The sequence below is a fragment of the Pseudarthrobacter sp. LMD1-1-1.1 genome, from assembly GCF_040676255.1.
Lineage (GTDB): Bacteria > Actinomycetota > Actinomycetes > Actinomycetales > Micrococcaceae > Arthrobacter.
On the sequence record NZ_JBEGHP010000023.1, the window covers coordinates 511,602 to 567,893 of the forward strand.

The window sequence follows — 56,292 nt, forward strand, 5'->3', positions numbered from 1 at the left end:
GAAGGCGAACTGGTGTCCGGCACCATCCAGCAGGGCAACAACCCGCACATGATCCAGGTCAACCTGGGGTCAATCGAGGCTCTCCTGCCGCCGCCCGAGCAGGTTCCCGGTGAAAAGTACATCCACGGCAACCGGCTGCGCGCCCTGGTCATCGATGTGCACCGCGGCACCAAGGGACCGTCCGTCACGCTGTCCCGGTCACACCCGGGCCTGGTCCGGAAGCTCTTCGAACTCGAAGTGCCGGAGATCGCCGACCACTCCGTGGAAATCGTGGCGCTGGCCCGCGAAGCCGGGCACCGCACCAAGATCGCCGTCAAGGCGAACACCCCGGGTATCAACGCCAAGGGTGCCTGCATCGGTGAAATGGGCTCCCGCGTCCGGGCCGTCATGACCGAGCTGAACGACGAAAAGATCGACATCGTCGATTTCAGCGAGAACCCGGCCACGTTCATTGCCAGTGCCCTGTCGCCGTCGCGCGTGAATTCGGTCACCATCACGGACGAGGCCACACGCTCCGCCCGGGTGGTGGTCCCGGACTACCAGCTGTCCCTGGCCATCGGCAAGGAAGGCCAGAACGCCCGCCTGGCGGCCAAGCTGACCGGGTGGCGCATCGACATCGTCTCCGACGCCGCGGGCAACCGCGATAAGTGAGGTCCGGGCAGGGTGGCTGCTGCACCGCAACAGCCACCCGGTTTCGGGCAGAACGGCCCGGAGGGGCTAGAATAGATAAGACCGCGCCTAACGGCCGGTAGCCGTGTGCCTTGGGCGTGCTCGTTTCCGTGACTGCGGAAACGGTAAAACCTGCGGCCAGCAGAAAGAACGTCAGGACGATGACCGTGGCAGAAATGCTTTCCACCGGGAATCAGCCCCAACGTACCTGCATCGGCTGCCGGAAGAAGGGTCCGCGGTCGCAGTTGCTCCGGCTCGTCGCCGAAGGCAGCGGGTCAACCGCTGTCCTGGTGGATGAACGACGCCGGATGGCTGGCCGGGGTGCATGGCTGCACCCCAGCGCATCGTGCCTGGCTCTGGCGATCAAGCGGCGAGCATTCGGGCGTGCCCTTCAGGGCGCAACCGGGACCGCCGCTGTCGAACACCGGATCACGTCAGGCCCGAACGTTGACGCCGCCCCGGTGGCTGCAACACCAACCGTCCAACCTGAAAGCGGGTCAGAAATCTGATGGAAACCCGATGAGTTCCCAGCGATGAGTGCGTAACGATGACAACTTTGTTGCGCTCTGCAATGGGCCCCTTCGCATCAACAGCGGCTGGGGTCCGCAGTAAGAAGTAGACGGTTCGTGCCTGGCTCGGTGCGGACCGAGACAGGAGAAATGTGGCCAAGGTCCGCGTACATGAGCTCGCCAAAGAGCTCGGTATAACTTCCAAAGATGCAGTGACAAAACTGCAGGAACTGGGCGAATTCGTTCGCTCCGCCTCGTCAACTATCGAGGCCCCCGTTGTGCGTAAACTGCGCAACGCCTTCCCCGACGCTGCCGCAAAGTCGGCGGCTCCGGCCGCAGCGCCCGCCGCTGCCCCCAAGGCGCCCGCTCCCGCAGCAGGCAACCGTCCTTCAGCCCCGGCTCCCGGCCCGGCTGCGCCCAAGGCTCCGGCCCCCAAGGCTGAGGCCCCGGCTCCGGCCGCCCCCGCCGAGCCCGATGCCAAGGAAGCTGCACCGGCAGCGCCGGCTCCCGCCGCGCCTGCCGCCCCCGCAGCACCGTCTGCGGGTGCTCCTTCCACGGGTGCCAAGCCCGGTGCCCGCCCGGCCCCCAAGGCCGAGACCCCGGCTCCCTCCGCCCGTCCGGGTGGATCCACACCGGGTGCCTCCGGCCCCCGTCCCGGCGGACCCCGTCCGGGCAACAACCCCTTCGCCACTTCCCAGGGCATGCCCCGGGGCCGCGGCGGAGACGGTGAGCGCGCCCCGCGCCCCGGCAACAACCCGTTTGCCACCTCGCAGGGCATGCCCCGTCCCGGCGGCAGCCGCACCGACGGCGACCGTCCAGGTGGCCCGCGCCCCGCAGCAGGTGCAGGCGGACCGCGTCCCGGTGGGCCGCGTCCCGCAGCCGGTGCCGGTGGGCCCCGCCCCGCCGCAGGTGCAGGCGGACCCCGTCCGGGTGCACCGCGTCCCGGTGGTCCCCGTCCCACGCCCGGCATGATGCCCAACCGCACTGAGCGTCCCGCACCCGCAGGTGCAGGCCGTCCCGGCGGCGGCCGCGGTCCCGGACGCCCCGGTGGCGCTCCCGGCACCGGTGGTCCCGGTGGCGGTGGCGGTGCTCCCGCCGGCGGCGGTTTCGGCAAGGGCGGCCGCGGCCGCGGCGGTACCCAGGGTGCCTTCGGCAAGGGCGGCGCAGGCCGTGGCAAGCAGCGCAAGTCCAAGCGCGCCAAGCGCCAGGAACTTGAGCAGATGAGTGCCCCGTCGCTGGGTGGCGTGAGCGTACCCCGCGGCGACGGCAACACTGTCATCCGGCTTCGCCGCGGCTCGTCCATCACGGACTTCGCCGACAAGATCGAGGCAAACCCCGCCGCACTGGTCACCGTGCTGTTCCACCTCGGTGAAATGGCCACGGCCACCCAGTCGCTGGACGAAGAGACCTTCGCCCTGCTCGGCGAGGAACTGGGCTACAAGCTCCAGGTTGTCTCGCCGGAGGACGAGGAGCGCGAGCTGCTCTCCGGCTTCGACATCGACTTCGACGCTGAGCTCGAAGCCGAAGGCGACGAAGACCTTGAGGCACGTCCTCCAGTAGTCACCGTCATGGGCCACGTCGACCACGGTAAGACCCGACTGCTCGATGCCATCCGCAAGTCCGACGTCATGGCCGGCGAACACGGCGGCATCACCCAGCACATCGGTGCCTACCAGGTCACGCACAACCATGAAGGCACCGACCGCAAGATCACCTTCATCGATACCCCGGGCCACGAGGCGTTCACCGCCATGCGTGCCCGTGGTGCCAAGGTCACCGACATCGCCATCCTGGTGGTCGCAGCGGATGACGGCGTCATGCCGCAGACCGTTGAGGCCCTCAACCACGCCCAGGCGGCCAATGTGCCGATCGTCGTGGCCGTGAACAAGATCGACAAGGAAGGCGCCAACCCGGACAAGGTCCGCGGCCAGCTGACCGAGTACGGCCTGGTTCCCGAGGAATACGGTGGCGACACCATGTTCGTCGAGGTCTCTGCCCGCCAGAACCTCAACATCGACGAGCTGCTCGAGGCCGTCCTGCTCACCGCGGACGCTGCCCTGGACATGCGCGCCAACCCGAACAAGGACGCCCGCGGCATCGCGATCGAAGCCAACCTGGACAAGGGCCGCGGTGCTGTTGCCACCGTCCTGGTCCAGTCCGGTACCCTGCGCGTCGGCGACACCATCGTGGCAGGCACGGCCCACGGCCGCGTCCGTGCGATGTTCGACGACGACGGCAGCGCCCTGACCGAGGCCGGCCCGTCCCGCCCCGTCCAGGTGCTGGGTCTGTCCAACGTGCCGCGCGCCGGCGACACCTTCTTCGTGACCGCTGACGAGCGCACCGCCCGCCAGATCGCCGAGAAGCGTGAAGCAGCCGACCGCAACGCCGCCCTGGCCAAGCGCCGCAAGCGCATCAGCCTGGAAGACTTCGACCAGGCCGTCGCCGAAGGCAAGATCGACACCCTCAACCTCATCCTCAAGGGTGACGTGTCCGGTGCCGTGGAAGCCCTCGAAGACGCGCTGCTCAAGATCGACGTCGGCGAAGGCGTGCAGCTGCGCGTCATCCACCGCGGTGTGGGTGCCATCACGCAGAACGACGTCAACCTGGCAACGGTCGACTCCGCCGTCATCATCGGCTTCAACGTCAAGCCCGCCGAGCGGGTTGCCGAACTGGCAGACCGCGAAGGCGTCGACATGCGCTTCTACTCCGTCATCTACGCAGCAATCGATGACATCGAAGCAGCGCTCAAGGGCATGCTCAAGCCGGAATACGAAGAATTCCAGCTCGGCACCGCCGAGGTCCGCGAAGTCTTCCGCTCCTCCAAGTTCGGAAACATCGCCGGCTCGATCGTCCGCTCGGGCATCATCCGCCGCAACACCAAGGCGCGCGTCAGCCGCGACGGCAAGATCATCGGCGACAACCTCACCATCGAGACGCTCAAGCGCTTCAAGGACGACGCCACCGAGGTCCGCACGGACTTCGAATGTGGTATCGGTCTTGGGTCGTACAACGACATCACCGAAGGCGACATCATCGAGACCTTCGAGATGCGCGAGAAGCCGCGCGTCTAGTCTGGTTCTGCCTGCGGGCGACTCAGCAGTGCAAAGGTGCGGGGCCGTTGGATTCTTCCGGCGGCCCCGCCCCTTCGCTGGGTGGCCTACGTCTTACGACGTCGGCCACCCAGCTCCGGCAGGCCCGATGCCACTCCCTGGCCGCCGGAAAAATCCAACGCAGGTCCGTCGTGCACTCGCCACAGCGCGGGGCAGCCGGCCCCAGGTGCGTGGCAGATAACTGAAACGTCCGATCGCGGCCCCCGTGCCGCCGTCGTACGTCCCTAATTTTTTCTTCTTATAGGAGTTGTTCATGGCTGATCCGGCACGTGCTGCCAAGTTGGCGCAGCGGATTAAGGTTGTTGTTGCTGAGGCTCTGGGCCGGAAGGTCAAGGATCCCCGGCTGGAGGGCATTACTGTTACTGATGCCCGCGTGACCAATGATCTGCAGCACGCCACTGTTTACTACACCGTCTTTGGCGACCAGGCTGTCCAGGCCGACGCTGCCAAGGGGCTTGAGAAGGCCAAGGGCGTGCTCCGGCAGGAGGTGGGCCGGAACATCACCGTCCGCCTGACCCCCACCCTTGAGTTTGTGGCTGACCAGATTCCGGTGGTCGCGTCCAACCTCGAAGAACTGCTCCGCGAGGCCAAGAGGCGCGACGCCGAGGTGGCCGCCCTTGCCGCCAACGCGCGGCACGCAGGCGACGCCGACCCCTACAAGTCCGATGCGTCCGCCGACGTGGACATCGACGAGGACGACTTCGACGAAGAGGACCTGGACCTCACCGACGACGAGGACCTCGACGAGGACGGCCACAAGTAAAGACGCACACCAGGGCCCGGGAACGTATCCCGGGCCCTGAGGCATTTAATCCCCCCGCGCCCTGCCGGCGCGGCAGGCTGCCGCTACCGGAGGTCGGCCTTGATGACCTTGCCCGCAGGCGGCTGCGACGGGTCACCCAGGGCGTCGATGGTGGCGTAGAGCGTATGGCCGCTGATGTCGACATCGGCGGGCATGTTCACCGCCAGGAACTGGGAGCGGTCCCCGTCACAGGTGAACTTCAGGATCTCGCCGCCGAACAGCGATGCAACATAGACATCACCGTTGCCTGCTACCGCCAGGCCCGTGGGGCTGAGGATGTCCTCTGCCCAGAGGTCGGTGTCGCCGTTCCACGGATTGATCCTGAAAATGGCACCGCGGGCCCCGAGTTCAGGTCCTTCCGGGCCGCCCGGCAGGGACGTCACATACAGCATCCCGTCAGGTCCGATCCCCACATCCGTGGGAACCGGCTCAAACGCATACTCATGGCCTACCACACACGCGGGCACCTCCACCGTGTTTCCCATCATGTCCGTGGGAATCCGCAGGCCCGCCGGAACCACGGCCGGCCGCGGCGGCAGCACGGCGACAGTGTCGATGTCACCGTTCTTCAGGTTCACCTTGAGCACGGCGTTCATGCCTGCATCCGCAACATAGGCAGTGTTGTCGCGCACCGCCAGCGCATATGGATGGGAATCCACGATGCCCTTATAGCTGGGGGGCGGGAACTGCGGCCACGCCGCGAGGCACTGGGCGCTGACGTCGTCGCCGAATCCGTAGTGCTGGTCACCGTCGGGGTTGTGGCTCCGCTCGTAATCGGCAAAGTCGGCGATGGTCTCAACATCGCCCCGGGCGTCAATGGACTTCAGGTACCCGTGCAGCCCTGCGGGGTCGCCCTGGCCGGCGCCCACGCTTTCAAGGAAGTACGTCGTGCTGCCGCGGGTGTCGGCCCCGGCCACCTCCCAGCCCTGGGGAGTGTCCGTGGAAAGGTCCTCCGTGGACCCGTCCCGGTCGATCCGGGTGAGCTTTCCGGCAAAATCCTGGGACACCAGGACCGATTTTCCGGGTCCGGCAGTGACATGCAGCGGCGAGACGAAGCCTCCTGCAACCACATCGTAATCCGGTGTCTTGGCGGAAGCGGCGGCAGGGCCTGCGGACGCGATGGCAGCGGCCGAGGCCGCCGTACAGGCTAAGAGTGCGAGTCTTTTGTTCATTGGGTACTCCGGGGTGCGGGCCCTTGCGGGCTGGATGTGGAGCCTCCGCGGAGGCAAAATGGATCCCCCGGGCGCAAGCGTAGGCCCGTACCGGCTGGTAGTGGTTGGGGGCATCTCCCCTTTTTGGCCCCCTTTCCATCCCCCTCCGGGGCGCCCGTGGCTAGGATCGTGCTATGACCTCCGCGGACCAAGGCAACAGCCCTTCCATCGACCCTGAGTTGAGCCAATACCTTGGGCAGGCCGTGGACCTGGCCACGCGGAACGTCGGCGAGGGCGGCGGCCCCTTCGGAGCGGTGGTGGTGACCCTCGACGGGCGCGTCCACGCCGGGGTCAACCGGGTGACCCGGGACAACGATCCCACCGCCCACGCCGAGGTGGTGGCCATCCGGGCCGCGGCGGCAGCGACGGTGAATTTCGACCTCACCGGCTCAGTCCTCTACGCAAGCTGTGAGCCGTGCCCCATGTGCCTGGCATCGGCCCTGTGGGCCAGGATCAGCCACGTCTACTTCGCCGCCGACCGGCACGGGGCAGCGGCTGCAGGCTTTGATGACGCGCTCTTCTACGACTACTTCAACGGCGCCGCGCCGGAGCTGATGCCGGTGACCAGGGGTGACATCCCGACGTCGGACCTCCCCTTCCAGACGTGGCGCGCCTTTGACAGCAGGAAGGAATACTAGCCATGGAACCCACACTCGTCAGCTGCCCCAGCTGCGGGAAGACCAACCGCGTGCCCGCACAGGCTGCCGGCCACCCCCGTTGCGGCAACTGCAAGGCAGACCTGCCGTGGATCGTGTCCGCGGGCGATGGTGACTTCGCTGCCGTGGCGGAGCAGTCCCCAGTTCCGGTGCTGGTGGATTTTTGGGCGGCCTGGTGCGGACCCTGCCGCATGGTCAGCCCCGTCCTGGACAAGCTGGCCCGTGAACGGCCGGGGAAGATCAAGCTGGTGAAGGTGGACGTGGACAAGTCGCCCGGCCTGTCGCGGCGGTTCGACGTGCAGGCCATCCCCACCCTGATGGTGCTCGTGGACGGCAAGGTCGCGGCACGCCAGGCAGGCGCCGCGCCGGCAGAGGCGCTCCGGTCCTGGCTGGACAAAGCGTTGGCCGGCGCCCGCAGCTGATACTGCCTGGCCCGGGTTTTACCGGCCGGCGGCAGGAAGCCGGGACAGTCCTTCCAACAGATCCTGCTTCCGGCCGCACAGCGCGATCCGGACCCACCCCTCGCCGATGGATCCAAACGCAGTTCCGGGAGCCAGCGCCACCCCGGAGTCGGCCAGGAACTGCCGGACCCAGCTCCGCACATCGCCGCCGGTCACATGGGACATGTCCGCCCACAGATAGAACGCGCCCTGCGCCGGCAGGTAGCGGATGCCCTTCGCCGCCAGGACCGCGGACGCCGCATCCCGGTTGTCCCGATAGTGCTGGTGCGCGTGCCGCACATAGTCCTGCGGCCCGGTGAGGGCTGCGAGCGCGGCGTACTGCGGGGCGGACGCCACGCAGGAGACGATCGATTCCATGACGTTGTCCATCTGCTGCTCCAGCCCCGGCGGGCAGATGAGCGCGCCGATCCGCAGGCCCGTCAGGCCGTAGGTCTTGGACAGCGTCAATGAGGTGAACACCCGCGCATCCTCCGCCGTACCGCCGTCGAACCTTGCCGGGCTGACATGCGGGACATCGTAGGTGAACGCCTCGTAGCACTCGTCCGAGATGACCCAGATGTCATGCCTGCGGGCCAGCTCCACCAGCTCACGGACCAGGTCTTCACTGAGCACGGCGCCCAGCGGGTTGGACGGGGAGTTGAGTACCAGGACCCGGGTGCGGCTGGTGATGAGGGCTTCCACGTCCGCGACCCGGGGCTGGAAGCCGTGGTCCGGGTGCAGGGGATAGCCGACGGGAACGGCGTTCAGCAGCCGGCTGGTCATGGCGAAGGTGGGGTAGCCCGGGTTCGGGATCAGGATCTCGTCGCCGGGGGAGAGCAGCAGGCTCATGGCGAAGTGCAGGCCCTGCTGGGCGCCGGACACCACGTATATCCGCTCCGCGCCGACGTCCACGCCCTGTTCCTCCCGGAACCTGGCGGCGAACGCTTCCCGGAGGGCCGGGATCCCGGCGTTGGGCGTGTAGTTGGTTTCATCGCGGTCCAGGCAGGCGATGCCGGCGTCCAGGACGTGGCGGGGGAGGGGGAAGCCCGGCTCCCCGATGCTGAGCACCACGGCGCCGGGAGTGCGCCAGGCGGCCTCGGTAATTTCGCGGATCTGGTTGACGGGCACGTCGCGGACATGGGCGGCAAGCTCAGGCATGCCAGCCATCCTAGCCGTCCCCTGCCCCGCCTCCGCCCGCCCCGGTGACGTGGCCGTCGTGGTGGGCTGCCGCCGTCGTCCGCTCCCGGCCGGTACCCTGCACATGCGCCCCAACCTGCGCCCATATACTGGGAGGCGTGCTTTCTGGACTGGTGATAGTGGACAAGCCGCAGGGATGGACCAGCCATGATGTGGTTGGCCGGATGCGGCGCCTCGCAGGGACCCGGAAAGTGGGGCATGCAGGAACCCTCGATCCCATGGCCACCGGTGTCCTGGTGCTGGGCATCAACAAAGCCACCCGGCTGCTGACCTACATCGTGGGCACTTCGAAGACCTACACCGCCACCATCCGCCTGGGCCAGTCCACGGTGACCGACGACGCGGAGGGCGACGTCACGGCCACCACGAGCGCGGCCGGCATCACCGACCAGCAGATTCACGACGGCGTCGCGGAGCTGACGGGCGACATCCAGCAGGTGCCCAGCAGCGTCAGCGCGATCAAGGTCAACGGCGAACGCGCCTACGCCCGCGTGCGGTCCGGCGAGGACGTCAAGCTCGCCGCGCGCCCCGTGACCATCCACCGGTTCGACGTGCATGGCATCCGCAGGGACGCGGCAGCGGACGTGGTGGACCTGGACGTGACGGTGGAATGCTCCTCCGGCACGTACATCCGCGCCCTCGCCCGGGACCTGGGCAACGCCCTCGGCGTCGGCGGCCACCTCACCTCGCTCCGCCGGACCCAGGTGGGGCCCTACTCGCTGGACCAGGCGCGGACCCTCGAACAGCTCGCCGATGAGCTCAATGTCCTGGACATGTCCCTCGCCGCCAGGGCGCTGATGCCCAACCGAGAACTCACCGCCGAAGAAACCGCAGAGATCTCCTTCGGCCGGCGGATCGCGGCCGGTGCTGCAGCCGGGACGCCCGGCGCCGCCACGGTGGAGCACCCTGCCGCGGCCTTCGCTCCCGACGGCACCCTGGTGGCCCTTCTCGCCGACGCGGGAAGCTACGCCAAACCGGTCCTGGTCTTCGCCCCCGGCACCGGGCCTGGCGCCGGGGCCGGACCTGGCGACGGTGCGGCAACAACCTCCGCAGCGGAGGCATAGGCGTGGACGCGTACTTTTGGATCATCCTGGTGGTCGGCCTGGTATCCACCCTGCTGTGCCTGGGCGCCGGGATCCTGAAGAAGGCACCCAACGACGTCACCATCCTGTCCGTCGTGGCCGTCGAAGTGGCCCTGGTGGTCTACCTGGTGGGGTCGATCGTCCGCGTGATCGCCGGCGAACCGATCGCAGGGGAAGCCTGGGAGTTCTGGGGCTACATGGCCACCGCGATGCTCCTGCCACCCGCCGCCATCTACTGGTCCATCCTGGAGCGCACGCGGTGGAGCAACTTTGTCCTGGCCGCCGTCGGCGTCACGGCGCTGGTGATGGCAGCCCGAATGAACCAGATCTGGTACTGAAGTGGAAGAAGCAGCAGAAATGAAAGACCAGCAGGCCCAGCCCGCCACCGGAGAAACCGTCCGCAACACCCGCAATACCGGGCCCGGGCGCCTCCTGATCGCGGTGTACGGGGTGTTCGCCATCTCGGCCACCGCCCGCGCCGGCTACCAGATCCTCACCAAGTTCTCCGAGGCACCCCTGGCCTACCTGCTCTCCGCCTTTGCCGCCCTGGTCTACATCCTGGCCACCGTGTCACTGGCCAAGGCCGGAACCACATGGTTCAAGGTTTCGGTTGCGGCGGTGCTGGTGGAACTTGCCGGCGTCCTGGTGGTGGGGACCCTGAGCATCCTGGACTCCGTGCAGTTCCCGCATGAGACCGTCTGGTCGCTGTTTGGCCGCGGCTACGGTTTCATCCCGCTGCTGCTGCCCATCCTGGGGCTGGTGTGGCTTTACCGGCGCCGGCCCTCACAGGCGAAGACTGCGCAGTGACGGGCAAAGCTGCACAGTGAATCCGGGTAATCTTGAAGAGTTCCGCGGCCGGAAGGGTCCCGGAACGTTGATGCTTTCAGGCAGCTTAAGGCGAGGGTGATGGTTTACATCTGGAACGATCCGTCCGATGTCCCGGCGGACTTCGGCCCATCTGTTGTCACTTTCGGCAACTTCGACGGCGTTCACCGAGGCCACCAGCAGGTGCTGTCCCAGCTGATCCGGTCGGCCCGCCTCTCCCATGCCAAGGCAGTGGCCGTCACGTTCGACCCCCACCCCGCGGTGATCCACCGGCCGGAGGCTGCACCGGAGCTCATCATGGGCCTGGATGACAAGCTGGAGGCGCTGGGCGAGCTGGGCCTGGACGCGATCCTGGTGGTCAAGTACTCCCTGGACCTCGCCAGCCTCACGGCCGAAGAGTTCGTGGAGCAGTACCTGGTGGACTGCCTGCACGCCAGCCACGTGGTCATCGGCCATGATGCCCGGTTCGGCCGCGGCAACTCCGGCGACCTGGACACCATGAAGGCGCTCGGCGAAAAATTTGGCTTCGAAGTTCAGGTGATCAGCGAATTCGGGGCCGAAGGCTACCCGCTGCATGACGACGACGGCACGGACCGCCGCTGTTCCTCCACCTGGGTGCGCGAAGCGCTGCAGGCCGGAGACGTCACCACCGCTGCCTCGGTCCTGGGCCGGCCGCACCGGATGCGCGGCGAAGTGGTCCACGGCGCCGCCCGCGGCAGGGCGCTGGGGTTCCCCACGGCGAACCTTGCCTCCAACGCCACAGGACTGATTCCCGCCGACGGCATTTACGCCGGATGGCTGGTGGACCAGGCCGGCAAGCGCTGGCCCGCGGCCATCTCCGTGGGGTCCAACCCCACGTTCGACGGCGTCAGCCGCCAGGTCGAGGCGCACGTCATCGACAGGCCCAAGGAAGCCGTGGAGGACTTCGATCTGTACGGCCAGACAGTGATCGTTGAATTCGTGGAGCGGCTTCGCGGCATGGTGGCCTACCGTGGCCCTGAGGCACTGGTGGAACAAATGCGGCTGGACGTGGCCCAGGCCCACCAGCTCCTGGGCGGCCGCTGACAGTACGGCCCGGGTGACAACAACGAAAGGCAGGACGTGTCCGTCGAGAAGAACACCCGCAAGCTGGATAAGGGGATTGTCCGCGACTTCAGCTCACGGATGAGCTACGCCTCCTACCTGCAGCTCCCCACCCTGCTCAGTGCCCAGCAGCCGGTCAGCCAGCCCGAACACCACGACGAACTGCTGTTCATCATCCAGCACCAGACCACGGAGCTGTGGCTGAAACTGGTCCTGCATGAACTGCGCAGCGCCGCTGCCTGGCTCCGCGAAGACGACCTCGGTTCGGCGCTCAAGGGCATCGCCCGGGTCAAGCACATCCAGAAGACCCTCACCGAACAGTGGTCCGTGCTGGCCACCCTGACACCCACCGAGTATTCGCAGTTCCGGGGCTTCCTGGGCAACTCGTCAGGGTTCCAGTCCGCACAATACCGGGCCGTCGAATTCGTCCTGGGAAACAAGAACCGCAAGATGCTGCCGGTCTTCGAATCCGATCCTGAGGCCCACGCAATGCTCGAGGAACTGCTTGCTGCTCCCAGCATCTACGACGAGTTCCTGGCCTACCTCTCCCGGCAGGGCTTCGACGTCCCACCCGCAGTCCTGGACAGGGACGTGACCCGCGCCCATGAGTTCACCCCGGAGCTGGTACCGCTCTTCAAGCACATCTACGAGAATGCCGCAGACAACTGGGCGGCCTACGAGGCCTGCGAGGAACTGGTGGACCTGGAGGACAACTTCCAGCTCTGGCGGTTCCGGCACCTGCGCACCGTCCAGCGGACCATCGGCATGAAGACCGGCACCGGCGGATCCAGCGGTGTGACTTTCCTGCAGAAGGCCCTGGAACTGACATTCTTCCCGGAATTATTCGCCGTCAGGACGGAGATCGGACAATGAGCATCCACGAAGAAGACACCGCCGGCGGGGCAGCAGGGACGCTCCGGCAGCGCGCCGAAGAGCTGGACCGGAAAGACGCCCTGGCGCACTACCGGGACCACTTCATCGGCACGGACATACCCTTGTCCTACCTGGACGGCAACTCGCTCGGCAGGCCGCTGAAGCGCACGGCGGACGACGTCGCCTCCTTCATCCGCGACGACTGGGGCGGCCGGCTGATCCGCGGCTGGGACGAACAGTGGCTCGCCATGCCGCAGGCCGTCGGCGACCAGCTGGGCCGTGCCGTCCTGGGTGCGGCGCCGGGGCAGACCATCATCGCCGACTCCACCACCGTTGTGCTGTACAAGCTGATCCGGGCAGCCCTCGCCGCCGTGGCGGACCCGGACCGGAACGAGCTGGTGCTGGATACCGAGAACTTTCCCACCGACCGCTACCTGGTGGAAGGCATCGCCCTCGAGGAAGGCCTGACCCTCCGCTGGATTGAACCGGACCCCGCCGCAGGGGTGACCCTCGAGCAGGTGCGCCAGGCCACCGGGCCGCGCACCGCCGTCGTCCTCCTCAGCCAGATCGCCTACCGCTCAGGCCACCTCGCTGACCTGCCCGGCATCACCAAAGCAGTGCACGACGCCGGCGCCCTGGTGGTGTGGGACCTGTGCCATTCGGCGGGGTCGGTGGAGATCGACCTGGACGGCGCGGACGTGGACTTCGCCGCGGGCTGCACCTACAAATACCTCAACGGAGGCCCCGGCTCCCCGGCGTTCGCCTACGTCAACGCGCGGCACCTGCCCGCACTGAACCAGCCGATCTGGGGCTGGATGGGCCGCAAAGACGCTTTCGAAATGGCGGCCGGCTACCAGCCGGCATCCGGCATCCGCGGATTCCTCAGCGGCACTCCCGCGATCTTCGGCATGATCGCCATGCAGGGAACCCTGGACCTCATCGAAGAGGCCGGCATGGCCGCCATCCGGTCGAAGTCCGAAGACCTTACCGCCTTCGCCGTTGAGGTCTTCGATGCGTGGCTGGCACCCCTGGGAGCCGAGCTGGCCACGCCACGGAATCCGGGGGAGCGGGGCGGCCACATCACGGTGGACCACGCTGGGTTCACCAAGGCCACCGTCGAGGCCCTGTGGGACGGCGATGTCATCCCCGACTTCCGCTCGCCGCACGGCATCCGGGTGGGCCTGTCACCCCTGAGCACCAGCTTTGCCGAAGTGCTTCACGGCATGGCCGCCATCCGGGACAGGCTGCAGGGCTGACCACAGCGGTGATCCCGCCGCAGGTGTTTCGACAAGGTTAGGCCCGGGCCGGTAAACTGGGCGATGGATCCGGCTGCAGTCCGTGGCGGCTGGTTCCTGTTGGTGGCGGCCCCTTCCGGATTACCGGGGCGGACGAACACGGCAGACCCGGCAGTGAGTTACTGACCTGGGCCCTCACGGCACATTCCCAAGGAGTTATTGTGGCACTTGACGCCGCTGTAAAGCAGTCCATCATCAAGGAATACGCAACCGCCGAAGGCGACACCGGTTCACCGGAGGTCCAGGTTGCCGTCCTGACCCAGCGGATCAAGGATCTGACTGAGCACATGAAGGAGCACAAGCACGACTACCACACCCAGCGCGGTCTGCTGGCCATGGTTGGTCGCCGCAAGCGCATGCTGAGCTACCTCAAGAAGACTGACATCGCCCGCTACCGTTCGCTCATCGAGCGCCTCGGCCTGCGCCGCTAGTCTGGCTTTGGGGCGGCCCTTTCCATCCGGAACGGGCCGCCTTCTTCAAATGAAAAACTAAACAGGAGGATCAACCGCATCACGCATTCGCGGTCCTCGGTAGTGATCCCCGGGAACGGCTTCGTTGACTGAAGCCGGCGGCCCGTGGGTCTCGATCGATGACCGGGTGCAGGGCCAGTAGACAGATGCTGGCCAGGTTGATGCGGCTGGACTTCCGTAAAAAAGAAACGGAGGTGACTCTCTTGGAGGGTCCCGAAATCCAGTTCTCGGAAGCAGTCATTGACAATGGCCGTTTCGGCAAGCGCGTAATCCGCTTCGAAACCGGCCGGCTTGCCAAGCAGGCAGCCGGCGCGGCCATGGTGTACATCGACGATGACACCGCGCTGCTGTCCGCAACCACCGCCGGCAAGCACCCGCGTGAAGGCTTCGACTTCTTCCCGCTGACCGTCGACGTCGAAGAGCGCATGTACGCTGCCGGCCGTATCCCGGGCTCATTCTTCCGCCGCGAAGGCCGCCCGTCCACCGAAGCCATCCTGGCCTGCCGCCTGATGGACCGCCCGCTGCGCCCCGCCTTCATCAAGGGCCTGCGCAACGAGGTCCAGATCGTGGTCACCGTTCTGGCCATCAACCCGGACGAGCTCTACGACGTGGTGGCCATCAACGCCTCCTCCATGTCCACGCAGCTGTCCGGCCTGCCGTTCTCCGGCCCCATCGGCGGCGTCCGCGTTGCCCTGGTGAACGACGAAAACGGCTCCCAGTGGGTTGCTTTCCCCAAGCACTCCCAGCTCGAGAACTCCGTGTTCAACATGGTGGTTGCCGGCCGCGTTGCCGGTGACGACGTTGCCATCATGATGGTCGAGGCCGAAGCCACGGACAACTCCTGGAACCTCATCAAGGAACAGGGCGCCACCGCCCCCACCGAAGAGGTTGTGGCCGAGGGCCTGGAGGCTGCCAAGCCGTTCATCAAGGCCCTGTGCGACGCCCAGGCTGACCTGGCCGCCCGCGCTGCCAAGCCCACGGTCGAGTTCCCGGTCTTCCTGGACTACGAGGACGACGCCTACGCTGCCGTCGAGTCCGCTGCCGCCGACAAGCTCGCCGCCGTCTTCCAGATCGCCGACAAGCAGGAACGCGACAACGCTTCCGACGCACTCAAGGACGAAGTCCTCGCCAACCTGGCAGGCCAGTTCGAAGGCCGCGAGAAGGAACTGTCCGCAGCCTTCCGCTCGGTCACCAAGCACGTTGTTCGCCAGCGCATCCTCAAGGACCAGATCCGCATCGACGGCCGTGGCCTGACGGACATCCGCCAGCTCACCGCGGAGGTTGAGGTTCTGCCCCGCGTTCACGGTTCGGCCATCTTCGAGCGCGGCGAGACCCAGATCATGGGTGTCACTACGCTGAACATGCTCAAGATGGAACAGCAGATCGACTCGCTGTCTCCCGTCACCCGCAAGCGCTACATGCACAACTACAACTTCCCGCCGTACTCCACCGGTGAGACCGGCCGCGTGGGCTCGCCCAAGCGCCGCGAAATCGGCCACGGCGCCCTGGCAGAGCGTGCCATTGTGCCCGTGCTGCCGTCCCGCGAGGAATTCCCCTACGCCATCCGCCAGGTATCCGAGGCCCTCGGCTCCAACGGTTCGACGTCGATGGGTTCCGTCTGCGCCTCCACCCTGTCCCTGCTGAACGCCGGTGTGCCCCTGAAGGCCGCCGTCGCCGGCATCGCCATGGGCCTGGTGTCCGACGAGGTTGACGGCCAGACCCGCTACGCGGCGCTGACCGACATCCTCGGCGCCGAAGACGCCTTCGGTGACATGGACTTCAAGGTTGCCGGTACCTCTGAGTTCGTCACGGCCATCCAGCTGGACACCAAGCTCGACGGCATCCCCGCTTCGGTGCTGGCCGCAGCGCTGAAGCAGGCCCGCGAAGCCCGCCTGCACATCCTCGAGGTCCTCAACTCGGCCATTGACACCCCGGACGAGCTCTCCGAGTTCGCACCGCGCGTCATCGCCGTCAAGATCCCCGTGGACAAAATCGGCGAGGTCATCGGCCCCAAGGGCAAGATGATCAACCAGATCCAGGAGGACACCGGCGCCGACATCTCCATCGAGGACGACGGCACGGTCTACATTGGCGCCACGAACGGTCCGTCTGCAGACGCAGCACGTTCCGCCATCAACGCCATCGCCAACCCGCAGGTCCCCGAGATCGGCGAGCGTTACCTGGGTACGGTCGTCAAGACCACCACCTTCGGTGCCTTCGTGTCGCTGACCCCGGGCAAGGACGGCCTCCTGCACATCTCCGAGCTCCGCAAGCTGGCCAACGGCAAGCGCGTGGACAACGTCGACGACGTTGTTTCGGTGGGCCAGAAGGTCCAGGTGGAAATCACCAAGATCGATGACCGCGGCAAGCTCTCGCTCGCCCCGGTGGTTGCCGAGGAAGAAGGCGCGGAGGTAGACACCGAACGCGCCCACACCACGGAGCCCGCTGAAGGCGCTGAGGTCTAACAGCCCGGGCTTCCCGGCATAAGCACGAATCGGCGGGACCGGTGGATGATCCACCGGTCCCGCCGCTGTTACGATGGCAGCCAGATCCGGCTGCCCGTCCTGAAAGGCATCAATGACTGTTGTACCCCTGCCGCTTGAGCAGAACCACGCCGGCGACACCCTGGTCCACGGCTCCGACGGTGGGTCCGAGGTCCGGCGTTCAGTGCTGCCAGGGGGAGTGCGGGTACTGACGGAGGCGATGCCGGGCCAGCGGTCGGCCACCATCGGGTTCTGGGTGGGTGTGGGGTCCCGGGACGAGGCGCCCGGCCAGCACGGGTCCACCCACTTCCTGGAGCACCTGCTGTTCAAAGGCACCAGGCGCCGCACGGCCCTGGAAATCGCCTCTGCCTTTGATGAGGTGGGCGGCGAATCAAACGCGGCAACAGCCAAGGAAAGCACCTGCTACTTTGCCCGCGTCCTGGACTCCGACCTCCCCATGGCCATCGACGTCATTGCGGACATGATCACCGGCGCCGTGCTGGATCCTGACGAGATGGAGCAGGAACGGGATGTCATCCTGGAGGAAATCGCAATGGACAGCGATGACCCCACGGATGTGGCGCACGAGCACTTCGTCGCCGCGGTCCTCGGCAGCCACCCCCTTGGACGGCCGATTGGCGGCACCCCGGCCGCCATCAAGGCCGTGGCCCGCGATTCAGTGTGGGAGCACTACCGCCGGTACTACAAGCCTGAAGAACTGGTGATCACCGCCGCGGGCGGCCTGGACCACGACATGGTGTGCGGACTGGTGGTGGATGCCCTGCAGACCGCCGGTTGGTCCCTCAAAGCCGACGCCGCGCCGGTGCAGCGTCGTTCCACCGACCGTGCCCTGATCACGGGAACTGCCGGCCTGCATGTGGTCAAGCGCGCCGTGGAGCAGGCAAACATCATCATGGGATGCCCCACGATCGTTGCCACCGACGAACGGCGCTACGTCATGAGCGTCCTGAACGCGGTCCTGGGCGGAGGCATGTCTTCCCGGCTGTTCCAGGAGGTCCGCGAGAAGCGTGGACTGGTTTACTCCACCTACTCCTTTGCGTCGTCCTATGCCGACGCCGGCTACTTTGGAATGTACGCGGGCTGTACCCCGTCGAAGGTGCGCCAGGTGGTGGACCTGCTGGGTATTGAGCTCGACAAGCTCGCCGAACACGGAATTTCCGACGACGAACTCCGCAAAGCCGTGGGGCAACTCGGCGGCGGAATTGTCCTGGCACTGGAGGACACCGGCTCCCGGATGTCCCGGCTGGGCCGCGCCGAGCTGGTGTCCGGTGAATACCAGGACATCGATGAAACCCTGCGGCTGATCAAAGCCGTCACCACCGAACAGGTCCAGGAACTTGCAGCCGAACTTGCTGCCGCGCCGCGGACCATCACGGTAGTAGGTCCCTTCCACGAGACCGAGACCTTCGGGCTGTAGCCAACCGGCTGCATACGGCACAGAGGCTGGCGGCGCCACGCAGAAGAGTCCATCCTGAGGTGCAGGGGGTTCATGTCTGCAGGCGGGGCGATGGGCGGTGCACGAAATGGAGCAAGGGCATCCTGCCCTGTCCGGCCTTCTGGGCCACTGGCGGGGCCAAACCCACGTCGCTGCAGGCCCATGGGGGCCCGAACGCAGTGTCGACGCCGAGGTGACCTACAGCCGGGTGGCCGCGGGACTGGGCGTCGTGCAGAGCTACCGCCACGTCGAACCGGACGGCAGCCATTTTGAAGGCCACGGCATCTTCACTGTCGATCCGGTCCACAACGACGTGCTCTGGTATTACGTGGACAGTACTGGCGTGCCGCCCGGTACTGCCGCGCGCTGTACCTGGCGCCACGGCGTCCTCCGCGTTGATCGTCCCAGCGACGCCGGATGGACCCGCCACTCCCTCCTGCTCCGTGACGGTGTCCTGACCCACGTCACCGAGTTGCGCTCAGTTGCCAGGGACGACGACGGCGGCACAGCAGGTGGGGAAGCCGCTGCGGATGGACGAAGCCCGGCCTACAGGCCGTTTATGCGCTCGGTCTTCCGCCGGGACTGAGGTGCTTCGACTGGCTTGAACTGCTCGCCGGGGTGTCGAGGGCCCACAGTGTGAAGGGGGAGCGCTTGAGGTCCACTATGGCCAGGACTGCATCTTGTTCCAACAGTCCTTCAATGGGTCTGGCGGCAGCATGAAAGGGCGCGAGTAGAACTCATCCCACAGGGGGTCGTCGAGGGGGATCGCTTCTGGCGTAAGAAACTTTTCCTGCGGGTCTGTGCCCAGCAATGCACTTTCCTCATAGGGAAACGCATTTAAGAGTCCCACTCCTGGCGGCCAGTGGGTTGGTTCTGCATCCTGATGCTCTGGGTTGTAATGGCGTCCGGTGGGTGAGGTCCAGCCGGGTGGTTCATTCTTGTTGGCCGGATCTGGTGTCCATTGGCTGTGATGTTTGAGCCGGTGGTGCTTAGGGCAGAGCTGTGCCAAGTTACTGATTCCCGTGGTGCCGCCGTGTTCCCACGCTTGTAGGTGGTCGGTGTCGTTGTCGGGGGTGCGGTTGGTGCAGCCGGGGAACGTGCACTTGGCGTCGCGCAGCCTGATCCAGCGTTTGATGGTTTCGGTGAGCCGGTAGTTCTTCCTGCCGATTTCCAGGGGTGCCCCGTCCCTGGGGTCGACGAGGACCCGGTAGAACGAGTCAGCCCCGTCGGCGACAAGTTTGCGGGCCATGGAGGCCGGAATCGGCCCGAAACCATCGAGCATTGCGGGTTCGTCGGTTTGGCCGAGCAGGGAGAATACTGGCACCGTCACCAGGACGTCTGCCCGCGGGGCGGGGACCTGCCCGACCTCCGTGGATTTGCCGGTCTGTGTGGTGTTCCCAGTGCCGAGGAGCAGTGATGCGGCGATGTCGGGGCGGAGCTGGGTGAGGGTGCGGGGTTCGTCGGGGCCTTGGAGTCCGCGGGCGGTGGCGGTGGTCCGGTTCCAGACGGCGCAGGCGGTGTCGCCGGGGAGGTAGAGCGAGACCCAGGCCATGCCATCGCGGTCGGGGGTGAATTCCATCCGCCGGTCAGCCACTCCCTTTGCGTGGCGTTTCTCGATCGACTCGGGGTGGTGGCGTTCCCGCCAACCACGGACCTTCGCCCGGAACCGGGACGGAACGAGGTCGCCGGGGGCCGCGCCGCGGGCGGGCTGGGGTGCGTCGGGGTCGAAGAAATGCGCAACCAACGCAACAGCACCAGCCCCATCGAGGCCTTCGGTTTCGTCCGCGACAATCCGGGCGTGCTGCCACGACATGTCCCCGGCGGACAGTGCATCGAACACCAGCGGCAGGGAACAAATCCGCCGCGACTGCTCCACGAACACCCCAGCTGCGGCAGAGCTGAGGGTCAGGACCCCGGCGATCTCCTCCACCGTCGACATCTGCGCGTAGGTGCGGTCCTGGACCGAAGCATCCGGCGGCGTCATCGCCTCCTGCAGTTCAACGGCCCGCGCAGCCTGCCGGGACTTTACCGCGGCGAGCTGCGCCTCCAGCCGGGCCATCAGCCCCAAGCCTTCCAGGCACAGCTCGTACCGGTGCTGCAGCACGTCAATATCGCCAGCCGCAGCTTTCAGCGCTGAATGTTCGAGGTTCCGGTCTTCAAGAGCGAGAGCATCAAGGGCAGCAACAGAGGTATGAACACCCTCCAACACCGCCCCAAGACCACCGCTGATTCCCATACCCACATCATCCAGCGTGGGTCTGACAATCAAGCCCCTACCGCGAAACCCCGACAGTCAAAACCGTCATGGCTCCAGCAGCCCTAAGCGCCTAGCCCCCGGCGAAGGGCGGCAGCACGTCCACGACGTCGCCGGGGCCAAGGACGGTTGCCTGGTCCCGCACGGCCACCTCATTGAGCAGGAAGCTGCTCCGCGAAAGAAGCCGGGGAAGCGGCGGAGTGCCCGCCGGAGGCTCCGCGCGCTCCACGGCGGCGATGGCTGCCAGCAGGTCCGCTACCGTGGCGCCCTCGGGCAGCTGGAACTTTTCTTCCTCGAAGCCGGCTGCAGCGCGCGCGGCAGCAAAATAGCGTACAAGCATCTATGTCAGCCCCCGATGGCGCTCATGCTGCGGTCCGGCTGGACGAAGTCCGCAGCGTCAAGTCCCACGTGGTCCATGCCGTGGGCCTTTGGTTTGATCCACATGGCGTCCTGCCACCGCTGCGCCAGTTCCGCATCGGAGGCGCCCGCGCGCAGCAGGCCCAGCAGGTCGAACTCCTCGCGTGAGAACAGGCAGCTCATGATCTTGCCCTCGGCAGTAATCCTGGTGCGGCGGCAGTCGGCGCAGAACGGTTCGGTGACGGAGGCAATGATGCCCACTGTTCCCAAAACCGGGCTGTCGGTATCAGCGGAACCCGCCACCCGCCGTCGTACTTCAAACCGCTCCGCGGGAGCGCCGTCACGCGCCCGGGGATCCGGGGTGAGGACGTAGTCCCGGGACAGCAGTCCGCGGATTTCGGCGGCGGTGATCATGTTGCGCCGCGTCCAGCCATGGTCGGCATCGAGCGGCATCTGTTCAATGAACCGCAGTTCGTACCCGCGCTCCAACGCCCACGCCAGCAGCTGCGGCGACTCGGCGTCGTTGATGCCCCGCATCAGGACCGCGTTCAGTTTGACCGGGCCAAGGCCGGCAGCCCAAGCAGCGTCGACGCCGGCCAGGACCTGGTTGAGGAATGGGCGCCGGGTCAGCTTGGTGAACGTCTCTTCATGCAGCGAGTCCAACGACACGTTGATGCGGGTCAGCCCGGCGTCCTTGAGCGCCGCCGCCTTCTTTGCCAGGCCGACGCCGTTGGTGGTCATGGAGATCGGCAGGTCCGGGTGGTTGGCCCGCAGGGCCGCGATGATGTCCACCAGGTCATGCCGGACCAAAGGCTCACCTCCGGTCAGCCGCAGTTCCCGGACGCCCAGCTGCTGCACGCCGACCTTGACGATCCGCACGATTTCCCCGGCGGACATCACCGCCTGCTTGGCGAGCCATTCCAGGCCTTCCGCCGGCATGCAGTAGGTGCAGCGGAGGTTGCACTTGTCCGTCAGGGACAGCCTCATGTCCGTGGCGCGGCGGCCATACCGGTCCGCCAGTCCCGCCGGCGCATCCGCGGGCCGTCGTGCGGGGACGCCGGGCAGCGCCGATGCTGCTTCCTCCCGCGGCTGCGGCATGCCTAGCTGGACACTCATGAATTCAGGCTACGCCACGTTGCGCCGCGCATCACACCTGTGACCGGGAGACGGAAGCACCTGGCGCATCCGGGGACATCATCCACGCGGGGAGCGCCGGCGAACCTATGCTGGAAGTTGTGAGGAGTTCCCGGCAAAAGCACGGAGCGGACGACGACGGCGCCGGCCTTGGGGAGCGTGCGGAAAGTCCCGTCCGGCACCGGGCAGTCCTGCGCACCGGGGCCCGCTGGGCCGCGGCTGCCGGAATAGGTGCAGCCGCCGGCGGCGTCGCCGTGGGGGAGCTGGCGGCAGGTCTTGCCAGCCCCTCCCTTTCACCGCTGACCGCTGTGGGCGGGGCTGTCATCGATGCCGTCCCGCCCGGTGTCAAGGACTGGGCCATCGCCCTCTTCGGCACGGCGGACAAGGCTGCGCTCCTGGCGGCCATGGCGCTGGCCATTGCCGTGCTGGCCGCAGTTGCCGGCGTCCTCGAGCGCCGACGGCGGTTCGCCGGTGCCGCCGTGATGGGCATCTTCGGGCTGGCCGGCGTGGCAGCGGTCCTGACACGGTCCCAGGTGACCCCTGCAGCCCTCGTGCTTCCGCTCCTGGCCGCGGCAGTCGCCGTCGTGCTGTTGCGTTTCCTGGCCCGGCGGCTGCAGGCGTGGGAGGACCTGGAACCTGGAGACGCAGGCCCGGAAGGCGAAGGCCCCGGCGACACAGGGCCTGCCGGAACCGGCACCGCCGCTTCCCGACGCAGTTTCCTCCAGGCCCTTGCCACCACTGCCGCGGCCACTGCTTTGGGCGGAGTGCTGGCGGGAATCTGGCGCGGCGCCGCCGCAGCGGTCAGTGAAGCCAGGGCACGCATTTCCCTTCCCCTGCCGGCGTCAGCCGCGCCGCCCATTCCCGCCGCTGCAGAGCCGGGCGTGGCCGGCATGCCGCCGCTGGTCACCCCGAACCCGGACTTCTACCGAATCGACACAGCGCTGGCTGTCCCCGCGGTCAGCCCGGAGACGTGGGTCCTCAAAGTCACCGGACGGGTGGCCCGCGAAGTCCAGCTTTCCTTCGCCGACCTCCTTGCCAAGCCCTTGGTTGAACGCCACGTCACCATTGCCTGCGTGTCCAATGAGGTGGGCGGGGACCTGATTGGCAACGCCCGCTGGCTCGGCTGGCCGGTGCGTGAACTGCTGGCCCTGGCCGGTCCCCAGCCGGGCGGGGATATGGTCCTCTCCCGAAGCGCCGATGGCTGGACCGCCGGAACGCCACTGGATGCCCTCACCGACGGCAGGGACGCCCTGCTTGTCGTGGGCATGAACGGTGAGCCCCTGCCGCTGGAGCACGGCTTTCCGGTCCGCCTGGTGGTCCCCGGCCTTTACGGCTATGTGTCAGCCACCAAGTGGGTCACCGAGCTCAAGGTCACCAGGTTCGCCGACGACGCCGGGTACTGGACGCCGCGGGGCTGGTCCGCGCGCGGGCCCATCAAGACGTCGTCGCGCATCGACGTGCCCCGCAGCGGGCGCCCGGTCAGCGCAGGAACCGTGGTTTTCGCCGGAGTTGCCTGGGCCCAGCACACCGGCATTGGGAAAGTGGAGCTGCGGGTCAACCGGGGACCGTGGCAGGAAGCCGAGCTGGCCCCGGGCATCTCGGTGGACACGTGGTACCAGTGGAAGCTGGCCGTCCACCTCACCCCGGGGCAGTACGAGGTCCAGGTCCGGGCCACGAACCTGTTGGGTGAACCCCAGGACGAAACGGCGCGGCCCCCGGCGCCGGACGGAGCTACGGGATTCCACACGGCTAGAGTGGACGTGAAATCCTGATGGCCGCGACCAAAGGCGTACCCATGACCAGCCACCCCCACGGCAAGGCCGAGCATGCGCGGAGCGTCGCTGCGCATGCCGCCGCCGTTGCGGAACTCCTCCAGCCGCTCCGCTCGCCGGAGCGCACGGAAGTCCTGCCGCTCATCCAGGCGCTGGGCCGCGGCCTGGTGGACCATGTCGCCGCTCCGATCAGCCTTCCTCCGTTCGCCAACTCGCAGATGGACGGGTACGCCGTCCGCTCGGGCGACCTGTCGGGCGCCGGCGCGGACCTGCGCATCGTGCCCCCGGTTCCAGCCGGGTCCAGCCCGCAGCCGCTGGCGCCCGGAACGGCCGCCCCCATCATGACCGGCGCCATGATCCCGGAGGGGGCTGACGCCGTCGTACCCATTGAAAGGGCGGTGCCGGACCGCTTCCCGGAGCCCGGCCCGGACGGCGCAGTGAACTGGAACGGCGACGTGAAACTGCCTGCCACCGCCCCGGGAATGTATGTCCGCGCCGCCGGCAGCGACATTGCTGCGGGGGAGCGGGCCCTGGCTGCCGGTACCTGCCTGGGGCCGGCGCAGTTGGGGCTGCTCGCCGCGCTGGGCATCCCGGAAGTGACGGTTTCTAAGGCCGCCACCGTCCTGCTTGTCACGACCGGGGACGAGGTGGTGGATCCCGGCCGGGACCTCGCGCCGGGCAAGATCTACGACTCCAACGGAACCCTCCTGGAAGCCGCCATGCAGCAGGCCGGGCTGACTGTCCGGCGCACCGCCATTTCCACCGACAACCCCGCGGAACTGCTCGCGCTGCTGCGCGCCGGGAGCCCGCGCGCGGACCTGATCGTGACCACGGGCGGGGTCAGCAAGGGCGCTTACGAGGTGGTGCGCCAGGCGATGGCAGGCCAGCCTGTCGAGTTCCTGCACGTGGCCATGCAGCCCGGTGGTCCCCAGGGAATCGGAACATTCGACGGCGTTCCCTTCCTTGGGTTCCCGGGCAATCCGGTCAGCTGCCTGGTGTCCTTTGAAATGTTCCTCCGTCCCGCCCTGTCAGCATTCCTCGGGGCGCCGGCACCGAGGCTGCCCCTGCGTGCCCGCCTGGACCAGCCCCTGGCGTCCCCCGCGCACAAGCACCAGGTCCGGCGTGGAAGCCTGCAGCCGGACGGGTCCGTGAAGCTGGAGGGCGGCGAGGGCTCGCACCTGATGCACGCGCTCGCCGGTTCCAACGTCCTGGTCCACGTTCCCGCTGGCGTAACGGAGCTCGCCGCCGGCGACGAGGTGGAAGTATGGATGTTGTGAACGCAGAACAAACCCCCGCACTGACGCACCTGCGCCAGGACGGCAGCGCCCAGATGGTGGATGTTTCCGCCAAGGCAGAAACAACCCGCGAGGCCACGGCCACCGCCACGGTCCGGACCACCCCGGAGGTGATGCGGCTCCTGGGCACCGGGGGGCTTCCCAAGGGGGACGCGCTGGCCGTCGCCCGCGTCGCCGGCATCATGGCGGCCAAGAAGACCCCGGACCTGATTCCGCTGTGCCATCCGCTGCCCCTCGCCAAAGTCACGGTCGATTTCGACCTCGGCGAAGATGCCGTCTCCATCAGCTCCACTGTCAAGACACGGGGCGTCACGGGAGTGGAAATGGAGGCCCTGACCGCCGCGTCGGTGGCGGCCCTCAGCGTCTACGACATGATCAAGGCCGTGGACAAACATGCCGTCCTGACAGACATCAAGGTGCTGGCCAAGAGTGGCGGCAAGAGCGGAGACTGGGCCCTGTGACCACCCCCCACATCCTGCATCTCCCCGAACCGCACCGGCACGGCGACGTGCAGGGGCGGAAGGCCGGCGTCGTCATCGCCTCCACCCGGGCCGCCGCCGGCATCTACGACGACGAGACCGGACCGGTCATCACCGACTGGCTCACTGAACATGGCTTCGACGTCTTCCCGGCCATGGTGGTCCCCGACGGCGATCCCGTGGGCGCCGCCATCCGGGCGCTCCTCACCCAGCACCCCGCCGTCGTCATCACCAGCGGCGGCACCGGCCTCAGCCCGGACGACCGGACACCGGACGTCACCCTGCCGCTGTTGGACCGGGAAATCCCCGGCATCATGGAGGCGATTCGCCGCGCCGGCGCTGCCAAGACCCCGCTGGCTGCCCTCAGCCGGGGATATGCCGGTGCCGCCGGGCGTACCTTCATCGTGAACCTGCCCGGATCGCCCAAAGGCGTCATGGACGGGCTGACCGTCCTGGACCCGGTGATCGGACATCTTTGTGACCAGCTGGAAGGCGGACATGGGCACTGAAGCATTCGAAGTAGTGAGCGCGGTCCTGAGCGCGGAGCCCATCTCCGTGGACCAGGCAATCGCCGCAGTGGAAAGCGACACGGCCGGCGCCGTGGTCAGCTTCAGCGGCGTGGTGCGCAACCACGACGGCGGCAAGGCCGTTGAGCGCCTCAGCTACAGTGCGCACCCCACGGCGCACCAGGTGATGGCCGACGTCGTCGCGCGCCTCGTTGCCGAACAGAACGCCGAAGCAGGTGCCGGCACCGGACAGCCCGTCCGGATCTGGGCGGCGCACCGGATCGGGATGCTGGAGATCGGGGACCCCGCCCTGGTGTGCGCGGTGTCCGCCGCGCACCGCGGGCAGGCGTTCGCCGTCTGCTCCGATCTGGTGGACCGCATTAAGGAACAGGTGCCCATCTGGAAGGAACAGTTCTTCTCGGACGGCACCGTCGAATGGGTCGGCGCAGGCAGCTGACGCTGCTGCCCGGACGGCCCCCGGGTGCGAGGTAACGCACGCCATCCGGTTCCTGCCCGCACCCGTCCCGCCGGTAGGGTTAATGCCATGACCGAACAACACTCCGTTCCCAAGCTGGTGGCCGTCCTTGGTGCCAATGGACGCATGGGCGCCGAGGCCGTCAAGGCCATCGACGCCGCGCCCGACATGAAGCTCGTTGCAGCCCTGGGACGGGGTGACTCGCTGGAGCAGCTGGCAGCCTCAGGTGCCCGGTACGTGGTGGACCTGACGGTTCCCGAAAGCACCGAAGCGAACGTCCGCTTCGCCGTCGAGCACGGCATCCACGCCGTGGTGGGAACCACCGGCTGGGACACGGGGCGGCTGTCCGCCCTGGAATCCCTGCTGGCAGCGCACCCGGAGACCGGCGTTCTCATCGCCCCCAACTTCGCCCTGGGCTCGGTGCTGGCCTCTGCCTTCGCCGCGAAGGCGTCCAAATACTTCGAATCGGTGGAGATCATCGAGCTGCACCATCCGGACAAGGTGGACGCCCCTTCCGGCACCGCAGTCCGCACCGCTGAGCTGATCGCCGCCGAACGCCGGGCAGCGCAGGTGCCGCCCAGCCCGGATGCCACCACCAGTGAACGTGCCGGCGCCCGCGGCTGTGAGGTGGACGGCGTCCGGGTCCACAGTGTCCGGCTTCGCGGCCTCGTGGCACACCAGGAAGTCCTCCTGGGTGGCCCGGGCGAACAACTGACCCTCCGCCACGATTCCTTCGACCGCGCCTCGTTCATGCCCGGCGTGCTCCTGGGCCTGCGCAACGTTGCCGCACACCCGGGGCTGACCTTCGGCCTGGACGGCTACCTGGACCTGGGGCTCTAAGCCGTGAACGGGCTCCTTGCCGGCTTCCGGAAGAACCGCACCAAGATCTGGGTGGGCGCTGTGACGCTGCTGCTGGTCTTCTACCTGGTGGTGTCGTTCCAACGCTCACTCCTGCTCCTGACGGACAGCAACCTCACGGCCAAGGCCATCGGCGCCGCCTACCTGGTGCTGCCTGTGGTGGGTGCCTGGGCCCTGATCCGCGAGCTGATGTTCGGTACCCGCACCGAGCAGATGGCCAAGGTCCTGGAAGCCGAAGGCGGGCTGCCCGTCGATGAGCTTCCGCGCACGCCGGGCGGCCGGATCGTCCGGGCCGCGGCGGACGCTGAATTCGAAAAGTACCGGGCCGAAGCCGAGGCCGCTCCCGATGACTGGCGTTCCTGGTTCCGCCTCAGCTGTGCCTACGACGCGGCCGGCGACCGCAAACGTGCGCGGGCGTCCATGCGTGACGCCGTGAAGCTCTTCACCGCCGCCTCCTGATACCGGCCTGCGCCGGCCCTGCTCCCGCAGGCCCCGCGCTCCGCGGCCTCCTGCGCCGTTTAGTGCGATGGGCATTTCTGCCCATCGCAGTCCGTTGCCGTCCGCGGTAGGTTTTGTTTAGTAAAGACTCTTTAGCTTTGGGGGAAAGCATGAGGTTGGCCATGTCCATGCCGCGGGCGTGGGCCAGCTGTACCCCAGGCCCTCTCCCCGGGCAGCCGCACCCATCCCTGCCACGCACCAGCGCTCCCTTGCCGCGTGCCGGGAAGCCGGAGGCTGCCTGATGCTGCACGCACCCCACCCTTGAACCGCCCGCACACCTGCACCCGTGCACCCAAGAACCCGCACCTTTGGACAGAAGGACCATCCATGAGCCACCCGAATTTCCCCAACCCATCGCAGAGCGGGCCGTCCGCTCCGCCCATTCCGCCGGCCCCGTCCACCTTCGGCGGACAATCCACTTTTGAGGGGCACTACCCCGGAGCTCCGCAGGGGGATTACCAGCCGGGGCTCCACGGCAGCGGCCCCTACCCGGACGGTCCCCGGAAGTCGTTCATGACAACCTGGATCCTTTCGCTGCTGCTGGGTACCTTCGGCGCGGACCGCTTCTACCTTGGCAAGATCGGCTCGGCCATCGCCAAGCTCCTGACGGCCGGCGGCCTCGGCATCTGGGCCATCGTGGACCTGATCATCACCTTGACCGGAAACACCAGGGACAAGGATGGCCGCCCGCTTGAGGGCTACCCGGAGAACAAGAAGAAGGCCTGGATCATCACCGGCGTCGTCTGGCTCATCAGCATCATCACCGGAATCCTGCTGACCATCATGTCCGTCGCCATGATCGGAGCTGCCCTCGACAACCGGAAGCTCCCCGTATCTCCCGAGCTTCCGTCGGCCTCGCAGGCAGCGCCCAACCCGTCGCGTGGAACAACCCCGTCGAACGGAGCCGCTCCGTCCAGTGGCGCCGACGCCGGTGCGAACTCCTTCGTTGCCACCGTGTCCGAAGGCAACACTGTCAAGATCAGCGTCCTCGATTCCATCTACACGGCCGAAATCCCGGGCATGACCTACATGCAGCCGAAGAACGGCGGTTTCCTCGCGGTCAAGGTGTCCTGGGAGACGCTGACCGGAAGCAGCTTCTCCAGCCCCTCGAATTTCAAGGTCTACGACGCCGAGGGCAAAGAGGGCGAACTGGTCTATCTTGACGATGGCATGGGCGCCCTGCCCACCGACGAGGTCGGTGCCGGCGATGTCCGCCAGGGCGTCATTGCGTTTGATGTGAAGAAGGGCCCCACCCAGGTTGTTGTCAACGATGACTTCGGCGACAAGACGGCCACCTTCACCCTGACCCCGCAGTAGCAGCCGACGCACTGCAGCCGGTTTCAGAACGGAACCCGCGGCCCCACTTTCCGGTGGGGGCGCGGGTTCTTTTTCATTCCAGGGCGGGGCGAAGCCGGGCCGGACGAGGTGCACGGCCTTGGTTCAGGAGAGGGCCTTGAAGCCGCCCCGGCCCACCATGGCCGCCGCATGGCCCGCCCATTCCAGCGGGCCGCGCCAGGACAGCCGCGCAAAGACAATGCCGATAGTGATGGCGGTGGCCGCCTGGGCAAAGTACATCCCGTCCTCCGTCCAGCCGGCGGGCAGGGGTTTCAGATAGAAGCTGGACACCACCCAGACGTGCACTGTGTACAGGGTCAGCGTCATGGCGCCGGCCCCGCGCAGCGGAAGCAGCAGGTCCAGGTCCACCCACTCCGCGAGGCGCCCCAGCAGCAGGCAGGCGCCAATGACTGCCGCCGCCACTGCCGAGGTGTGCAGCAGGTCAAGCGGAGTTCCCGAGTGCGGTGCGGCCGATGCCAGCCACCACCAGGAGCCCTCCTGGGGGATACCTGTCAGGTTGACCTGCAGCACGCTGCCCAGCGGATACCCCGGGGAATTGAGGACCTTTCCCAGCGCTGCCAGGCCGCCCCAGTCCTCCATGGCCGCTGCCCCCAGGGCCTTGGCTGCCACGGCCACCACCGTTCCGGCCGCCAGCAGCAATATGGGAACCAGTGCCTTGGTGAGGACCAGGCGCCCGATCACCAGCCCCACCAGCAGGTAGGACAGCCACTGGAACACAGGGTAGTAGCCGGTAAAGAACACATCCGCGAGCAGCCGGGAAGGTGTTCCGAGGTCTTCCCAGCCCGGGTTGTGGCCCAGCTTCAGGGGAGGCTCAGGGGCAAGGAGCCAGGGCCGCATGAGGTATGCCAGCACGGGCGAGGCAAGGATCCAGCCACCGGCCCAGGCGCACAGCGGCTTCACGCCAAGCCCCAGGAAGGGGAGGATGCACAGGAACAGCACGGCGTAGTGGACCAGGATAATGGCCACGTTCACCTCCAGGCCGCCCAGGGTAAGTCCGACGGCGGCAATCACCAGGGCGCGCAGCGCCACACCGCGCCGGGCGGCGGAGAGCCCGGGGCCCGCCAGCGGCTTGTCCTTCCCGGTGGACAGGGCAAGTCCCACGCCGGCCAGCACGGCGAAGAGGGCGGCGGCCCGGCCCGAGAAGGTGAGGCCAATCCAGGTTGGCGTGAGGTTTGCATTCGATTCGAACGTCGGCAGCAGGTGGGTGGCCATCATGCCCAGCAACGCCACGCCGCGGGCGGCGTCGATGCCCCGGAGGCGCCCCTGTTGTTGCCTGCCTGGGGCCTTGCGGGACCGGGTGGCCGGGCTTCGGGACGTCATGACCAGATCGTCTCACATGCTGCTCCTGGGTCGCTTGTCACAGCGGGTGCCAGCGGTGCCCGGAGCGCCAGCATCCCTTGTATTCGAATATATGTTCGAATAGCATGTCGGGTATGGAAATGACGTCGTCCGGAGCATCCGGATCCAGGGGAGGAGCGGCCGGGGGAGCCGCCCATGAAACCAGCGGGCAAGGGCGCCGGCAGCCGGAAGCCCCGCAGGGCAGTCTGCAGGCAGCCCCCGTGCGGGAGGGCAATGTGCAGGCGGGCAATGTGCAGGCGGGTCCTGCATGGGAGGGCCGTGCGCCGGCAGGCACCGCCCAGGCGGATCACGTGCAGTCCGGGAGCCTGCCGCGCCGTTACGCCCCGGACGACCTTCCGCCCGGGGATCCTGGCGCCGCGGACGGGCCACTGAAGGCGATGAGTCCAGGAGTGGTGGACTACCTGTTCCGCCAGCTCGTTTCCGGGCGGCCCGCGGAGGACGTTGCGTGGGAACGGGAAGGCGTCAGCCTTGCGGCCCAGCCGGAGGGGGCAGAGCTGGCCCGCAGGCTTGCTGAAACGGATCTTGATGCCCTGACGCCCACGGAGTTGTTCCATTACGTGCGGGCGGCGCAGCGGCTCGCATCCTGGGCAGAGGGCCTTCGGCAGTCGGCGGTCGGCCGCTATTGCCATGCGGGGGCGGACGCTCCACGGCCAGGGCGTCGCCGTATTTGACGTTCGTCACGCCCGTGGCATTGTCCTAACCAGCCGGGGACAGGGTAACGTTTTTTCCATGGCTGACTCTTCCGCGCATATCCCTGCCCTCGGTACCCTCCTGACCGCCATGGTCACGCCGTTCACCAAGGACGGCGCAGTGGATTACGACCAGGCGGCAGCGCTGGCCAGCAAGCTGGTCGACGACGGCTGTGACGGCCTGGTGGTCACCGGCACAACCGGCGAGACCTCCACGCTGACTGACGAAGAGAACCTCGGCATGTTCCGCGCCGTGAAGGACGCCGTGGGCGGCCGGGCGGCCATCATTGCCGGGACCGGCACCAATGACACCGCGCACTCGGTCCACCTCTCCCAGCAGGCTGCTGCCCTCGGCGTCGACGGCCTCCTCCTGGTGACCCCTTACTACAACAAGCCCAGCCAGGCCGGTGTCCGCGCCCACTTCGAGACCATCGCCTCCGCCGTGGACGTACCCGTCATGCTGTACGACATCCCCGGCCGGTCCTCGATTCCGATCGAACCCGACACCATGATCCGGTTGGCGCAGCACCCCAACATCGTCGCCGTCAAGGACGCCAAGGCAGACCTCACCGCAGCCACCCGCGTCATGGCGGAAACCGACCTCCTGTTCTACTCGGGCGACGACGGGCTGACCCTTCCCTGGATGGCGCTGGGCGCCGTCGGCCTGGTGGGTGTCACCACCCACGTCGCCACCCGCCGCTTCCGCGAGCTCATCGACGCCGTCAACGCCAATGACCTTGGGACTGCGCGCAAGATCAACTTCGAGCTGCAGCCCGTGGTCCGCGCAACCATGACCCGTGTCCAGGGGGCCGTGGCAGCCAAACAGATTCTTAAATGGCAGGGAGTCCTGCCCAACTCGATTGTCCGTTTGCCCCTCGTGGAGCCGGACGAAACCGAGATCGAAACCATCCGCGGGGATTTGGCGGAAGCGGGGCTGGTCTTCTCCTGAGGCTAAGACCGGCACCCTTCCGCCTGGAAAGAAGTGCACTATGACCCAAACTGCCCTTACCGGCCTCGTCACCCCTCCGCGCCTGCCCCAGGGCACCCTGCGGATCGTCCCGCTTGGCGGGCTGGGGGAGATCGGCCGGAACATGGCCGTGTTCGAAATCGACGGCAAACTGCTGATCGTGGACTGCGGCGTCCTCTTTCCCGAGGAAACCCAGCCCGGTGTTGACCTGATCCTGCCGGACTTCTCGTACATTGAGGACCGGCTGGACGACGTCGTGGCCGTGATCCTCACTCATGGCCACGAGGACCACATCGGCGCCGTGCCGTACCTGCTGCGCCTGCGCAACGACATCCCCCTGGTGGGCTCCCAGCTGACGCTGGCCCTGATCGAGGCGAAGCTGCAGGAGCACCGCATCCGGCCCTACACGCTGACCGTTGAAGAAGGCCAGGTGGAGAAATTCGGGCCGTTCGAATGCGAGTTCGTCGCCGTCAACCACTCCATCCCGGATGCCCTTGCCGTGTTCATCCGCACGGCCGGCGGCACGGTCCTGCACACCGGTGACTTCAAGATGGACCAGCTGCCGCTGGACGGACGCATCACCGACCTGCGCCACTTCGCCAAGTTGGGCGAGGAGGGCGTTGACCTCTTCATGTCCGACTCCACCAACGCCGACGTGCCCGGATTCACCACGGCCGAGAAGGAAATCGGCCCCACCCTGGAGCGGCTTTTCGGCCAGGCCACCAAGCGCATCATCGTGGCGTCTTTCTCCTCCCACGTCCACCGCGTGCAGCAGGTCCTTGACGCCGCTGCCAAGCACAACCGCAAGGTGGCCTTTGTGGGCCGCTCCATGGTCCGCAACATGGCCATCGCGGAGAAGCTGGGCTACCTGGACGTCCCTTCCGGGCTGATCGTCGACATCAAGAACATCGACAACCTGCCGGACAACCGCGTGGTCCTCATGTCCACCGGCTCCCAGGGCGAGCCCATGGCGGCCCTGTCCCGGATGGCAAACGGCGACCACCGCGTGGTGGTGGGCGACGGCGATACCGTCATCCTGGCCTCCAGCCTCATCCCGGGCAACGAGAATGCGGTGTTCCGGATCATCAACGGTCTCCTCAAGCTCGGCGCCGACGTGATCCACAAGGGCAACGCCAAGGTCCACGTGTCCGGCCACGCAGCAGCCGGGGAACTGCTCTACTGCTACAACATCCTCGAGCCGCTCAACGCCATGCCCGTGCACGGGGAGACCCGCCACCTGATCGCCAACGGCAAGATCGCCATTGAGTCCGGCGTCCCGGAAGCCAGCGTCATCCTTGCCGACAACGGCACGGTCATCGACCTCCGCGACCACCAGGCGGACATCGTGGGCCAGGTGGAGGTTGGATTCGTCTACGTTGACGGCTCCAGCGTGGGCGAAATCACCGACGCGGACCTCAAGGACCGCCGCATTCTGGGCGATGAAGGCTTCATCTCGATCATCACGGTTATCCACCGGGCCACCGGCAAGGTGGTGTCCGGGCCCGAGATCCACGCCCGCGGTGTTGCCGAGGACGATTCAGTCTTCGACGACATCATCCCCAAGATCAACGCGGCACTGGAAGAAGCAGTCCAGAACCACGCCGACCACACCAGCCACCAGCTCCAGCAGGTGGTGCGCCGCGTCGTGGGCACGTGGGTCAACCGCAAGCTGCGCCGCAAGCCCATGATCATCCCGGTGGTGCTCGAGGCCTGAGATTAGCTCCGCTGCCGCAGGGCAGGTTCGGAAGGCCCCGGTTCACCGCGAACCGGGGCCTTCCGCGTGTCCGGGCGGTGCGGCCGGTGCCCCCAACCGATGCGCTCCCCGGGCCCCGATATCCCCGGAATCACAGCATGCTTCCGGTACCGTGGCTACTATGGCCACACGTACTACTTCCGCGCCCAAAGGTACCGGCAGGGGCAGCTCCGGCAGCAAATCCGGGAGCTCCACAGCCCGCGGAACCGGCTCCACTGCCAGCAAGGCAGGGCGCGGCGGCTCATCCAGCACCGCGCGCACCCGCCAGCTTCCCGCCGTCGAACACCACCAGCCGTGGCTGCTGCGCGTTGTCGGCGGAGCATGGCTGGGCATGGGCCATCTGGTGGGCGGGGGAGTGCGCCGCATCGGCCACGACGTCAGTGACCTTCCTGCCGAGGACCGCCGCGACGGCGCCGCGCTGTTCAACCTGGCGCTGGGGGTTTTCATCGCCACGTTCGCCTGGTGGGGCCTGACGGGCTGGTTCCCGGACGCCGTCTACGCCGTGGTGAACGGCACCTTCGGCTGGATCTCCCTGCTGCTTCCGCTCATGCTGTTCGTCTGCGCCTTCCGGTTGTTCCGGCAGCCCTCCGACGGCCGGGGCAACAACAGGGTGGGCATCGGCTTCCTGATTATGACGTTCGCCGGCTGCGGCCTGGCGCACATCCTGGGCGGCCAGCCCACCGTCGCCGACGGCTTCGACGGCCTCCGCAAAGCCGGCGGCATGCTTGGCTTCCTGGCCGCCACGCCGCTGGCCGCCATCCATCCCGCCGTTCCTGTGGCCCTCTACGGCCTGCTCGCCTTCGTGTCCCTGCTGATTATCACGGCCACCCCGTTCACGGCCATCCCGCGCCGCATCCGCGGAGCCTACGAGCACCTCATGGGCATCGACCTGATGGACCAGGAACGCCCCGACGTCCACGACCGCAGCTACCTGGAACGGACGGCCCCCGCCGCACCCCGCAAGAAGAAGCGCAAGCTCTTTGGCAAGGACCAGGAGTCCGAGCCGGGCCTTGAGGGCTACGTAGGCGACGAAGCGTTTGAGCACGCCGTCATTGACGACGACGAGCAGGAACCTGCCCGGCCCGCGCCGGGCGTGCGTCGGCCCACCCAGGCGGAGATCGCCGTCGAGAAGATCAAGGCCGCCCAGGGCCTGGGCGCCGGTTCGCAGGCGGCCCCGCCGGAAAACGCCACCGAAGCCATCCCCCTGGTCATCCCGGGTGCCGCGGCTCCGGGCAAGCCTGCCGCCGCGCCCACCGTGCCCTCGAACCCGGTGGCGCCCGCGCCGCCGCCCGTTCCCATCCCGCAGCGGACCGAGCAGCTCTCGCTCGCCGGCGATGTCACGTACACCCTCCCGGCCTCGGACTTCCTGACCCCCGGATCCATCCCCAAGGAGCGCACGGAAGCGAACGACGCCGTCGTCGCCGCCCTGACCGATACCCTGCAGCAGTTCAACGTTGACGCCACCGTCACCGGCTTCAGCCGCGGCCCCACCGTCACCCGGTACGAGATCGAACTTTCGCCGGGCACCAAGGTGGAGCGTGTCACCGCCCTGTCCAAGAACATCTCCTACGCCGTCGCCTCCAGCGATGTCCGCATCCTCAGCCCCATCCCGGGCAAGTCGGCCATCGGCATCGAGATCCCCAACACGGACCGCGAAACCGTCTCCCTGGGCGATGTCCTCCGCAGCCAGAACGCCCGCCGCACGGATCACCCGATGGTCATGGGCGTGGGCAAGGACGTGGAGGGTGGCTACGTGGTGGCCAACCTGGCCAAGATGCCGCACCTCCTGGTGGCTGGTGCCACCGGTGCCGGTAAGTCGTCCTTCGTGAACTCAATGATCACGTCCATCCTGATGCGTGCCACCCCGGACGAGGTCCGCATGGTCATGGTGGACCCCAAGCGTGTGGAACTGACCGCCTACGAGGGCGTTCCGCACCTGATCACTCCCATCATCACCAACCCCAAGAAGGCGGCCGAAGCGCTGCAGTGGGTGGTACGGGAAATGGACGCCCGCTACGACGACCTCGCCAACTACGGCTTCAAGCACATCGACGACTTCAACAAGGCCGTGCGCGCCGGCAAGGTCCAGCCGCCGGTCGACTCCAAACGCGTCATCCGGCCCTACCCGTACCTGCTGGTGATCGTCGACGAACTCGCCGACCTCATGATGGTGGCCCCCCGCGACGTCGAAGACTCCATCGTCCGCATCACCCAGCTGGCCCGTGCCGCCGGCATCCACCTGGTCCTGGCCACCCAGCGGCCCTCCGTCGACGTGGTCACGGGCCTCATCAAAGCCAACGTGCCCTCGCGCATGGCCTTCGCCACGTCCTCCGTCACGGACTCCCGGGTGGTCCTGGACCAGCCGGGCGCCGAGAAGCTCATCGGCCAGGGTGACGCGCTCTTCCTGCCCATGGGCGCCTCCAAGGCGATGCGTGTCCAGGGCGCCTGGGTCACGGAGTCGGAGATCCACAAAGTGGTGGAGCACGTCAAGGGACAGCTGCAGGCTGTCTACCGTGACGACGTCGCCCCTGAAGCGGAAAAGAAGCAGATCGACGACGACATCGGGGACGACCTCGAGGTGCTGCTGCAGGCCACCGAACTGGTGGTCACCACCCAATTCGGCTCCACCTCCATGCTGCAGCGCAAGCTCCGGGTCGGGTTCGCCAAGGCCGGCCGGCTCATGGACCTCCTCGAATCCAGGGGAGTGGTGGGCCCCTCGGAGGGTTCCAAGGCGCGTGACGTCCTGGTGAAGCCGGACGACCTCGCCGCCGTCCTCGCCGCGATGAAGGGCCAGGAAGCCCCTGCGGCGCCTGACTCGCAGACCGCCGCACTCAGTGACAATGCCAACGCCAACATCGCCCAGGGCGGCTACGCCGAAGACCTGGTGGCTGCGGACCTGGACCAGAGGAAGCAGAATGTCGAATACTACGACGGCTCGGATTCGGCCCCGGGCGGCTACGGCGATGACGACGACGGCTCCGAAACGCGTGGTCCCTCACGGGACGCTAGGCCGGTAGCCTAGGAACGTGACTAGCACCGATGCCACCGCCGCCGGCCAAGGCCGAGCCGGGGTCTGGAACCTTCCCAATGTCCTGACCATGATCCGCATTGTGCTGGTCCCGTTCTTCGTGTGGTTCCTCGTCGCGGATGCGCCGGGGCTGCACAGTACCTCCGGACCGTGGCGCTGGGCGGCGGTGGCGGCGTTCGCCGTCGCCATCTACACCGACAAGCTCGACGGCGATATCGCCAGGAGCCGGAACCTCGTTACGGACTTCGGCAAGATCGCCGATCCCATCGCCGACAAGCTCCTCATCGGCTCCGCCCTGGTGATGCTGTCCCTGCTGGGCGAACTGCCCTGGTGGGCAACCCTGGTGATCCTGGTCCGGGAATGGGGCATCACTGCGCTGCGTTTCTTCGTGATCCGCTACGGCGTCATCCCCGCTTCCCGCGGCGGCAAGCTCAAGACCGTCGTGCAGACCGCAGCGATCTTCCTGTACCTGCTGCCGTTCGGGGCGTTCGCGCCGTGGATGTCATGGGTAGCGTTTGCCGTCATGATGGCCGCCGTGGCAATCACGCTGTGGACCGGCGTTGAATACGTGATTGAAGCCATGCGCCTCCGTGCGAAGGGCAAGCGCCAGGCAGGGACCGCGGAAGGGCAGGAACAGGCATGAGCAACCTCCACCAGCTGGCCGCCCAAGCCGTCAGGCAGGCGCTCGAGTCAGGACGGACCGTTGCCACCGCGGAATCTTTGACGGCCGGAATGGTGTCCGCGGTCCTCGCCGACACGCCCGGAGCCTCCGGCATGCTCCAGGGCGGCGTGGTGGCCTACCAGAACTCCGTGAAGGACGCGGTGCTGCACGTCCCTTCCGACCTGCTGGCCCGTGCCGGCTCCGTCGACCCCGACGTCGCCCGTGCCATGGCGGCCGGGGCGCGCACTGTCCTGGGCGCCGACGTCGGGCTTTCCACCACCGGCGTCGCTGGCCCCGAGGCCCATGACGGCAAGCCCGTGGGCCGGGTTTACATTGGTATTGCCACGGCTGCCGGCACCGCCGGTTTCGAATACACCTTTACCGGCAGCCGGCCGGACATCCGGGCCGCTGCGTGCGGCGCCGCGCTGGAAAGACTGCTTGAGGCCCTGTCCGGCTGACCTTCGCAGCCTGCGAAGTTACCGGGCGTAAAGTTGCCGGGAACAAAAGCCGGTACCGATTAGTTATTACATTGTGTCGCTTCCGGAGAGCGGAGGCGCCTAGGATGAAATGACCAAGACGGGTTCGCCGGCGGCGGACCTGACCAATGAGGGAGCAAGGCGATACAGATGGTAAAGCAGCCCGTATCCGTAAACGGCGTTGTCCGCTGGAAGGATGTGGGCCTCGCCGAACAGGCTAAGAGCGAACAGAAGGAGCGCAAGATGGTAGTACTTCGTCACGAAATCGGTGATGTCCTGCGCGATGTCCGCCAGCGTCAGGGGCGCACGCTCCGTGAAGTTTCGCACAGCGCCCGTGTCTCCCTGGGATACCTCAGCGAAGTGGAGCGCGGCCAGAAGGAAGCATCATCAGAGCTTCTGTCCTCGATCTGCTCGGCACTGGATGTTCCGTTGTCAAGCATGCTCCGTGAGGTCAGCGACCGCGTGGCAGTAGCCGAAGGCGTCGCAGTTCCGGACACCGTTCCGCAGGAATTCTCCCAGCGTTACGGCCGTGACCTGGAACGCGACCTCAACACTGAACTGAACGACGAACTCTCCACGGGCCTCCTCTCCGGCGCCCGGTAAAAGCAGCCCCACCCCGGAGTGGGACGAGGAAACAGCAGGAAGCCCCCGGCCGTGCCGGGGGCTTCCTGCTGTCGCCTAGTTGTCGGATGCGTCTTCCTGCGCGGTGGACGGGTCCGCCGCTTCCCTGGCGAACCCGTCACGCTCATAGGTGGAGTTCAGCTTGGCCATGCAGCGGGCCAGCTCCTGCAGGTCCTCCACCGGCCACTCGCGCAGCCGCTCCTGGAAGACCTGGCGCCGGGCGTCCTGGACCTGGTGCATCTTCTCTTCGCCCTTCGGCGTCAGCCGGATGGACTGCGCCCGGCGGTCCAGGGGGTCCGCCTCCTTGGACACCAGGCCCAGGCTTTCCAGGAAGGCGATCTGCCGGCTGACCGACGGCTTGCCCACGCCGATGTTCATGGCAAGGTCGGTGAGCCGGATGGGTCCTTCCCGGCGGATGACCGTCAGGAGCCCATACGCGGCAGGCTCCATGTCCGGGTGAACCTCGCGCGAGAGCTGGTTGGAGATGGCCCGGGCCCGCCGCCAAAAGAGGCTGATTTGGTGTTCGACATTCTGAAGCGCGGCGTCGGCGGCATCGTTGCCTGTGTCCTGCCGCGGCGGGAGATCCGGGGAGTTGCTCATGGCAACAATTCTAGGGTCCGCAATCATGAGAGGATTTACCGATGCGAATCAGCGAGTACTGGCGTCTGATGGATGACGAGTTCGGTGCGGGGTACTCCCGCGTGCTGAGCAGTACCCTGGTCCTTGCCGGCGTAGGCGGACGCACCGCTGACCAGGCCCTGGCCGCGGGCGTTGAGCCGCGGAGGGTATGGCTTGCTGTTTGCGACGTCCAGGACGTCCCGGCGGAACGGCGGCTCGGGCGCGACATCGCCCCGCGCCGCGATTGACGGCGGCGCCCGCCCTAATGCAGGCAGCAGGAATCCTGCCGCCTGACACGCCGCAGGAACTCCAGTCTTCGAATACCTGTTCGGATAACGCTATGCTTTTTCCATCGGGTTTATCCACATAGCCGTTGTCCTCCGGCCGGAATGTCAGTGGGTCCCCTTAGCGTCAGAGATGACCAATACAACGGCCGCGAAGGCCACCATCGAGAAAGCATTAGAGGTGTCAACCATGGCGGCAGCCCCGGATCGTGCAAAAGCGCTGGAAGCAGCGCTTGCCCAGATTGACAAGCAGTTCGGCAAGGGCTCGGTCATGCGCCTGGGCGACGAAGTCCGCGCTCCGATCGAAGTCATCCCCACCGGCTCCATCGCCCTGGACGTCGCCCTTGGCATTGGCGGGCTCCCGCGCGGCCGCGTCATTGAAATCTACGGTCCTGAATCCTCAGGTAAGACCACCGTGGCCCTGCACGCCGTGGCGAACGCACAACGCGCGGGCGGGATCGCAGCGTTCATCGACGCCGAGCACGCCCTGGACCCGGACTACGCCGCCAAGCTCGGCGTGGACACGGATGCCCTCCTGGTCTCGCAGCCGGATACCGGCGAGCAGGCCCTGGAGATCATGGACATGCTGGTCGGCTCCGGCTCCCTGGACGTCATCGTCATCGACTCCGTGGCCGCCCTGGTGCCGCGCGCTGAAATCGAAGGCGACATGGGTGACAGCCACGTCGGCCTCCAGGCCCGGCTCATGAGCCAGGCACTGCGTAAGATCACCGGCCGCCTGAGCCAGACGAAGACCACCGCCATCTTCATCAACCAGCTCCGTGAAAAGATCGGCGTGTTCTTCGGTTCCCCGGAAACCACCACCGGTGGTAAGGCGCTGAAGTTCTACGCGTCGGTCCGCATCGACGTCCGCCGGATCCAGACCCTCAAGGAGGGTGCCGATTCCGTCGGTAACCGGACCAAGGCCAAGATCGTCAAGAACAAGATGGCTCCGCCTTTCAAGGTCGCCGAGTTCGACATCATCTACGGCCAGGGCATCTCCCGTGAGGGCGGCATCATCGACATGGGCGTTGAGCACGGCATCATCAAGAAGTCGGGCTCCTGGTTTACCTACGACGGTGACCAGCTGGGCCAGGGCATGGAGAACTCGCGCCGGTTCCTCCGCGACAACCCTGAGCTGGCCGCCGAGCTGGAGCGCCTCATCAAGGAGAAGCTCGGTGTCGGGGTCAAGCCTGCGGAGGATGAGTCCAAGGACTCACCAAAGCTGAAAGCTGTCGACGGGTTCTAGCCCTTGACCGGACCACGAACACGGCGGCCCCGTACCGGCACCCCCTCAACAGGGGTGCCGGACGGGTATGCAGTCCCTGACGACCCGCAGGCCGCGGACGCCGAACCGGACCCGTTTACGGTGGCGCAGGCAATCGTGTACCGGCAGCTGACGGCGGCGCCTAAGAGCAGGCTGCAGCTTGCCCGGAAACTGGCCGAACGGAACATCCCGGAGCACGTCGCCGAGGCCGTACTGGACAAGTTCCAGGAAGTCCGGCTGATTAACGATGCAGAATTCGCTGACATGTGGGTCAGGAGCCGCGCCCAGTCCCGCAAGCTTGCCAAGGGCGCGCTGACGCGTGAGCTCGCTGAGAAAGGCATCGACCAGGAGACAGCGGCTTCAGCGCTGGAACAACTGAGTGACGCCGACGAGGAGGCCGCTGCGCGCGCCCTGGTTGAGCGCAAGCTCCGGCCCGGGACAGACCTGTCCGGTCCCGGGGAACGGGACAAGGCAGTGCGGCGCCTGGCGTCCATGCTGGCAAGAAAGGGTTACCAGCCCTCGCAGGCGTTCCGGATCGTCAACGATGTCCTCGATTCCCAGCAGGACCCCGACAGCGGGGGCCTCCAAAGCCGGTACCCTTAACGGGTGAGTTTGACCATTCCTTCCCCCCAATCCGGCGCCACCCCTTCCGTCGACGCAGGGACGGACCCGCAAACCGGAGCCCTGCCCCGCACCTACCAGGTGCGCACCTTCGGCTGCCAGATGAACGTCCACGACTCGGAACGGATGTCCGGCCTGCTCGAGGCCGCGGGCTACGTCCCGGCGGAGGGCGAGCATGCCGACGTGGTGGTGTTCAACACCTGTGCGGTCCGGGAAAACGCGGACAACAAGCTGTACGGCAACCTGGGCATCCTGGCCCCCGTGAAGGCGGCCAACCCCGGCATGCAGATCGCCGTGGGCGGTTGCCTGGCACAAAAGGACCGCGAGACGATCCTCAAGAAGGCGCCGTGGGTGGACGCAGTCTTCGGTACCCACAACGTCGGTGCCCTTCCCGCCCTCCTGGACCGGGCGCGGCACAACAACGAAGCGCAGCTGGAGATCCTGGAATCCCTGGACGTCTTCCCGTCAACGTTGCCCACCAAACGTGACTCTGTCTACTCGGGCTGGGTGTCCATCTCCGTGGGCTGCAATAACACCTGCACCTTCTGCATCGTGCCCGCCCTCCGCGGCAAGGAAAAGGACCGCCGGCCCGGAGAGATCCTCGCCGAGATCCAGGCACTCGTGGACGATGGCGCCATTGAAGTCACCCTGCTCGGCCAGAACGTCAACTCCTACGGGGTGGAATTCGGGGACCGGAAGGCATTCTCCAAGCTCCTGCGTGCCTGCGGAGAGATCGAGGGGCTCGAACGCGTCCGGTTCACCAGCCCGCACCCCGCCGCCTTCACGGATGACGTCATTGACGCCATGGCAGAGACGCCGAATGTGATGCCGCAGCTGCACATGCCGCTCCAGTCCGGGTCGGACAGCATCCTCCGGGCCATGAAGCGTTCCTACCGGTCCACCAAGTTCCTGGGCATCCTGGACAAGGTCCGCGAAAGGATCCCGCACGCCGCTATTTCCACCGACATCATCGTGGGCTTCCCGGGTGAAACGGAGGAAGACTTCCAGGCCACCCTGGACGTGGTGGAAAAGTCCCGCTTCGCCACCGCCTTCACGTTCCAGTATTCAAAGCGTCCCGGCACGCCCGCGGCTGACCTGCCCGACCAGCTCCCCAAGGCCGTGGTCCAGGAACGCTTCGAACGCCTCACCGCGCTGCAGGACCGCATCGCCGCGGAGGAAAACCGGAAGCAGCTTGGCCGCCGGCTCGAAGTCATGGTGACCGCACAGTCCGGGCGGAAGTCTGAGGAAACCCACCGGCTGTCCGGCCGGTCGCAGGACCAGCGCCTGGTCCATTTCTCGGTCCCGGAGGGTGCACCTGCCCCGAGGCCGGGGGACCTCGTCACCGTCACCATCACCGAGGCCGCGGCTTTCCACCTGGTCGCCGACCCCACGCCTGAGGACTACACCCTTCGCCGTTCACGGGCAGGGGACGCGTGGGACAGATCCCAGGCCGACTCCTGCGGCGCGCCGGTCCCCGGTTCCGGAGAGGCACGTAAGGGCGTCTCCCTCGGCATGCCCTCACTGCCGCTGCGCACCCGCTGACAGGTGGCTGCCCCGCCCATCATCGCCGTCGTCGGTCCCACCGGCTCCGGAAAGTCCGACCTTGCCGTCAACCTTGCCCTCGAACTGGACGGCGAGGTCATTAACGCCGATGCCATGCAGTTCTACCGCGGCATGGACATCGGCACCGCCAAAATCACGGTGGCCGAGCGCAGGGGAGTGCCGCACCACCTCCTCGACATCCTGGACGTGACCCAGGAAGCCAGTGTTTCCGACTTCCAGGCCCAGGCGCGCGAAACCATCGACGACATCCATGGGCGCGGCAAGCGCGCCATCCTGGCAGGGGGCTCCGGGCTGTACGTCCGGGCCGCCCTGGACGTCCTGGAATTCCCGGGGACCGACCCTGCGCTACGTGCCCGGCTTGAAGCGGAGCACGCGGAAGTCGGCACAGGTGAACTCCTGGCCAGGCTCCGGAGGGTGGATCCCACCTCCGCTGCCCGGGTCTCCGATGCACGGCGCATCATCCGCGCGCTGGAGGTCCACGAACTCACCGGGCGCCCGTTCAGCTCCTACATGCCGCGGAGGGAGTACCACCAGCCCGCCGTCCAGGTGGGCCTCGGCGTGGACCGCGAGGTTTTGCGGGACCGGCTGGCAGCCCGCGTGCACCGGATGGTGGACTCCGGCCTGCTGGGGGAGGTCCGGATGCTCGATGCCAAAGGCCTGCGCCGCGGCAAGACCGCGTCCCGTGCCCTGGGCTATGCACAGTTCCTGCGGGTCCTCGATGGCGCCTCCACCGTCGAGGCTGCCGCGGAGGAAACCATCGTGGCCACCCGCCAGTTTGCCCGGCGCCAGTTGACCTGGTTCCGCGCCGATCCCCGCATCACGTGGCTGGACTGGCAGGCTCCGGAGCTCATTGGCAAGGCAGCGGAGTTGTGCCGGTAGCTGCGGTTTCAGGACCGGCAGCATCCGCCGCTACGCTTGGGATCATGAATGCTACCCCCGCAGAAACCACCGGGCCCGCCCTGCGCACACTGAGCGGGCTCCGCTTTTCCAAGGGGCACGGCACCGGCAACGACTTCGTCCTGGTGGCGGACCCCGAGGGGACGCACGTGATCGGTGCCGACCAGGCCGCCGCCCTGTGCGACCGGCACCGTGGCATCGGGGCCGACGGCCTGATCAGGGCCGTCCCGTCCCGCTTCCTGCCGGAGGGCCGCGAACTGCTGGCCGGCACCCCGGACGCGGAGTGGTTCATGGATTACCGCAACGCCGACGGCTCCCTGTCCGAGATGTGCGGGAACGGGGTCAGGGTCTTCGTCCACTTCCTGCGGACCGAGGGCCTGATCGACCTGCCCGACGGCGGATCGCTCACCATCGGCACGCGGGCCGGCGTCAAGACCGTGGTCCGGACCGGAGACGGCTACGCGGTGGACATGGGACCCTGGGAGTTCATTTTCCCCGGGGAAGCCAGCGCCAAGGCCATGGATTCCCTTGTCACCGCCGACGGGCTGGAGGTTCCCCGGCCGGCACTCTCCGTGAGTATGGGCAACCCGCACACGGTGGTGGCCCTCGCTGAACTTGCGGAGCTCACGGGCACCCGGCTGTTCACCGCCCCAAAGGTCGACCCGGTACCCGCGAACGGGACCAACGTGGAATTCGTGGTGCCGGCAGAACCGCTGGTCCATGACGGCGTCGGCTCCGTAACCATGCGGGTGCACGAGCGCGGCGTAGGGGAGACCCAGTCCTGCGGGACGGGCGCCTGTGCTGCCGCCGTCGCCACCAGGCACTGGGCCGGGGCAGAAGCCCCCGACGCCTGGCAGGTCCACGTTCCGGGAGGAGTGGTGGGCGTGAAGTTCTTCGCCGGCCCCGGCGGCCACGAGCATGTGGAGCTCAGCGGTCCCGCCGTCATTGTGGCGAGTGGGACGCTTTCCTGACCTTCAGGATCCGGAAGGACTTGGACGTCGATTCGCGGGTCACGGTGAAGGAACTGTCCAGTTCGGCGGCCAGCCAGCGCTGAAGGGAATCAGAGCCAAGGTTCTTCTGCACCACCAGCCACGCGGTGCCGCCCTCCGCCAGGCGCGGCAGCCACAGCTTGAGCAGGGCATGCAGTTCGTCCTTGCCGATCCTGATGGGAGGGTTGGACCAAATCGTGTCGAAGCGGATGCCGGGATCCACGGCCTGGGGCGTGCTGGCGACGACGTTGGACAGTCCCAGCGCGGCGGCGTTCTCGTTGGTCAGGGTGATGCAGCGTTCGTTGACGTCCACGGCGTAGACCTTTGATTGGGGGGCCAGCAGCGCCATAGTGAGCGCCACCGGACCCCAGCCGCACCCGATATCCAGGAGATTGCCCTCGGGATTCGGGGCCGGAACTTCGGCGAGGAGCACCGCGGTGCCCTTGTCGATTCCGTCGGGGCTGAAGATGCCGGTGGAGGTCTGGAGCCGTCGCGTCTCACCGGCCAATTCCACCGTCAAAGGCTTCCGGGTAAAGGGGCCGGCAGGGGACGTGCTGAAATAGTGTGCGGACTCCATAACTGGCCAGAGTAGTTCCCCCTGCAGCGTAATGGGAAACCGGCGTGAAGGCCCTCTGCTACGCTGGAAGGCATGTTCCTGATCTTCGAGTAGCCGGTACGGGCCATGCCCGTCCGCAGCCTGTCCTCCAGCGACAGTCCGTCCCGCAGCGACGCAGGTTTCCATGCTTTCCGCTTTGCGCACCGGCCAGACCGTTCCGTCTGAGCCGGACGCCGGACAATACTCGAAAGTCAGCCCGTTGCTGCACTTCCTGCCATTCTCCGGCCTCTTCCAGCCCTGCCGCCGTCGTGACGCGGCATTCGAGCCCCGGCATCGCAGCCGGCGGCGAAACAACCAGGAGAACTGCATGACCGCAGGCCGTCAGCCCAGCGCGAATACTTTCCAACTTCCACCCAATCAGCACTATTCTGGAACTGCCGAATCTTCAAAGGAGACCATGACCAGCCAGCCCAATACCGGTTCCGATCCAGCCGCCCAGGACATGAGTCCGCAGGAGATCCAGGCTGTCATCGACCGGATCCTCGCCAAGGACGTACCGGCCAGAAACGTCAGCACGCCCGGTGGTGAAGGCGGCAGTGGAAAAGCGGTGCTTGGCAAGGCGCAGGCCATTTCCCGCCTTGACGAAGAACACTCAACGTACGACGGCGACCAGCAGGACCTCGAGGAACGGCGCGCGCTGCGCCGGCGGGCAGGCCTGTCCACCGAACTCGAAGACGTCACCGAGGTCGAATACCGGCAGCTGCGCCTGGAACGCGTCGTCCTCGCCGGGCTCTGGTCCGAAGGAACGCTTGCCGACGCCGAAAACTCGTTGCGTGAGCTCGCCGCCCTCGCCGAGACCGCCGGTTCGGAGGTCCTTGACGGGTTGGTGCAGCGCCGCGACAAACCAGACCCCGGGACGTTCCTGGGGTCCGGCAAGGCCCAGGAGCTGAAGGACATCGTCATGGCCACCGGCGCGGACACCGTGGTGGTGGACGCCGAACTGGCACCTTCCCAGCGCCGCGGCCTTGAAGACATCGTCAAGGTCAAGGTCATCGACCGCACGGCCCTGATCCTGGACATCTTCGCGCAGCATGCCAAGAGCCGCGAAGGCAAGGCCCAGGTGGAACTGGCACAGCTGGAATACCTCCTTCCCCGCCTGCGCGGCTGGGGCGAGTCGATGTCCCGCCAGGCCGGTGGCCAGGTGGGTGGCGCTGCTGCCGGCATGGGCTCCCGTGGTCCCGGTGAGACCAAGATCGAACTGGACCGGCGCCGGATCCGTACCCGCATGGCAAAGCTGCGGCGCGAAATTGCCGCCATGAAGCCGGCCCGCGAGACCAAACGGGCCAACCGCCGTCGTAACGAAGTGCCCTCCGTGGCAATCGCCGGGTACACCAACGCCGGCAAGTCCTCGCTGCTGAACAGGCTCACGGACGCAGGTGTCCTCGTGGAGAACGCGCTGTTCGCCACGCTGGATCCCACCGTCCGCAAGGCCGAAACCGCTGACGGCCTGGGGTACACCCTGGCCGATACCGTCGGATTCGTCCGTTCGCTGCCCACCCAGTTGGTGGAAGCCTTCCGTTCCACCCTGGAAGAGGTCGCCGACTCGGACCTGATCCTGCACGTGGTGGACGTTTCGCACCCTGACCCCGAAGGGCAGATCGCAGCGGTCCGGAAGGTCTTCAGCGAAGTCGATGCCCGCAAGGTGCCGGAAATCATCGTCCTGAACAAGGCCGATGCAGCCGACCCCTTCGTGGTGGAACGGCTGAAGCAGCGCGAGCCGCGGCACGTGGTGGTCTCCGCCCGCACGGGGGAGGGCATTCCGGAACTCCTGAAGGCCATCAGTGAGTCCATTCCGCGGCCATCGGTCAAGATGGAGCTGCTCATTCCGTACGACCGCGGGGACCTGCTCAGCAAGCTCCACGAGTCCGACGCCGAAATCCTCAGCCTGGACCACGTTGAGGCAGGCACCAGGGCTGCCGTGATGGTCCGGGAGGGCCTCGCGTCTGAACTGGAACCATTCGTCGTCAATGACTGACCCCGCGGCCGGCGAAGCTGCGCAGACGGCGGGCGAGCAGTTCGTTATTGAACTGCTCGACCGCGCCGTCGCCGGCATGGGCGGACAAAGCCGCACCGGACAACACGAAATGGCCCGCCAGGTGGCCCGGGCCATCGAAACGGGCAACCACTTGTTGGTCCAGGCAGGCACCGGCACCGGCAAATCGCTCGCCTACCTGGTGCCGCTTATCGCCCATGCCCTGGAAAGCAACAAGCCGGCCCTGGTGTCCACGGCCACGCTGGCATTGCAGACCCAGATTGTGGGCAGGGACCTGCCCCGGCTCCTGAAGAACATCACGCCGGCACTGGACCGGCCGGTCAAGGTTGCCCTGGTCAAGGGGCGGTCCAACTACGTTTGCCGCCACAAGCTTGAAGGCGGGTTCCCGTCAGAGGAGCCCTCGGAAGGTCAGCTCTTCTCCCTGGGAGAGGACACCAGCGTTCCACATTTCGCTGCTTCCGTGGGCGGACCATCGTCGCAGCTTGGCAAGGAAGTGGTGCGGCTCCGCGAATGGGCTGAAAAGACAGCCACCGGCGACAGGGACGAGCTCCTGCCGGGTGTGACCGACCGTGCCTGGCGCCAGGTTTCCGTGACGTCGATGGAATGCCTGGGGGCACAGAAATGCCCAATGGCCGCCGAATGCTTCAGCGAACTCGCCCGCCAGGACGCAGCCGACGCCGATGTGGTGGTGACCAACCACGCCATGCTGGCCGTCAGCGCGTTCGAGGGACTCGCGGTCCTGCCCGAATACGACGTCGTGGTGGTGGACGAAGCGCACGAACTGCAGGACCGGGTCACTGGCGCCGTGTCCGGACAGTTGTCCGTGGCTATGGTCCACGCTGCCGCTTCGGGTGCCCGGAAACATACCGCCATCACCGTTGATGCCCTGAACGCCGCAGCTGCAAACCTGGAGCTGGCTCTTGCCGGCGCGCCGAACGGTCTGCTTCCCAACGGGCTGAACGATGAACAGCTCGACTGCGTGGACCAATTGCGTGAAGCGTGCCGGGCCGCGTTGTCCGATTCCAAAGGAGACAGCAACACCACAGCCGACGGCGGGCGGCAGCTGGCGCGTTCCCGGCTGATGCTCATCCTGGAACTCTGCGAAAGGCTCATTGCTGCACGCGAGAACCGCGAAGTGGTGTGGTTTTCCCGCGCCAGCACCTTCGACCCCGGCCAGGGATACTCACCGCCCGATGACAGTGCACCGGTGCTGATCAACATAGCCCCACTATCCGTCGCCGGGAGGCTGCGGGAGGGGCTTTTTGCGGACCATACCGTCGTGCTGACCTCTGCCACCCTGGCCATTGGCTCCGCCTTTGAACCGGCGGCCGGGGGACTGGGCCTGGTAGGCGACGGAGCCCCCAGCTGGACGGGCGTGGATGTTGGCTCGCCCTTCGACTATCCCAAACAGGGCATCCTCTACGTCGCCGGCCACCTGCCCAAGCCCGGCCGCGGCGTGTCACCGGAAGCGCTGTCAGAACTCGAAGCACTCATCAAGGCATCCGGTGGGGGCGCCCTGTGCCTGTTCTCCTCGCGTCGGGCCGCCGAAGAGGCCGCCGATGCCCTCCGGCCCAAGCTCAATATGACTGTTCTCTGCCAGGGCGAGTCGACCATGACCGCCCTGGTGAAGCAATTCGCCGACGAACCGGACACCTGCCTCTTCGGAACCATGTCCCTGTGGCAGGGCGTCGACGTTCCCGGAGGATCCTGCCGGCTGGTGGTGATAGACCGCATCCCCTTCCCGCGGCCGGACGATCCCCTCATGACGGCGCGTTCGCGTGCCGTGGCGCAGGCAGGGGGAAACGGCTTCATGTCCGTTTCCGCCACCCACGCGGCCATCCGGCTTGCGCAGGGCGCCGGCCGCCTGATCAGGTCTACCGGGGACAAAGGGGTGGTGGCTGTCCTGGACTCACGGCTGGCCACCGAACGCTATGCGGGATTCCTGCGCGGGGCGCTGCCCCCGTTCTGGGCCACCACCGATCGCGCCAAGGCGCTGGCTGCGCTCACCCGGCTTGGTGCAGACGCTTCCTGAGAAACCGCCGGACAACGCCTGCGCGGATGCCGCGCAGGCGTGCGCAGGCTAGAGCGAACGCAGGACTGAGACGACCTTGCCCATGATGGTGGCGTGGTCGCCCAGGATTGGTTCGTACTGCGTGTTCTGGGGGAGCAGCCAGGTGTGTCCGTCGCGCTGGCGGAACGTCTTCACGGTCGCCTCGTCGTCCAGCAGGGCAGCAACAATGTCCCCGTTGGCAGCGTCAGCCTGCCGCCGCACCACCACCCAGTCGCCGTCGCAAATGGCGGCGTCCACCATGGAGTCACCGGCCACCCTCAGCATGAAAAGTTCGCCCTGGCCCACCAGCTGGCGGGGCAGCGGCATGACGTCTTCCACGAGCTGTTCGGCGAGGATGGGGCCGCCGGCGGCAATCCGGCCCACCAGCGGAACCATGGCCGTATCCAGCGCGGTGGGCAGTTCGGTGACCGTGGCGCCGCCGCCCGCAGCCTGCGGCGCAGGAGACGCGCCGGCGCCTTTGCCCCCGCCGTCGAGCGTGAGCGGCATCAGCACTTCCATGGCGCGCGGCCGCTTGGGGTCGCGGCGCAGGTAACCCAGCTTCTCCAACTGTGAGAGCTGGTGGGTCACGCTGGACAGGCTCGCAAGGCCGACGGTATCGCCGATCTCGCGCATGGAGGGCGGATAACCGTTCTCGTTGACCGAGCGCTGGATGGTTTCGAGGATCTTTTTCTGCCGTGGGGTCAGGCCCTTGGCTGTCCTCTTGGATTGCGGGGCGGTCCTGCCCCCGGCGGCTGCTGCTGCCATATTCGCCAATGCCTTTCGCTTGCCGCCGGATCTTCCGTGTGCCGCTGTTCCACAGTGCCGCCGGAAGGACTCCCACTGTCATTGTCAGACCCTGCTGTTCAACTTCAGTGGTGGATGTTCTGTGGTTTCAAAACTAGGCCAGCCACATTGCTTTTTCAAACATTTGTTCTAGCGAGTCTCGACAATGTTCGTTGATAGGTGCTAAAACTTAACAAGCAAAGTTCGAACATGTGTTCTAACCAGCAGGTGCCCCATTCGAATACGCGGCCGGGAGAAGTCCCGGCGCGATATGAACGGCAAGGCAGCAGCGGGCGGACACCCGGGCAGCACGGCAAGTCCAGGAGGGCTTAGTTCATGTCAGCTTTATCTCTTCACCAGGTTTCACCTTCGTCCGCACCCCTGCGGCTGACCCGCCGGGGGAGGATCGTCCTGATCGGAGTTCCGCTCGTGCTCCTGGCTGTACTCCTGCTGTCGCTTTCAGGCCTCTTCCACTCCCCGGCCAAGGCCTCGGACTCGGCCGCCGACCTTGCCGTGACGCCCACCGTCACGGTGACCGTGCAGTCCGGCCAGTCGCTGTGGGCCATTGCGGGCGCCGTCGCTCCGGACCGGGACGCCCGGGACGTCGTGGCGGACATCGTCCAGCTCAACAACCTTGCCGCGGGCACCGTTCTTCCGGGCCAGCAGCTCTTCGTCCCCACTCACTGACCGTCCCCACTCACTGACCGTCCCCGCCCACTGACCGGCCGCCCACTGACCGGCCGCCCACTGACCGGCCGCCCACTGACCGGCCGCCCACTGACCGGCGCCACCCCTGAGTTCGTGGCCTCTGCCAGGGTGGCCTGCCTGGCTGGCTGGCAAGCCCTGGAGCGGGCCGCCGCGGGACATGCCGAGGGCGAACAGGAACCGTCACATTTTCCGGTCGTTGCCGCGGCAACTAAACTGTTCAGGTGAACGACCAGCTAGAACGTCTGAACCGGCTTCCCCTCCGCAGCAACCTCCGCGGCCTGACCCCTTACGGGGCGCCCCAACTGGACGTCCCCATTCTGCTGAACGTCAATGAAAACACCCATGGTGTTCCCGCCGACGTGCGCGCAGCCATCAGTGCCGCCGTGACGGAGGCCGCTGCGGGGCTGAACCGTTACCCGGACCGTGAGTTCACCGCGCTCCGGAAGGCCCTGGCGGAATACCTCGGGCATGGGCTCGATGAAACCAACCTGTGGGCCGCCAATGGTTCCAATGAGGTCCTCCAGCAGATCCTCCAGGCCTTTGGCGGTCCGGGCCGCACTGTACTTGGTTTCCCGCCCACGTACTCCATGTACCCCCTGCTGGCCAGCGGAACGGACACGCAGTACATCACCGGGGAGCGCGCGGAGGGCTATGACCTCAGCGCGGAGTCGGCCGCGCGCCAGGTCAAGGAACTGCAGCCGAACATCGTGTTCCTCTGCTCGCCCAACAACCCCACCGGGACCGGGCTTGGGCTGGACGTCGTGGAGGCCGTCTACGAGGCCGGTGCGGACAGCCAGGCCATCGTCATAGTCGATGAGGCGTACCACGAGTTCGCGCACGACGGAACGCCCAGCGCGCTGACGCTCCTGCCCGGCCGTGAGCGGCTGATCGTGTCCCGCACCATGAGCAAGGCGTTCGCCCTGGCGGGGGCCCGGCTCGGCTACATGGCTGCTGCACCCGAGGTCACCGACGCCCTGCGCCTGGTCCGCCTGCCGTACCACCTGTCCGCCATCACCCAGGCCACCGCCCTGGCCGCACTCGAACACCGCGAAGCGCTCATGGCCGACGTCGAGGACATCAAGAAGCAGCGGGACCGCATCGTGGCCGAACTGACCAGGATGGGCCTCAAGCCCGCCGCGTCGGACTCCAACTACGTGTTCTTTGGCGGCCTGGAAAATCCGCACCAGGTCTGGCAGGAACTGCTGGACGCGGGCGTGCTCATCCGGGACGTGGGCATCCCGGGCCACCTCCGGGTCACCGCAGGCACTGAGGCGGAAACCACAGCCTTCCTCACGTCCCTGGAACGCATCCTTGCCGGCCACGCCGCGCTTCACGCCTAGACTTGATACTGCGGCGCTGGTCGCCTTGAACCACTCCTTCTCCCACTAAGGATCCTTCACCATGAGTCCAACCGGATCGAATACGGCTGCTGCCCGGACCGCCCGCATGGAGCGTGCCACCAGCGAGTCCTCCGTACTCGTGGAGATCAACCTCGACGGAACCGGCGTATCGGACATCGATACCTCGGTGCCGTTCTACGACCACATGCTGACCGCCCTGTGCAAGCACTCGCTGATCGACATGACGGTCAAGGCCACCGGCGACACCCACATCGACGTCCACCACACCGTGGAGGACGTCGCCATCACTTTCGGCGAGGTCCTCCGGACTGCCCTGGGCAACAAGGCAGGCATCCGCCGGTTCGGCGAAGCCACCGTGCCGCTGGATGAGGCCCTTGCCAATGCGGTGGTGGACGTGTCCGGCCGCCCGTATCTGGTGCACGGGGGTGAGCCGGCGGGCCAGGAATACCACCTGATCGGCGGCCACTTCACAGGGTCCCTGACACGCCACGTGTTCGAGGCCATCACCCTGCACGCCGGCATCTGCCTGCACATGAACGTGATTGCCGGCCGGGACCCGCACCACATCGTCGAGGCACAGTTCAAGGCCTTTGCCCGCGCCCTCCGCGCCGCCGTCGAACCGGATCCCCGGGTTGAGGGCATCCCGTCCACCAAGGGTGCGCTGTGAGCGGGCAGGTCCTGAAGGACGGGGCAATCATCGACCCGTCGGCGTCGCGCAGGCTGCCGTCGCCGGAGGGCAAGCCCACGGTCACGGTGCTGGACTACGGGTCCGGGAACGTCCGCTCGGCCGTGCGCGCGCTGGAACGTGCCGGCGCGGAAGTGGTCCTGAGCGCCAAGCCGGAAGACGTGCTGAACGCGGACGGCCTGGTGGTGCCGGGCGTCGGCGCGTTCGAGACCGTGATGCGCGAGCTCAAGGCCGTGGACGGCATCCGGCTCATCGGCCGGCGCGTGGCAGGCGGCCGCCCGGTCCTTGGGATCTGCGTGGGCCTGCAGGTCCTGTTTGAAGCCGGCGTCGAACACGGCACCGAAGCGCAGGGCATCGGCGAATGGCCGGGCAAGGTGGAGGCACTCCCCGCCGAAGTTGTTCCGCACATGGGCTGGAACACCGTCAAGGTCCCCGAAGGCTCGAAACTCTTTGCCGGCGTCGAAAACGAACGGTTCTACTTCGTGCACTCCTACGGCGTGCAGGAATGGAACTTCGACGTCATCCAGCCCCGGATGGCGCCGCCCCTGGTTACCTGGTCCGAGCACGGCGGACCGTTCATCGCCGCCGTAGAAAACGGCCCGCTCTGCGCCACCCAGTTCCACCCCGAAAAGTCCGGCGATGCCGGTGCGCGGCTCCTGCGCAACTGGGTGGAAGGCCTGCGCAAGCCGGCCGCCGCTGACTCCGGCGCCCCGGCCGCCGACGCCGGCAGTGACGCCTAGATGTGGCCCGTACTCCTGACGGGCCTCGCCGGCCTGCTGATTGGCGGCGGCATCTCGTTCCGGCAGCAGCGCAAGCCCCTCTGGACCCAGGTGGCCTTTTATGTCCTGGCCGCCATGTCGCTGGTCGCCGCCTACCTGCTCACGCTGCCGGCCGGCTGATCCAGGGGCTCCGCGGCGCTGCCTGAGCGCGCCGACTTCCACCCGCCTTTGCCCGAAACCGAAGAACCAACACCGAGGATGAGTATGACCACCGCACATGACCTGCCGGTACTTGAACTGCTGCCTGCCGTCGACGTCGTCAACGGCCAGGCCGTCCGGCTGGTCCAGGGCGAGGCAGGAAGCGAAACCAGCTACGGAACGCCCCTCGAAGCGGCGCTGAACTGGCAGCAGCAGGGCGCCGAATGGGTTCACCTGGTGGACCTTGACGCAGCGTTTGGGCGTGGCTCCAACGCCGACCTGCTCCGCGAGGTGGTGGGCAGGCTGGACATCAAGGTGGAGCTCTCGGGCGGCCTCCGCGATGACGAGACCCTGGAAGCAGCCCTCGATTTGGGTGTGGCACGCGTCAACCTCGGGACCGCGGCACTGGAAAACCCGGAGTGGACTGCCCGGGCCATCGAGCGCTTCGGCGACAAGATCGCCGTCGGCCTTGACGTCCGGGGGACCACCCTGGCCGGCCGTGGCTGGACGAAGGAAGGCGGGGACCTGTGGGACGTGCTGGGCCGCCTCGAAGAGGCCGGCTGCGCCCGCTATGTGGTGACCGATGTGACCAAGGACGGCACCCTGCAGGGCCCGAACGTTGAACTCCTGCGCCAGATGGTGGAGAAGACCGGCAAGCCCGTGGTGGCCTCCGGCGGCATCTCCAGCCTGGACGACCTCAAGGTCCTCCGCTCGCTGGTTCCCCTGGGCGTCGAAGGCGCCATTGTGGGCAAGGCCCTCTACGCCGGAGCCTTCACGCTGCCCGAAGCCCTCGACGTCGCCGGCCGCCGCTAGGCGCGGGGAAGCAGCCCGGCCATGCCCAGCTCCGAAGAACCGGTAAACCCTCCCGCCCGCCACCTGCCCGGACACATCGCGGCGGCGCTGGCAGGCGCCGGTGGTGCCACGGACTCCGCGGGCCAGCCATGGGCCGGCCGCAGCCTCGCCGGTGAGGACGCAAAGATCCACAACTTCGAGGACGACGACGGAACGGCCGACGTCGGCTACCTCGCCGCAATTGCCGCGCTCCGCCAGGGGCGGGGCGACGAGGCTGACGTCGTTGCGTCGCTGGCCACGGCCCGGGTTTTCATTCCCATCGTGGCGCAGCTGGCTGAAGAGGCAGAAACAGAGCACGGGCTGCACGCTGACAAACAGGCGGATATGGCGCTGGTGACGCTGAAGGCTGCGGACGGACGGACTGCGCTGCCGGCCTTCACGTCGGCGGACGCATTGTCCGCCTGGCATCCCGAAGCCCGTCCGGTGGCCGTCTATGCCGCCCGCGCGGCGCTCTCGGCCGTCGCCGAAGGGGCAGAACTCCTGGTCCTGGATCCGGGCGCCGACGTGACGTTCGTGGTGCGCAGGCCCGGTGTCTGGGCCCTCGCCCAGCAGCATGGCTGGACCCCTTCCTACGGTGACCAGGAGCTGGCCGCCGAAATGGGCACCGCTGCCGCCGGCTTCGCGGCTGTCCGCGGCATCGAGCTGCTGCCCGGCAGGGGAGTGGCCGCCATGGCCGCCGACGGCTCTGTTGTTCCAGGCGGTGGTGCCGGGCCGGAGCTGCAAGTGGTGCTGTACCTTGAAGACGGCCTCGACGCTGCCGGTGTGCAGGAGCTGGTGGCCGGCCTGCAGTCAAAGTGGTCACGGAATGTATTGTTTGGGGAGCGCGTCGACTCCCTTGAAATCAAACTGAGGCGCGCTCCCGATTAACCGCTGCAGGGTGGGTGATCCCCGCCGGTCCAGCGGAATACCCTGAAGGACCGCTTCGTGAATTTCGCTCTCTACCGGGAGTTGCTCGCCATCCGGCCGATCCGGCGGCTGCTGCTGGTGGGCATGGTTGCCCGCATCCCCCATTCAGCCGCGGGGGTCCTGCTGACCCTGCATATCGTCCTCACCCTGGGCCAGGGCTACGCCGCAGCCGGCGCTGCAGCGGCGGTCTTGACCATCGGCATTGCCCTCGGGGCGCCGTGGCGGGGGAGGCGCGTGGACACCGTGGGGTTGCGGACCGCCCTCATCCCGTCGGTCATCTCGGAGACCGTGATCTGGTCCATCGTGCCCCATGTGTCGTACCAGTGGCTCCTGCCGCTGGTCTTCGTGGGCGGCCTGCTCACATTGCCCATTTTCAGCGTGGTGCGGCAATCCCTGGGTGTCCTGGCCGAGGGTGATCAGCGGCGCACCGCGTTTGCCCTGGACGCCATCACCACGGAATTCGTGTTCATGATCGGGCCGGCCGCC

The 56,292-nt window shown here is 67.1% G+C and carries 55 protein-coding genes and 1 pseudogene (2 of these 56 running past the window's edge); 47 read left to right on the forward strand and 9 right to left on the reverse strand.

The window, feature by feature from the left end; all coding sequences use genetic code 11:
• The 4 genes from nusA to rbfA all read left to right on the forward strand — a co-directional run.
• On the forward strand, positions 1–651 hold the 3' portion of the coding sequence (nusA, locus tag MRBLMD1_RS15915) for a transcription termination factor NusA (RefSeq protein WP_159632360.1). The gene continues 330 nt to the left of window position 1, outside the view; 651 of the gene's 981 nt are visible here — the last part of the coding sequence; its start codon lies off the left edge, out of view; it ends in the stop codon at positions 649–651.
• 194 nt (positions 652–845) lie between these two features.
• Positions 846–1,178: a YlxR family protein gene (locus MRBLMD1_RS15920; protein ID WP_346347087.1), complete on the forward strand. Its 333-nt coding sequence runs from the start codon at positions 846–848 to the stop codon at positions 1,176–1,178.
• Positions 1,179–1,330: 152 nt separating this feature from the next.
• On the forward strand, positions 1,331–4,249 hold the full coding sequence (gene infB, locus MRBLMD1_RS15925; RefSeq protein WP_364401304.1) for a translation initiation factor IF-2: 2,919 nt from the start codon (positions 1,331–1,333) through the stop codon (positions 4,247–4,249).
• Between the two features lie 292 nt (positions 4,250–4,541).
• Positions 4,542–5,051: a 30S ribosome-binding factor RbfA gene (gene rbfA / locus MRBLMD1_RS15930; RefSeq protein WP_159632358.1), complete on the forward strand. Its 510-nt coding sequence runs from the start codon at positions 4,542–4,544 to the stop codon at positions 5,049–5,051.
• An 83-nt stretch (positions 5,052–5,134) separates the two neighbouring features.
• Here rbfA and MRBLMD1_RS15935 read toward each other — a convergent pair whose 3' ends face one another.
• On the reverse strand, positions 5,135–6,262 hold the full coding sequence (locus tag MRBLMD1_RS15935; protein ID WP_364401308.1) for a ScyD/ScyE family protein: 1,128 nt from the start codon (positions 6,260–6,262) through the stop codon (positions 5,135–5,137).
• A 173-nt stretch (positions 6,263–6,435) separates the two neighbouring features.
• Between MRBLMD1_RS15935 and MRBLMD1_RS15940 the strand changes: the two genes are divergently transcribed.
• Together MRBLMD1_RS15940 and trxA are read left to right on the forward strand one after the other, a co-directional pair.
• Positions 6,436–6,939, forward strand: coding sequence for a nucleoside deaminase (locus tag MRBLMD1_RS15940; protein ID WP_364401311.1), 504 nt, complete (start codon positions 6,436–6,438; stop codon positions 6,937–6,939).
• A 2-nt stretch (positions 6,940–6,941) separates the two neighbouring features.
• Positions 6,942–7,379, forward strand: a complete 438-nt coding sequence (gene trxA / locus MRBLMD1_RS15945; RefSeq protein ID WP_159632355.1) for a thioredoxin — start codon at positions 6,942–6,944, stop codon at positions 7,377–7,379.
• Between the two features lie 18 nt (positions 7,380–7,397).
• On the opposite strand, the gene MRBLMD1_RS15950 is transcribed toward trxA, so the two are convergent.
• The gene (locus MRBLMD1_RS15950; protein WP_364401315.1) at positions 7,398–8,555 is read right to left on the reverse strand and encodes a pyridoxal phosphate-dependent aminotransferase; all 1,158 of its coding nucleotides are present in this window, start codon (positions 8,553–8,555) and stop codon (positions 7,398–7,400) included.
• 137 nt (positions 8,556–8,692) lie between these two features.
• Between MRBLMD1_RS15950 and truB the strand changes: the two genes are divergently transcribed.
• The 10 genes from truB (at position 8,693) to MRBLMD1_RS16000 (ending at position 18,747) form a co-directional block, all read left to right on the forward strand.
• On the forward strand, positions 8,693–9,658 hold the full coding sequence (gene truB / locus MRBLMD1_RS15955) for a tRNA pseudouridine(55) synthase TruB (protein ID WP_364401318.1): 966 nt from the start codon (positions 8,693–8,695) through the stop codon (positions 9,656–9,658).
• Positions 9,659–9,660: 2 nt separating this feature from the next.
• Positions 9,661–10,014, forward strand: a complete 354-nt coding sequence (locus MRBLMD1_RS15960) for a hypothetical protein (protein ID WP_159632352.1) — start codon at positions 9,661–9,663, stop codon at positions 10,012–10,014.
• A gap of 19 nt (positions 10,015–10,033) precedes the next feature.
• Positions 10,034–10,483, forward strand: a complete 450-nt coding sequence (locus MRBLMD1_RS15965; protein ID WP_159632351.1) for a hypothetical protein — start codon at positions 10,034–10,036, stop codon at positions 10,481–10,483.
• A gap of 99 nt (positions 10,484–10,582) precedes the next feature.
• On the forward strand, positions 10,583–11,566 hold the full coding sequence (locus tag MRBLMD1_RS15970) for a bifunctional riboflavin kinase/FAD synthetase (RefSeq protein WP_275180325.1): 984 nt from the start codon (positions 10,583–10,585) through the stop codon (positions 11,564–11,566).
• A gap of 36 nt (positions 11,567–11,602) precedes the next feature.
• Positions 11,603–12,457 carry a tryptophan 2,3-dioxygenase gene (gene kynA, locus MRBLMD1_RS15975; protein ID WP_224025592.1) on the forward strand — a complete coding sequence of 285 codons (855 nt, stop codon included), beginning with the start codon at positions 11,603–11,605 and terminating at the stop codon, positions 12,455–12,457.
• A complete protein-coding gene (locus tag MRBLMD1_RS15980) occupies positions 12,454–13,713 on the forward strand; it encodes a kynureninase (RefSeq protein WP_364401323.1) in 1,260 nt (419 codons plus the stop codon). The genes kynA and MRBLMD1_RS15980 overlap by 4 nt, the downstream gene beginning before the upstream one ends.
• A gap of 200 nt (positions 13,714–13,913) precedes the next feature.
• Entirely contained in the window at positions 13,914–14,183 is a 270-nt protein-coding gene (gene rpsO / locus MRBLMD1_RS15985; protein WP_043452786.1) for a 30S ribosomal protein S15, read from the forward strand.
• Between the two features lie 242 nt (positions 14,184–14,425).
• Positions 14,426–16,687 carry a polyribonucleotide nucleotidyltransferase gene (locus MRBLMD1_RS15990; RefSeq protein ID WP_364401478.1) on the forward strand — a complete coding sequence of 754 codons (2,262 nt, stop codon included), beginning with the start codon at positions 14,426–14,428 and terminating at the stop codon, positions 16,685–16,687.
• 112 nt (positions 16,688–16,799) lie between these two features.
• Positions 16,800–18,143 (forward strand): M16 family metallopeptidase, encoded by a 1,344-nt coding sequence (locus MRBLMD1_RS15995; protein ID WP_364401327.1) that lies wholly within the window; start codon positions 16,800–16,802, stop codon positions 18,141–18,143.
• Positions 18,144–18,249: 106 nt separating this feature from the next.
• Positions 18,250–18,747, forward strand: coding sequence for a DUF1579 family protein (locus MRBLMD1_RS16000; RefSeq protein ID WP_275180322.1), 498 nt, complete (start codon positions 18,250–18,252; stop codon positions 18,745–18,747).
• 75 nt (positions 18,748–18,822) lie between these two features.
• On the opposite strand, the gene MRBLMD1_RS16005 is transcribed toward MRBLMD1_RS16000, so the two are convergent.
• The 3 genes from MRBLMD1_RS16005 to moaA all read right to left on the reverse strand — a co-directional run bounded on the left by MRBLMD1_RS16005 (position 18,823) and on the right by moaA (position 21,888).
• On the reverse strand, positions 18,823–20,397 hold the full coding sequence (locus MRBLMD1_RS16005) for an HNH endonuclease signature motif containing protein (RefSeq protein ID WP_364401331.1): 1,575 nt from the start codon (positions 20,395–20,397) through the stop codon (positions 18,823–18,825).
• A 91-nt stretch (positions 20,398–20,488) separates the two neighbouring features.
• Positions 20,489–20,755, reverse strand: a complete 267-nt coding sequence (locus MRBLMD1_RS16010) for a MoaD/ThiS family protein (protein ID WP_159632342.1) — start codon at positions 20,753–20,755, stop codon at positions 20,489–20,491.
• A gap of 5 nt (positions 20,756–20,760) precedes the next feature.
• Positions 20,761–21,888, reverse strand: a complete 1,128-nt coding sequence (gene moaA, locus MRBLMD1_RS16015; protein WP_364401335.1) for a GTP 3',8-cyclase MoaA — start codon at positions 21,886–21,888, stop codon at positions 20,761–20,763.
• Positions 21,889–22,007: 119 nt separating this feature from the next.
• Here moaA and MRBLMD1_RS16020 point away from each other — a divergent pair, with 119 nt between their 5' ends.
• The 8 genes from MRBLMD1_RS16020 (at position 22,008) to MRBLMD1_RS16055 (ending at position 29,106) form a co-directional block, all read left to right on the forward strand.
• Positions 22,008–23,678: a molybdopterin-dependent oxidoreductase gene (locus MRBLMD1_RS16020; protein ID WP_414703701.1), complete on the forward strand. Its 1,671-nt coding sequence runs from the start codon at positions 22,008–22,010 to the stop codon at positions 23,676–23,678.
• Between the two features lie 23 nt (positions 23,679–23,701).
• On the forward strand, positions 23,702–24,955 hold the full coding sequence (gene glp, locus MRBLMD1_RS16025; RefSeq protein WP_364401338.1) for a gephyrin-like molybdotransferase Glp: 1,254 nt from the start codon (positions 23,702–23,704) through the stop codon (positions 24,953–24,955).
• Positions 24,943–25,434, forward strand: a complete 492-nt coding sequence (moaC, locus tag MRBLMD1_RS16030; protein ID WP_224025601.1) for a cyclic pyranopterin monophosphate synthase MoaC — start codon at positions 24,943–24,945, stop codon at positions 25,432–25,434. Before glp ends, moaC begins: the two co-directional genes overlap by 13 nt.
• Positions 25,431–25,961, forward strand: a complete 531-nt coding sequence (locus MRBLMD1_RS16035) for a MogA/MoaB family molybdenum cofactor biosynthesis protein (RefSeq protein WP_159632338.1) — start codon at positions 25,431–25,433, stop codon at positions 25,959–25,961. Before moaC ends, MRBLMD1_RS16035 begins: the two co-directional genes overlap by 4 nt.
• Positions 25,951–26,415 (forward strand): molybdenum cofactor biosynthesis protein MoaE, encoded by a 465-nt coding sequence (locus tag MRBLMD1_RS16040; RefSeq protein ID WP_159632337.1) that lies wholly within the window; start codon positions 25,951–25,953, stop codon positions 26,413–26,415. Before MRBLMD1_RS16035 ends, MRBLMD1_RS16040 begins: the two co-directional genes overlap by 11 nt.
• 87 nt (positions 26,416–26,502) lie before the next feature.
• Complete coding sequence (gene dapB, locus MRBLMD1_RS16045; RefSeq protein WP_224025602.1) at positions 26,503–27,273, forward strand: 4-hydroxy-tetrahydrodipicolinate reductase; 771 nt, start codon at positions 26,503–26,505, stop codon at positions 27,271–27,273.
• A 3-nt stretch (positions 27,274–27,276) separates the two neighbouring features.
• Positions 27,277–27,750 carry a hypothetical protein gene (locus MRBLMD1_RS16050; RefSeq protein WP_364401344.1) on the forward strand — a complete coding sequence of 158 codons (474 nt, stop codon included), beginning with the start codon at positions 27,277–27,279 and terminating at the stop codon, positions 27,748–27,750.
• Positions 27,751–28,116: 366 nt separating this feature from the next.
• Positions 28,117–29,106, forward strand: a complete 990-nt coding sequence (locus tag MRBLMD1_RS16055) for a TM2 domain-containing protein (RefSeq protein WP_364401347.1) — start codon at positions 28,117–28,119, stop codon at positions 29,104–29,106.
• Positions 29,107–29,229: 123 nt separating this feature from the next.
• On the opposite strand, the gene MRBLMD1_RS16060 is transcribed toward MRBLMD1_RS16055, so the two are convergent.
• Positions 29,230–30,465 carry a heparan-alpha-glucosaminide N-acetyltransferase domain-containing protein gene (locus MRBLMD1_RS16060; protein WP_364401350.1) on the reverse strand — a complete coding sequence of 412 codons (1,236 nt, stop codon included), beginning with the start codon at positions 30,463–30,465 and terminating at the stop codon, positions 29,230–29,232.
• Positions 30,466–30,578: 113 nt separating this feature from the next.
• Between MRBLMD1_RS16060 and MRBLMD1_RS16065 the strand changes: the two genes are divergently transcribed.
• The 7 genes and pseudogenes from MRBLMD1_RS16065 (at position 30,579) to MRBLMD1_RS16095 (ending at position 38,681) form a co-directional block, all read left to right on the forward strand.
• Positions 30,579–31,175: a hypothetical protein gene (locus MRBLMD1_RS16065; RefSeq protein ID WP_364401353.1), complete on the forward strand. Its 597-nt coding sequence runs from the start codon at positions 30,579–30,581 to the stop codon at positions 31,173–31,175.
• 58 nt (positions 31,176–31,233) lie between these two features.
• Complete coding sequence (gene dapA, locus MRBLMD1_RS16070) at positions 31,234–32,142, forward strand: 4-hydroxy-tetrahydrodipicolinate synthase (protein WP_141940780.1); 909 nt, start codon at positions 31,234–31,236, stop codon at positions 32,140–32,142.
• 40 nt (positions 32,143–32,182) lie between these two features.
• On the forward strand, positions 32,183–33,874 hold the full coding sequence (locus MRBLMD1_RS16075) for a ribonuclease J (protein ID WP_159632332.1): 1,692 nt from the start codon (positions 32,183–32,185) through the stop codon (positions 33,872–33,874).
• Positions 33,875–34,034: 160 nt separating this feature from the next.
• A pseudogene (locus MRBLMD1_RS16080) lies at positions 34,035–36,922 on the forward strand (DNA translocase FtsK).
• A gap of 17 nt (positions 36,923–36,939) precedes the next feature.
• A complete protein-coding gene (gene pgsA / locus MRBLMD1_RS16085) occupies positions 36,940–37,584 on the forward strand; it encodes a CDP-diacylglycerol--glycerol-3-phosphate 3-phosphatidyltransferase (RefSeq protein WP_159632331.1) in 645 nt (214 codons plus the stop codon).
• Positions 37,581–38,060, forward strand: a complete 480-nt coding sequence (locus tag MRBLMD1_RS16090; protein WP_159632330.1) for a CinA family protein — start codon at positions 37,581–37,583, stop codon at positions 38,058–38,060. The genes pgsA and MRBLMD1_RS16090 overlap by 4 nt, the downstream gene beginning before the upstream one ends.
• A 168-nt stretch (positions 38,061–38,228) precedes the next feature.
• Positions 38,229–38,681 (forward strand): helix-turn-helix domain-containing protein, encoded by a 453-nt coding sequence (locus MRBLMD1_RS16095; RefSeq protein ID WP_018771597.1) that lies wholly within the window; start codon positions 38,229–38,231, stop codon positions 38,679–38,681.
• A gap of 75 nt (positions 38,682–38,756) precedes the next feature.
• Here the strand turns inward: MRBLMD1_RS16095 and MRBLMD1_RS16100 are convergent, their stop codons facing one another.
• The gene (locus MRBLMD1_RS16100) at positions 38,757–39,299 is read right to left on the reverse strand and encodes a MarR family winged helix-turn-helix transcriptional regulator (RefSeq protein ID WP_159632329.1); all 543 of its coding nucleotides are present in this window, start codon (positions 39,297–39,299) and stop codon (positions 38,757–38,759) included.
• Between the two features lie 41 nt (positions 39,300–39,340).
• Here MRBLMD1_RS16100 and MRBLMD1_RS16105 point away from each other — a divergent pair, with 41 nt between their 5' ends.
• The 6 genes from MRBLMD1_RS16105 to dapF all read left to right on the forward strand — a co-directional run bounded on the left by MRBLMD1_RS16105 (position 39,341) and on the right by dapF (position 44,917).
• Entirely contained in the window at positions 39,341–39,565 is a 225-nt protein-coding gene (locus MRBLMD1_RS16105; protein WP_224025609.1) for a DUF3046 domain-containing protein, read from the forward strand.
• Positions 39,566–39,791: 226 nt separating this feature from the next.
• Positions 39,792–40,847: a recombinase RecA gene (gene recA, locus MRBLMD1_RS16110; protein ID WP_159635594.1), complete on the forward strand. Its 1,056-nt coding sequence runs from the start codon at positions 39,792–39,794 to the stop codon at positions 40,845–40,847.
• 120 nt (positions 40,848–40,967) lie between these two features.
• Positions 40,968–41,468, forward strand: a complete 501-nt coding sequence (locus MRBLMD1_RS16115) for a regulatory protein RecX (RefSeq protein ID WP_364401484.1) — start codon at positions 40,968–40,970, stop codon at positions 41,466–41,468.
• 3 nt (positions 41,469–41,471) lie between these two features.
• Positions 41,472–43,028 (forward strand): tRNA (N6-isopentenyl adenosine(37)-C2)-methylthiotransferase MiaB, encoded by a 1,557-nt coding sequence (gene miaB, locus MRBLMD1_RS16120; RefSeq protein ID WP_364401361.1) that lies wholly within the window; start codon positions 41,472–41,474, stop codon positions 43,026–43,028.
• A gap of 3 nt (positions 43,029–43,031) precedes the next feature.
• Positions 43,032–43,928, forward strand: coding sequence for a tRNA (adenosine(37)-N6)-dimethylallyltransferase MiaA (gene miaA / locus MRBLMD1_RS16125; RefSeq protein ID WP_364401364.1), 897 nt, complete (start codon positions 43,032–43,034; stop codon positions 43,926–43,928).
• Between the two features lie 44 nt (positions 43,929–43,972).
• Positions 43,973–44,917, forward strand: a complete 945-nt coding sequence (gene dapF, locus MRBLMD1_RS16130; RefSeq protein ID WP_364401366.1) for a diaminopimelate epimerase — start codon at positions 43,973–43,975, stop codon at positions 44,915–44,917.
• Here the strand turns inward: dapF and MRBLMD1_RS16135 are convergent.
• On the reverse strand, positions 44,889–45,512 hold the full coding sequence (locus MRBLMD1_RS16135) for a class I SAM-dependent methyltransferase (protein ID WP_364401369.1): 624 nt from the start codon (positions 45,510–45,512) through the stop codon (positions 44,889–44,891). The genes dapF and MRBLMD1_RS16135 overlap by 29 nt on opposite strands.
• Positions 45,513–45,948: 436 nt before the next feature.
• Between MRBLMD1_RS16135 and hflX the strand changes: the two genes are divergently transcribed.
• Both hflX and MRBLMD1_RS16145 read left to right on the forward strand, forming a co-directional pair.
• Positions 45,949–47,526 carry a GTPase HflX gene (hflX, locus tag MRBLMD1_RS16140; RefSeq protein ID WP_275180309.1) on the forward strand — a complete coding sequence of 526 codons (1,578 nt, stop codon included), beginning with the start codon at positions 45,949–45,951 and terminating at the stop codon, positions 47,524–47,526.
• Positions 47,519–49,576, forward strand: coding sequence for an ATP-dependent DNA helicase (locus MRBLMD1_RS16145; RefSeq protein WP_224025614.1), 2,058 nt, complete (start codon positions 47,519–47,521; stop codon positions 49,574–49,576). The genes hflX and MRBLMD1_RS16145 overlap by 8 nt, the downstream gene beginning before the upstream one ends.
• Positions 49,577–49,624: 48 nt before the next feature.
• Here the strand turns inward: MRBLMD1_RS16145 and lexA are convergent, their stop codons facing one another.
• On the reverse strand, positions 49,625–50,359 hold the full coding sequence (lexA, locus tag MRBLMD1_RS16150) for a transcriptional repressor LexA (protein ID WP_159632321.1): 735 nt from the start codon (positions 50,357–50,359) through the stop codon (positions 49,625–49,627).
• Between the two features lie 354 nt (positions 50,360–50,713).
• Between lexA and MRBLMD1_RS16155 the strand changes: the two genes are divergently transcribed.
• The 8 genes from MRBLMD1_RS16155 to MRBLMD1_RS16190 all read left to right on the forward strand — a co-directional run.
• Positions 50,714–51,064 carry a LysM peptidoglycan-binding domain-containing protein gene (locus MRBLMD1_RS16155; RefSeq protein ID WP_159632320.1) on the forward strand — a complete coding sequence of 117 codons (351 nt, stop codon included), beginning with the start codon at positions 50,714–50,716 and terminating at the stop codon, positions 51,062–51,064.
• Positions 51,065–51,306: 242 nt separating this feature from the next.
• The gene (locus MRBLMD1_RS16160; protein ID WP_364401374.1) at positions 51,307–52,425 is read left to right on the forward strand and encodes a histidinol-phosphate transaminase; all 1,119 of its coding nucleotides are present in this window, start codon (positions 51,307–51,309) and stop codon (positions 52,423–52,425) included.
• A 61-nt stretch (positions 52,426–52,486) separates the two neighbouring features.
• Positions 52,487–53,113 (forward strand): imidazoleglycerol-phosphate dehydratase HisB, encoded by a 627-nt coding sequence (gene hisB, locus MRBLMD1_RS16165; RefSeq protein WP_224025616.1) that lies wholly within the window; start codon positions 52,487–52,489, stop codon positions 53,111–53,113.
• The gene (gene hisH, locus MRBLMD1_RS16170) at positions 53,110–53,871 is read left to right on the forward strand and encodes an imidazole glycerol phosphate synthase subunit HisH (RefSeq protein ID WP_275180306.1); all 762 of its coding nucleotides are present in this window, start codon (positions 53,110–53,112) and stop codon (positions 53,869–53,871) included. The genes hisB and hisH overlap by 4 nt, the downstream gene beginning before the upstream one ends.
• Positions 53,872–54,030: a hypothetical protein gene (locus MRBLMD1_RS16175; RefSeq protein WP_224025617.1), complete on the forward strand. Its 159-nt coding sequence runs from the start codon at positions 53,872–53,874 to the stop codon at positions 54,028–54,030. It begins immediately after the preceding gene.
• A gap of 84 nt (positions 54,031–54,114) precedes the next feature.
• Positions 54,115–54,861 (forward strand): bifunctional 1-(5-phosphoribosyl)-5-((5-phosphoribosylamino)methylideneamino)imidazole-4-carboxamide isomerase/phosphoribosylanthranilate isomerase PriA, encoded by a 747-nt coding sequence (priA, locus tag MRBLMD1_RS16180; RefSeq protein ID WP_159632316.1) that lies wholly within the window; start codon positions 54,115–54,117, stop codon positions 54,859–54,861.
• Between the two features lie 21 nt (positions 54,862–54,882).
• A complete protein-coding gene (locus MRBLMD1_RS16185) occupies positions 54,883–55,767 on the forward strand; it encodes an SseB family protein (RefSeq protein ID WP_364401379.1) in 885 nt (294 codons plus the stop codon).
• A 57-nt stretch (positions 55,768–55,824) separates the two neighbouring features.
• On the forward strand, positions 55,825–56,292 hold the 5' portion of the coding sequence (locus MRBLMD1_RS16190) for an MFS transporter (protein WP_364401382.1). It continues 831 nt past the right edge of the window; only the first 468 of its 1,299 coding nucleotides appear in the window; the start codon lies at positions 55,825–55,827; the stop codon falls past the right edge of the window.

Coding starts and splice junctions, on each gene's coding strand:
- MRBLMD1_RS16010 (WP_159632342.1), bottom strand. CDS start 20,755: ATGCTTGTACGCTATTTTGCTGCCGCGCGCGCTGCAGCCGGCTTCGAG.
- MRBLMD1_RS16075 (WP_159632332.1), top strand. CDS start 32,183: ATGACCCAAACTGCCCTTACCGGCCTCGTCACCCCTCCGCGCCTGCCC.
- MRBLMD1_RS16055 (WP_364401347.1), top strand. CDS start 28,117: ATGAGCCACCCGAATTTCCCCAACCCATCGCAGAGCGGGCCGTCCGCT.
- MRBLMD1_RS16155 (WP_159632320.1), top strand. CDS start 50,714: ATGTCAGCTTTATCTCTTCACCAGGTTTCACCTTCGTCCGCACCCCTG.
- priA (WP_159632316.1), top strand. CDS start 54,115: ATGACCACCGCACATGACCTGCCGGTACTTGAACTGCTGCCTGCCGTC.
- MRBLMD1_RS16040 (WP_159632337.1), top strand. CDS start 25,951: ATGGGCACTGAAGCATTCGAAGTAGTGAGCGCGGTCCTGAGCGCGGAG.
- MRBLMD1_RS16175 (WP_224025617.1), top strand. CDS start 53,872: ATGTGGCCCGTACTCCTGACGGGCCTCGCCGGCCTGCTGATTGGCGGC.
- MRBLMD1_RS15950 (WP_364401315.1), bottom strand. CDS start 8,555: ATGCCTGAGCTTGCCGCCCATGTCCGCGACGTGCCCGTCAACCAGATC.
- MRBLMD1_RS15970 (WP_275180325.1), top strand. CDS start 10,583: ATGGTTTACATCTGGAACGATCCGTCCGATGTCCCGGCGGACTTCGGC.
- glp (WP_364401338.1), top strand. CDS start 23,702: ATGACCAGCCACCCCCACGGCAAGGCCGAGCATGCGCGGAGCGTCGCT.
- MRBLMD1_RS15940 (WP_364401311.1), top strand. CDS start 6,436: ATGACCTCCGCGGACCAAGGCAACAGCCCTTCCATCGACCCTGAGTTG.
- moaC (WP_224025601.1), top strand. CDS start 24,943: ATGGATGTTGTGAACGCAGAACAAACCCCCGCACTGACGCACCTGCGC.
- MRBLMD1_RS16105 (WP_224025609.1), top strand. CDS start 39,341: ATGCGAATCAGCGAGTACTGGCGTCTGATGGATGACGAGTTCGGTGCG.
- rbfA (WP_159632358.1), top strand. CDS start 4,542: ATGGCTGATCCGGCACGTGCTGCCAAGTTGGCGCAGCGGATTAAGGTT.
- hflX (WP_275180309.1), top strand. CDS start 45,949: ATGACCAGCCAGCCCAATACCGGTTCCGATCCAGCCGCCCAGGACATG.
- dapA (WP_141940780.1), top strand. CDS start 31,234: ATGGCTGACTCTTCCGCGCATATCCCTGCCCTCGGTACCCTCCTGACC.
- dapB (WP_224025602.1), top strand. CDS start 26,503: ATGACCGAACAACACTCCGTTCCCAAGCTGGTGGCCGTCCTTGGTGCC.
- trxA (WP_159632355.1), top strand. CDS start 6,942: ATGGAACCCACACTCGTCAGCTGCCCCAGCTGCGGGAAGACCAACCGC.
- MRBLMD1_RS16095 (WP_018771597.1), top strand. CDS start 38,229: ATGGTAAAGCAGCCCGTATCCGTAAACGGCGTTGTCCGCTGGAAGGAT.
- MRBLMD1_RS15935 (WP_364401308.1), bottom strand. CDS start 6,262: ATGAACAAAAGACTCGCACTCTTAGCCTGTACGGCGGCCTCGGCCGCT.
- lexA (WP_159632321.1), bottom strand. CDS start 50,359: ATGGCAGCAGCAGCCGCCGGGGGCAGGACCGCCCCGCAATCCAAGAGG.
- recA (WP_159635594.1), top strand. CDS start 39,792: ATGGCGGCAGCCCCGGATCGTGCAAAAGCGCTGGAAGCAGCGCTTGCC.
- MRBLMD1_RS16145 (WP_224025614.1), top strand. CDS start 47,519: ATGACTGACCCCGCGGCCGGCGAAGCTGCGCAGACGGCGGGCGAGCAG.
- MRBLMD1_RS16000 (WP_275180322.1), top strand. CDS start 18,250: ATGGAGCAAGGGCATCCTGCCCTGTCCGGCCTTCTGGGCCACTGGCGG.
- MRBLMD1_RS16060 (WP_364401350.1), bottom strand. CDS start 30,465: ATGACGTCCCGAAGCCCGGCCACCCGGTCCCGCAAGGCCCCAGGCAGG.
- MRBLMD1_RS15980 (WP_364401323.1), top strand. CDS start 12,454: ATGAGCATCCACGAAGAAGACACCGCCGGCGGGGCAGCAGGGACGCTC.
- MRBLMD1_RS16135 (WP_364401369.1), bottom strand. CDS start 45,512: ATGGAGTCCGCACACTATTTCAGCACGTCCCCTGCCGGCCCCTTTACC.
- MRBLMD1_RS16065 (WP_364401353.1), top strand. CDS start 30,579: ATGGAAATGACGTCGTCCGGAGCATCCGGATCCAGGGGAGGAGCGGCC.
- MRBLMD1_RS16005 (WP_364401331.1), bottom strand. CDS start 20,397: ATGGGAATCAGCGGTGGTCTTGGGGCGGTGTTGGAGGGTGTTCATACC.
- MRBLMD1_RS16185 (WP_364401379.1), top strand. CDS start 54,883: ATGCCCAGCTCCGAAGAACCGGTAAACCCTCCCGCCCGCCACCTGCCC.
- moaA (WP_364401335.1), bottom strand. CDS start 21,888: ATGAGTGTCCAGCTAGGCATGCCGCAGCCGCGGGAGGAAGCAGCATCG.
- MRBLMD1_RS15965 (WP_159632351.1), top strand. CDS start 10,034: ATGAAAGACCAGCAGGCCCAGCCCGCCACCGGAGAAACCGTCCGCAAC.
- MRBLMD1_RS16100 (WP_159632329.1), bottom strand. CDS start 39,299: ATGAGCAACTCCCCGGATCTCCCGCCGCGGCAGGACACAGGCAACGAT.
- MRBLMD1_RS16090 (WP_159632330.1), top strand. CDS start 37,581: ATGAGCAACCTCCACCAGCTGGCCGCCCAAGCCGTCAGGCAGGCGCTC.
- MRBLMD1_RS15995 (WP_364401327.1), top strand. CDS start 16,800: ATGACTGTTGTACCCCTGCCGCTTGAGCAGAACCACGCCGGCGACACC.
- hisB (WP_224025616.1), top strand. CDS start 52,487: ATGAGTCCAACCGGATCGAATACGGCTGCTGCCCGGACCGCCCGCATG.
- MRBLMD1_RS15920 (WP_346347087.1), top strand. CDS start 846: ATGCTTTCCACCGGGAATCAGCCCCAACGTACCTGCATCGGCTGCCGG.
- dapF (WP_364401366.1), top strand. CDS start 43,973: ATGAATGCTACCCCCGCAGAAACCACCGGGCCCGCCCTGCGCACACTG.